Annotated in this window: 34 protein-coding genes, 11 tRNA genes and 2 rRNA genes (2 of these 47 cut by a window edge); 9 read left to right on the forward strand and 38 right to left on the reverse strand. The window is 50.8% G+C overall.

Annotated elements, in window-relative coordinates:
• The 4 genes from P0X86_RS29205 to P0X86_RS29220 form a co-directional block, all read right to left on the reverse strand.
• Positions 1–333, reverse strand: partial view of an SDR family NAD(P)-dependent oxidoreductase gene (locus tag P0X86_RS29205; RefSeq protein ID WP_009589549.1) — the 5' portion only. It extends 411 nt beyond the left edge of the window; 333 of the gene's 744 nt are visible here — the first part of the coding sequence; the start codon lies at positions 331–333; its stop codon lies off the left edge, out of view.
• Between the two features lie 181 nt (positions 334–514).
• Positions 515–1,126: a flavin reductase family protein gene (locus P0X86_RS29210; protein WP_277747113.1), complete on the reverse strand. Its 612-nt coding sequence runs from the start codon at positions 1,124–1,126 to the stop codon at positions 515–517.
• Positions 1,123–2,076 (reverse strand): ring-cleaving dioxygenase, encoded by a 954-nt coding sequence (locus tag P0X86_RS29215; protein ID WP_277747114.1) that lies wholly within the window; start codon positions 2,074–2,076, stop codon positions 1,123–1,125. Before P0X86_RS29215 ends, P0X86_RS29210 begins: the two co-directional genes overlap by 4 nt.
• A 246-nt stretch (positions 2,077–2,322) precedes the next feature.
• Positions 2,323–3,402: an AI-2E family transporter gene (locus tag P0X86_RS29220; protein ID WP_009589554.1), complete on the reverse strand. Its 1,080-nt coding sequence runs from the start codon at positions 3,400–3,402 to the stop codon at positions 2,323–2,325.
• A 223-nt stretch (positions 3,403–3,625) separates the two neighbouring features.
• On the opposite strand from P0X86_RS29220, the gene cls reads away from it, so the two are divergent.
• Positions 3,626–5,074: a cardiolipin synthase gene (cls, locus tag P0X86_RS29225; protein WP_015737583.1), complete on the forward strand. Its 1,449-nt coding sequence runs from the start codon at positions 3,626–3,628 to the stop codon at positions 5,072–5,074.
• Positions 5,075–5,197: 123 nt separating this feature from the next.
• On the forward strand, positions 5,198–5,602 hold the full coding sequence (locus P0X86_RS29230; protein ID WP_015737584.1) for a VOC family protein: 405 nt from the start codon (positions 5,198–5,200) through the stop codon (positions 5,600–5,602).
• 47 nt (positions 5,603–5,649) lie between these two features.
• Here the strand turns inward: P0X86_RS29230 and P0X86_RS29235 are convergent, their stop codons facing one another.
• The 4 genes from P0X86_RS29235 to P0X86_RS29250 all read right to left on the reverse strand — a co-directional run bounded on the left by P0X86_RS29235 (position 5,650) and on the right by P0X86_RS29250 (position 11,655).
• Positions 5,650–6,078, reverse strand: coding sequence for a MarR family winged helix-turn-helix transcriptional regulator (locus P0X86_RS29235; RefSeq protein ID WP_213580984.1), 429 nt, complete (start codon positions 6,076–6,078; stop codon positions 5,650–5,652).
• Positions 6,079–6,265: 187 nt separating this feature from the next.
• Positions 6,266–6,676, reverse strand: a complete 411-nt coding sequence (locus tag P0X86_RS29240) for a VOC family protein (RefSeq protein ID WP_015737586.1) — start codon at positions 6,674–6,676, stop codon at positions 6,266–6,268.
• A gap of 149 nt (positions 6,677–6,825) precedes the next feature.
• Positions 6,826–10,776 (reverse strand): glycosyl hydrolase family 18 protein, encoded by a 3,951-nt coding sequence (locus P0X86_RS29245; protein WP_277747115.1) that lies wholly within the window; start codon positions 10,774–10,776, stop codon positions 6,826–6,828.
• 510 nt (positions 10,777–11,286) lie between these two features.
• Positions 11,287–11,655 carry a YybH family protein gene (locus P0X86_RS29250; protein WP_277747116.1) on the reverse strand — a complete coding sequence of 123 codons (369 nt, stop codon included), beginning with the start codon at positions 11,653–11,655 and terminating at the stop codon, positions 11,287–11,289.
• Between the two features lie 121 nt (positions 11,656–11,776).
• Between P0X86_RS29250 and P0X86_RS29255 the strand changes: the two genes are divergently transcribed.
• Together P0X86_RS29255 and P0X86_RS29260 are read left to right on the forward strand one after the other, a co-directional pair.
• Positions 11,777–12,553: a helix-turn-helix domain-containing protein gene (locus tag P0X86_RS29255; protein ID WP_096776865.1), complete on the forward strand. Its 777-nt coding sequence runs from the start codon at positions 11,777–11,779 to the stop codon at positions 12,551–12,553.
• A gap of 73 nt (positions 12,554–12,626) precedes the next feature.
• Positions 12,627–13,439, forward strand: coding sequence for a VOC family protein (locus tag P0X86_RS29260; RefSeq protein WP_277747117.1), 813 nt, complete (start codon positions 12,627–12,629; stop codon positions 13,437–13,439).
• A gap of 165 nt (positions 13,440–13,604) precedes the next feature.
• Here P0X86_RS29260 and P0X86_RS29265 read toward each other — a convergent pair whose 3' ends face one another.
• Positions 13,605–13,964, reverse strand: a complete 360-nt coding sequence (locus P0X86_RS29265; protein ID WP_015737590.1) for a MerR family transcriptional regulator — start codon at positions 13,962–13,964, stop codon at positions 13,605–13,607.
• A gap of 118 nt (positions 13,965–14,082) precedes the next feature.
• Between P0X86_RS29265 and P0X86_RS29270 the strand changes: the two genes are divergently transcribed.
• Entirely contained in the window at positions 14,083–14,721 is a 639-nt protein-coding gene (locus P0X86_RS29270; protein ID WP_119846277.1) for a nitroreductase family protein, read from the forward strand.
• Positions 14,722–14,919: 198 nt separating this feature from the next.
• On the opposite strand, the gene P0X86_RS29275 is transcribed toward P0X86_RS29270, so the two are convergent.
• Positions 14,920–15,060, reverse strand: coding sequence for a hypothetical protein (locus tag P0X86_RS29275; RefSeq protein ID WP_277747118.1), 141 nt, complete (start codon positions 15,058–15,060; stop codon positions 14,920–14,922).
• 124 nt (positions 15,061–15,184) lie between these two features.
• Entirely contained in the window at positions 15,185–15,808 is a 624-nt protein-coding gene (locus P0X86_RS29280) for a nitroreductase family protein (RefSeq protein WP_277747119.1), read from the reverse strand.
• Between the two features lie 245 nt (positions 15,809–16,053).
• Here P0X86_RS29280 and P0X86_RS29285 point away from each other — a divergent pair, with 245 nt between their 5' ends.
• Positions 16,054–16,284, forward strand: a complete 231-nt coding sequence (locus tag P0X86_RS29285) for a winged helix-turn-helix transcriptional regulator (RefSeq protein WP_481858185.1) — start codon at positions 16,054–16,056, stop codon at positions 16,282–16,284.
• Positions 16,285–16,352: 68 nt separating this feature from the next.
• Here P0X86_RS29285 and P0X86_RS29290 read toward each other — a convergent pair whose 3' ends face one another.
• From P0X86_RS29290 to P0X86_RS29320, 7 genes are all read right to left on the reverse strand, one after another.
• A complete protein-coding gene (locus P0X86_RS29290; RefSeq protein WP_277747120.1) occupies positions 16,353–19,331 on the reverse strand; it encodes a GAP1-N2 domain-containing protein in 2,979 nt (992 codons plus the stop codon).
• The gene (locus tag P0X86_RS29295) at positions 19,331–20,590 is read right to left on the reverse strand and encodes a hypothetical protein (RefSeq protein WP_009589557.1); all 1,260 of its coding nucleotides are present in this window, start codon (positions 20,588–20,590) and stop codon (positions 19,331–19,333) included. The genes P0X86_RS29290 and P0X86_RS29295 overlap by 1 nt, the downstream gene beginning before the upstream one ends.
• Before the next feature lie 83 nt (positions 20,591–20,673).
• The gene (locus tag P0X86_RS29300; protein ID WP_277747121.1) at positions 20,674–21,315 is read right to left on the reverse strand and encodes a beta-mannanase; all 642 of its coding nucleotides are present in this window, start codon (positions 21,313–21,315) and stop codon (positions 20,674–20,676) included.
• A gap of 17 nt (positions 21,316–21,332) precedes the next feature.
• Positions 21,333–22,598, reverse strand: a complete 1,266-nt coding sequence (locus tag P0X86_RS29305) for a vWA domain-containing protein (protein ID WP_277747122.1) — start codon at positions 22,596–22,598, stop codon at positions 21,333–21,335.
• A gap of 37 nt (positions 22,599–22,635) precedes the next feature.
• Positions 22,636–25,020, reverse strand: a complete 2,385-nt coding sequence (locus P0X86_RS29310; protein WP_277747123.1) for a transcription initiation factor TFIID — start codon at positions 25,018–25,020, stop codon at positions 22,636–22,638.
• Positions 25,021–25,023: 3 nt separating this feature from the next.
• A complete protein-coding gene (locus tag P0X86_RS29315) occupies positions 25,024–28,413 on the reverse strand; it encodes a tubulin-like doman-containing protein (RefSeq protein ID WP_277747124.1) in 3,390 nt (1,129 codons plus the stop codon).
• A gap of 83 nt (positions 28,414–28,496) precedes the next feature.
• Positions 28,497–30,284: a vWA domain-containing protein gene (locus tag P0X86_RS29320; RefSeq protein WP_277747125.1), complete on the reverse strand. Its 1,788-nt coding sequence runs from the start codon at positions 30,282–30,284 to the stop codon at positions 28,497–28,499.
• Between the two features lie 313 nt (positions 30,285–30,597).
• Between P0X86_RS29320 and P0X86_RS29325 the strand changes: the two genes are divergently transcribed.
• Genes P0X86_RS29325 through P0X86_RS29335 form a run of 3 tightly spaced genes read left to right on the forward strand, consistent with a single transcriptional unit; the run spans position 30,598 to position 33,610 of the window.
• Positions 30,598–30,750: a hypothetical protein gene (locus P0X86_RS29325; RefSeq protein WP_277747126.1), complete on the forward strand. Its 153-nt coding sequence runs from the start codon at positions 30,598–30,600 to the stop codon at positions 30,748–30,750.
• Complete coding sequence (locus P0X86_RS29330; RefSeq protein WP_277747127.1) at positions 30,743–31,678, forward strand: hypothetical protein; 936 nt, start codon at positions 30,743–30,745, stop codon at positions 31,676–31,678. The genes P0X86_RS29325 and P0X86_RS29330 overlap by 8 nt, the downstream gene beginning before the upstream one ends.
• Positions 31,679–31,693: 15 nt before the next feature.
• Positions 31,694–33,610 carry a hypothetical protein gene (locus P0X86_RS29335; protein ID WP_277747128.1) on the forward strand — a complete coding sequence of 639 codons (1,917 nt, stop codon included), beginning with the start codon at positions 31,694–31,696 and terminating at the stop codon, positions 33,608–33,610.
• Positions 33,611–33,779: 169 nt separating this feature from the next.
• On the opposite strand, the gene glmS is transcribed toward P0X86_RS29335, so the two are convergent.
• From glmS to P0X86_RS29435, 20 genes are all read right to left on the reverse strand, one after another.
• The gene (glmS, locus tag P0X86_RS29340) at positions 33,780–35,612 is read right to left on the reverse strand and encodes a glutamine--fructose-6-phosphate transaminase (isomerizing) (protein ID WP_277747129.1); all 1,833 of its coding nucleotides are present in this window, start codon (positions 35,610–35,612) and stop codon (positions 33,780–33,782) included.
• 735 nt (positions 35,613–36,347) lie between these two features.
• Positions 36,348–37,688, reverse strand: a complete 1,341-nt coding sequence (gene glmM / locus P0X86_RS29345; protein WP_015737606.1) for a phosphoglucosamine mutase — start codon at positions 37,686–37,688, stop codon at positions 36,348–36,350.
• A gap of 32 nt (positions 37,689–37,720) precedes the next feature.
• Positions 37,721–39,199: a CdaR family protein gene (locus P0X86_RS29350; protein ID WP_277747130.1), complete on the reverse strand. Its 1,479-nt coding sequence runs from the start codon at positions 39,197–39,199 to the stop codon at positions 37,721–37,723.
• Entirely contained in the window at positions 39,192–40,025 is an 834-nt protein-coding gene (gene cdaA / locus P0X86_RS29355; protein WP_015737608.1) for a diadenylate cyclase CdaA, read from the reverse strand. The genes P0X86_RS29350 and cdaA overlap by 8 nt, the downstream gene beginning before the upstream one ends.
• 313 nt (positions 40,026–40,338) lie before the next feature.
• Positions 40,339–40,953, reverse strand: a complete 615-nt coding sequence (locus tag P0X86_RS29360; protein ID WP_277747131.1) for a zf-HC2 domain-containing protein — start codon at positions 40,951–40,953, stop codon at positions 40,339–40,341.
• A 222-nt stretch (positions 40,954–41,175) separates the two neighbouring features.
• Positions 41,176–41,745, reverse strand: a complete 570-nt coding sequence (sigW, locus tag P0X86_RS29365) for an RNA polymerase sigma factor SigW (RefSeq protein WP_009589526.1) — start codon at positions 41,743–41,745, stop codon at positions 41,176–41,178.
• 242 nt (positions 41,746–41,987) lie between these two features.
• Complete coding sequence (gene ppc / locus P0X86_RS29370; RefSeq protein ID WP_277747132.1) at positions 41,988–44,774, reverse strand: phosphoenolpyruvate carboxylase; 2,787 nt, start codon at positions 44,772–44,774, stop codon at positions 41,988–41,990.
• Positions 44,775–45,049: 275 nt separating this feature from the next.
• Positions 45,050–45,123: transfer RNA gene (locus tag P0X86_RS29375), tRNA-Gly, on the reverse strand.
• A 77-nt stretch (positions 45,124–45,200) separates the two neighbouring features.
• Positions 45,201–45,274, reverse strand: a tRNA-Pro gene (locus tag P0X86_RS29380).
• A gap of 21 nt (positions 45,275–45,295) precedes the next feature.
• Positions 45,296–45,372, reverse strand: a tRNA-Arg gene (locus tag P0X86_RS29385).
• Positions 45,373–45,375: 3 nt separating this feature from the next.
• Positions 45,376–45,450, reverse strand: a tRNA-Gly gene (locus tag P0X86_RS29390).
• Between the two features lie 5 nt (positions 45,451–45,455).
• Positions 45,456–45,539 (reverse strand) — tRNA-Leu (locus P0X86_RS29395).
• 14 nt (positions 45,540–45,553) lie between these two features.
• A tRNA-Lys gene (locus tag P0X86_RS29400) sits at positions 45,554–45,629 on the reverse strand.
• A gap of 66 nt (positions 45,630–45,695) precedes the next feature.
• A tRNA-Gln gene (locus P0X86_RS29405) sits at positions 45,696–45,770 on the reverse strand.
• A gap of 53 nt (positions 45,771–45,823) precedes the next feature.
• Positions 45,824–45,899, reverse strand: a tRNA-Val gene (locus P0X86_RS29410).
• A 133-nt stretch (positions 45,900–46,032) separates the two neighbouring features.
• Positions 46,033–46,107, reverse strand: a tRNA-Glu gene (locus P0X86_RS29415).
• A gap of 37 nt (positions 46,108–46,144) precedes the next feature.
• Positions 46,145–46,220, reverse strand: a tRNA-Thr gene (locus P0X86_RS29420).
• 3 nt (positions 46,221–46,223) lie between these two features.
• Positions 46,224–46,299 (reverse strand) — tRNA-Asn (locus P0X86_RS29425).
• Positions 46,300–46,308: 9 nt separating this feature from the next.
• Positions 46,309–46,425: ribosomal RNA gene (rrf, locus tag P0X86_RS29430) — 5S ribosomal RNA — on the reverse strand.
• A 148-nt stretch (positions 46,426–46,573) separates the two neighbouring features.
• Positions 46,574–48,168 (reverse strand): 23S ribosomal RNA (locus P0X86_RS29435); it runs 1,334 nt beyond the window's last position.

Genomic DNA, 48,168 nt, shown 5'->3' on the forward strand with positions numbered 1-48,168 from the left:
AATATCAATCGTTCTCTGCCAGTTATCCATCGTTAACTGATCGGCAGGAGCATCATGGGCAATGCCTGCGTTGGCAAACAATACATCGACACGGCCAAAATGCTGCACCGTCTGATTCACCATATTCGCGACTTCCTGCTCTTGGGTTACATCCGTTTTGACGAACAGCGCTTCAAAGCCGGCTCCTCTCAATTCGTCGGAAACCGCTTGTCCCTGGTCGGAATAATCCGCGATAACGACCTTGGCTCCCTCTTTCGCAAAAAGTCTGACTGCCGCTTCGCCAATCCCGCTGGCGCCCCCCGTCACGATGACAACCTTGGAATCAAATTTCATGCGTTGTTCACTCCTATGTTGTAAATTCATCAACCGGCTATCCATTCATGTAGAATGGGCAAATACCGACCATGATATTCCAATACCCCGTTTCCTAATGAATGACCAGCAACTATCGAAGAAAAAGAATGTTCGCTAAAAATAGTCGCAAAGCAATAACCCTATTCAAGCTCAAGCCCTGTCAGACCGGACGCTCAATCGTAAACATCTCTCCCAGGGTCGAATAGATATTTCCTGCCATGCGGCTCACGGGTTTCAACTTCGATGCGTCAATCCGGCCATGCTCGTAGAGCTCCTCGGACACGTGAAATCGGACGACGCGGGCAATCAATAGATCAGCGGCAGGCAGCTGATCCGCGCCATCCAACGTGACGACCTGCTCCAGCACGCATTCCATGCGGATCTTGGATTCCAGAACGCCGGGAACCTTAACAACGTCACTAACGACCGGGGTTAAACGGGTTCGGTCAAGCTCACTTTCGTCCGGAGGCAGATTCGCCGCCGTTTCGTTCACGGCTGCAACGGTATCTTCGTCCACGATGTGGATGACAAGTTCGCCGCTCTGCATGGCATTTCTCGCCGTGTCCTTGGGTACACCGTTCTTTCGCTGAACGGAAACCGACAGCAAAGGGGGATTGCTCGACACAATGGAAAAGTAACTGAACGGCGCCGCATTCAGCACGCCATCCGCCGATAATGTCGTAACGAAAGCGACCGGACGCGGAACGACGCTTCCAATCAGCAGCTTGTATATGTCCCGTTCGCTTTGGGTATTCGGGTCAATGGATATCACTTGAGTTGCCCCTCTCCAGTATTTTTGACTTGTATAGGCTCCAACCCCTGCTCGATTCGGGCACGCTCCGGTTCGAACCAGGCAGGAAGCTTTAATTGTTCCCCGAGCGAGTGCAGGTCTTCGTCCACCGTAAATCCGGGCGGATCGGTTGCGATCTCAAACAGGATCCCCCCACGTTCCCTGAAATATAACGCTTTGAAATAGTTACGGTTCCTGATATCCGTAGGGCGAAATCCCTGCTCCTTCACCCATTCATGCCATTTGCCGTGCTCCTCATCATCTTGAGCCCGCCATGCGATATGATGGGTCGTTCCGGCACCTCCGGCTCCCAAAGGAATATCCCGCATCGGCAGATCAATCACGTTGCCGAAGTGGCCCGCAGCTTGAAACCGGGCATAATTGACGTCCTCTCCAATGTAGGTCAGTCCCATGACGTTCTCCAGCGCCTTCTTCGTTTCCTCCCATTTGCTGCTGAACAGAACCGCGCCGCTGAATCCCTTAATGGCTGTATCCGGAGTTATATCGTCCACGGACCAGCCGTTATTCGGTCCGCCATCCCGCTCGACCAACTCTAGCGAAAGTCCGTCCCGATCGGAGAATTGAAGATATTGTTCGTTAAACCGGAAAGCCTTCATGACGGGAACGCCAAAGCTCCGCAGCCGCTGTTCCCAATAAGGCAGGGCCCCTACAGGAACGGCAAAGGTCGTATATCCTGCCTGTCCTCCTCCACGCAGCCCTCTTCGCGAAGCGGAGGAAGGGAAGAAAGTGATGATCGTTCCGGGTTGTCCTCCTTCATCCCCGAAATACAGATGATATACCTCGGGCGCATCGTAATTCACGGTTTTCTTTACCATTCTGAGTCCTAGCACGCCTGTATAATAATCAACGTTCTTCTGCGGATCCTGCGCATAAGCGGTAATATGATGAATGCCTGCCGTATGTAATGTCATATCCCATCTCTCCCTCACCGTTTCGTGTCGAAACCCGTTATTTCCGTTCATGATCCGTTTTGCATGATGGATGAGCCATAAATCATAAATAATCTTTATATTTAATATCTTTAATTTAAGATTAAATAATTTTCTTATCGTTGTCAAGCTCCTGTTCACCCCAAATATATAAAAAGCCGCCAAGAACGATTCCTCGCTCTTGGGCAGCTTTAATATGCGGCTAAAGGCCGCCTCCCTATCCCACGCTTAGGCTTTTTGCCATTTCTCCTTAAAGAACAGCTGGTACACTCTGGTTACGATAATTTTAATGATCATATAGATCGGTACGATCAGCAGAATTCCGATAATCCCGCCAAGATCCTGTCCTACCAGCACCAGGATAATGATGGTAATGGGATGGATCGCCAGCTGTTTGCCGAAGATATACGGACCAATCAGGTTGTCCTGAATCTGCTGGGCCGCCAGAATGACGACAAGGGACCAGATCGCGGTTCCCGGGGACTGAATAAAGCCGATAATCACGATCGGGATCGAGGATAGAATGGCGCCGATAAACGGTATGAAATTCGCGATGACCGCCACGACCGTCAACAGCAGCGCATAAGGCAGGCCGATAATCAGGAATCCGATATACATCAGAACCCCCAGCGCCAAATTGACGAGAACCCGGCCTACGATAAAGCCTTTGAGTGCATTGTTGATTTCATCCAGCACCGAGGCTCCCTCGCCCTTGAATCGGTCAGGCAAAAAGCTGACCACCATCTTCCCGAATTTCCCGCCTTCCTTCAGCATGTAATACAGGAGAATCGGGAACGTAAACAATACGATGGCAAAATTCGACACGAACGAGAACAGATTCATAATATAATTCGTCAGGAACGTGAAGCCTTGATTCAAATAATCGGTGAGCTGTGTAAGCGGGTTGGCGTTCTCCGGAAAAATATCCTGGAAAAAGCCGTTATTCTCCAATTCCTGAAGCTGCTCGCCAAGCTTGGCAAACAAGGCTGGAGCGTTCTGTACGAGAGCCACGATCTGATCGCGCAGCGATGGCCATACGCCCAGGATAAAGCCGGTAAGGATACCCGCGAACACGACATACAGGAGCAGGATGGCCAGCGAGCGATTTAGCTTGCGTTTTTCCAGGAGATCAACCAGCGGTCTGAGCAGGTAATAGAAGAATCCCGACAGCATCAACGGCACGAGGATGATGGAGAAGAACGAAAGTACGGGTCTGAATATAAAATCCACCAGCGATCCCAAATAAATGATGGTCAGCACCAGGATCACGGCAAGACACAATTTGAAAAACTTGTTCATTTTCAGCAAAAAGCATGCCCCTTCTCCTATTTTTTCACCATCGTATCATGACAACGAGTACGGATTCAAATGGCTCCTTCTATATTCGTTGCGAGCGACCTTACCCTAGCCGCCAACGTTTTAGGACCTTTCGGTTTCACTCCATGCCGCCGATATATACTTCTTCTAACGCCTCACGTATAATATGAAGGATTGCTAGGGCAAGGCTATAGTGTAGGAGGATATCATAAACATGCATGTTACATCCATCATTCTCGGTCTGATCATCGTTCTGAATATCGTGTTCTCCATGTTCGTGGTTTTCAGGGAACGGCGGGATGCCGGCTCCACCTGGGCATGGCTGCTGGTGCTGTCCTTTATCCCGATTCTGGGCTTTGTGCTGTACTTGTTGTTCGCCCAGAATTTAAGAAGAATCCGTCTCTTTCATTGGGACGATCTGCAAAAAACCGGCATCGAGAAAGTATTGCTGTCCCAAATGGAAGGGATGAACAACGGCGAATACCCGTTCACCAATCAAGCGGCGGCGGACAACAGCGATTTGATCCATATGCATATCAATGAGAACCAGGCGATCCTTACGGACGACAACCATGTTGAAATTTTTACGGATGGACGCAGGAAGTTTGAACGGTTGTTTCAGGATATCGAGGAAGCCAAAGACTATATACATATTCAGTACTACATTATCCGCCGCGACGAGCTCGGCAAGAAGCTGATCTCCCTGTTGACCCAAAAGGCTAATGAAGGCGTGAAGGTCCGTGTTCTATACGATGAGCTGGGCTCGCGTCAACTAACCAAAGGCTTCTTCAAGGCATTCCGCGAAGCCGGCGGAGAAGCCGAGGCCTTCTTCCCGTCCAAGCTGCGCTTCATTAACCTGCGGCTGAATTACCGGAATCACCGAAAGCTGGCGATCATCGACGGCAATATCGGGTATGTCGGCGGTTTCAACGTCGGGGACGAGTACCTGGGCCTCAACTCCAGGTTCGGGTATTGGCGGGATACCCATCTGCGCATCCAAGGCGAGGCCGTTTATGCGATGCAGGTTCGCTTCATTCTGGACTGGAATCAGGCTTCGCATCATAACGATATCACTTACGAATCGAATCTGTTTCCCAAGATCAATTCGCCCGGCAATGTCGGGATTCAGATTGTCACCAGCGGTCCGGATTCCCGATATGAACACATCAAGAACGGTTATATCAAAATGATTTCGTCCGCCAAGAAATCGATTCATATTCAGACGCCTTATTTTATCCCGGATGCCAGCCTCCTGGATGCACTGCGCATTGCGGCGCTTTCCGGCGTAGAGGTGCATCTGATGATTCCGGATAAACCGGATCATCCCTTCGTGTATTGGGCTACCTTATCTTATATCGGGGAAATGCTGGGTACCGGGGCTAATGTGTATCTCTACAATAATGGCTTTATTCATGCCAAGACGATCATCATCGATGAGAAGATTTCGTCAGTGGGCACGGCGAATATCGACGTTCGAAGCTTCAAGCTGAATTTCGAAGTGAACGCATTCCTGTACGATGAGCATATATCGAAACAGTTGACCCACATCTTCCACCAGGATCTGCGGGTATCCAGCCAGCTTACGATGAAGCAGTATCTGGAGCGTTCGCGGTGGATCAAGTTCAAGGAGTCCATCTCCCGCCTGCTGTCGCCTATTCTATAGGACAACCCCGAGATACTGCCGTATCATTTAGCAATCCAGAAGAAATGTGAGGGCCAGAGACCGTTTATACTAAAACCAAGGAAAACGAATCCATCATATTAAAACCTGGGAAGGATGTTGAACGTGGCTAAACTGACACCGTATATTTTCTCTGAGGATGCAAAAGCGCAGGCTGAGTTTTATACCCAAGCACTGGGAGGAGAAATCTTATCCGTGCAAACCCATGGCGAGGTTCCCGGAACCAAGGAAGAATTGAAGGACAAGGTCATGCATCTGAGTCTGGTAGCCGGAGGAATCCCGATCTTTATGTCGGACTCGATCTTCCAAACCCTGGAGCGTGGGAACGGGATTCATCTGAGCCTGTCGTTTGAGAGCGATGCCGAAGCCCATGAAGCTTTTGACCGCTTGGCCGAGGGCGGCAAGGTGATTGATGCGCTGAAGACTCAATTCTGGGGAGCGCTGTTCGGGGTGCTGGAAGACAAGTTCGGCGTGTTATGGCAGGTCACGACGGAAGTCCAAGCCAATTAATCTTAGAAAAGGCCCTTCAAGTTTGGCTTGAAGGGCCTTTTTTGCGTTCAGTCCTTATTCTCTAATCGATCGCTAACCTCGTATAGGCGCAGGGATAGTTCATCCCCTTCGGCATTGCCTAAAACATCTCCGTATCGACTACGCAGATTGTTCCAGCACTCGTGTATTACTTTCTCAAGAGCCTTTCCTTTATCGGTCGTATAGATCAGCGACATCCTTCCTTCCACCCGATTGTATACCAGTCCTTTAGCGGCCAGCTTCTCAATCAGTCGGGTTACGGTGGATGGCTGGAGGTGTAGAATTTCGCCTAATTCCTTCTGCGAGATCCCTTCCTTCTCATATACAGCCATAAGCAGATATGCATACGTTGGCGACAATCCGCTTGCGGCAAACTCGTCTTCGGCCATCTTGGTCATGACCCGGCTAAGGCGATTGGCTGTGAAGTAAAGGCATTCTTTGATATACGTATTGAGCATAACGGTTACCTCTTTCGGGCTGAAGTTCATCATGTTGAAACGCCTCATATTGTTTGCACATACAAATATAGTGGATTTCGAAATAAAAGTAAAGCGGCAGTTTCCCCCCGTCTCTTGGAGTCATCTGCCGCTTCATTCTATTAGGATATGTCGTTCAGGTTGCGATCCTGCTTAGGATAACGCTGCTTTATTCGACATGGCTCTGATCCATGTACATGACTTCCCATAGATGTCCGTCCGGATCCTGGAAGCTCCATCCGTACATAAACCCGTGATCCACCGGGTCGTTGGAAGGCGATCCCCCAGCAGCCAGCGCAGCGTTCACGATGTCATCCACCTGCTCCCGGCTTTCTGCCGACAGCGCCAGAATCACTTCCGTTGTGTTGGCCGCATTCGACAGATCTTTCTTGGTGAACGTCTTGAAATAATCCTCGGTGAGCAGCATGGCAAAGATGTTATCGCCTATGACCAGGCAGGCCGCATTCTTATCCGTAAACTGCTCATTAAACTCAAAACCGATTTTCGAGAAAAAGTCTTTCGTTTTCTCCAGATCCTTAACCGGAAGATTCACAAAAATATTATCGATTTTCAATGCCATCTACGATCACCTCATCCATTTGATAGATCCATCTTAGCATGGGCAGCGGCATGGCATTTCTTTTCGCTTGCTATGTTCAAGCCATTATTCGTCCAATTCCGTGAAAAACACATCCGTCAAAATGGCCTCCGCTCCCTTATACCGTCATATTAGTTCGATAACTCCGCTGCACGCAGTAATCTCATAACCGTTACGACCGTTTGAGCTTTGGTTACGTGAGATTGCGGATCCAGCTTGGTAGCAGACACCCCCAGCATTATCTTCCGTTCTACGACAATGGCGACGGAAGACTTCGCATAGGACGAAACCCTGGAGTGATCCTTGAATTTGTTTAACAGGCCATGGTCAGCTTCATTCTTCTTACCGGCATACTCCAGCACATGGCTTAGAATAACCGCCAATTCCTCGCGCGTAATCAAGCTGTTGGGATCAAAGATATCGCCTGTGCGTCCCTTCACCAGTCCTGCAGCTTTGGCAGCCGCGATTTCTCTGGCATATCGGGATTTCGGATCCACATCCTTGAAGCTGGAATCCTTGTCGTCAGGCAATAGACCCAGCGCTTTCACCAGGATGGAGATGATCTCGGCACGGGTAATGTTTTTATTTGCACCGAACGAACCGTTATTTTCTCCGGATACGATCATTTTGGCGGCAGCTTGCGCCACGTCTTCCCGTGCCCATGAAGGAATCGCGTCACTAAATCGGATATCCTGCTGTACCAGCGCATAAACGCCGCTGCCGGTTTTCTTGATTTCAACGGTCACCGTCCCGTCCGTATTCACTTTAAACAATGTCGGAACGGATCGAAGCTCGTTAGTACCCGGTATATAGACCACTCCGGTCGCACGTTTTATATTTATCTTTTTCGCATCCAAGGTAACAAACTCGCTGACATGGGATTTCCCGAAGCGTGTCAGCTCGGTTGCCGTTTTATCCGCGTGTACTTGCTCAAGCTTGAACTGCAGCGGACTCGCCAGTGTTTCTTTCCCTTGAAGCAAGGCGGCCAGGCTTGCTGCGTCCTTATTGTCTGGAGCCACAATCGAGACTCTCACCGGCCCGGAAACCGAGATCAGCGAAGCCGGAATCCGGTATTCCGTACCGTTTAGGAAAACGGACAGACTGGCTTTCGCCCCTTTTTTCGCAATGGCCGCAATCACTTCTTGCGGAATTTCCAGCACCGCCTGCTTCGCGCCGGCACCCGCATGGAGCTGGAAGTTGGAGGATTCCGATTGGTTAATGCTGTTAACCGCCGCAGCCGCAGGCACGGTAACTAGAGCCTTATCTCCTTCAAGCACAACGTTGGCTTCGAGTTGATCCTTGCCTTTAGGCGGCTGTGGCGTCGATGGCGTTGTAGAACCGGATCCGCCGGAGCCTCCTCTGCCTTCAGAGCCACCGGAGCCGTTGCCCGAAGTCGTGATGCTCAGCTGATTTGAAGCGCTGGAGACGCGGTTGATCTCATCTCCCGTTCGATCCACGGCAAGCACATGGATCTTGTAATTCGTTAGGGGGCTGAGGCCCTTCACGGTATAACCGTTCGTTGCCACCGAGCCGGACAACGCATGATTCACGTACACTTCATATCCCGTTGCTCCCGTCACGGCATCCCATTTCAGCTGGATGGAGCCGGAATCGGCGCTTACCTTGGCCAGATTCCCTGGAGCCGGGAGTGCCGATGCATGGACTTTGCCGTTGATCGGCAGATCGTGAACGAGTTGGGTCGTCAGCGTCTTATTGCGGTCGCCGCTGATATCCCAGCTCATGACGCCTGCGATATCCAGCGATTTCACGATGGAAGCCGTATATTTCATGGTGTCCTTATCGTTGTAAGTGATGAACACTTTATTTTGCTCATTGTACAGGTATGGAACTTTGGCGGATTCGTTCCAGTATCTCTTATAACCGTTCTTGTCGATGTAGTTGTTCTCGAGATCGCTGAAATCGAAAACGCCCGCTTCCCATGTCTTTAACGCGGATCCGCCTTTGCAAGTCTGATATTGGCCGATAGGCGGGCAATCATCCCAGCCTTTACCGTAATATGGCACCCCGGCGATCAGCTTGTGCGTTGGCACCCCGCCGTTCAGATGGCCCAGCAAACCGCCGAGCACATGATTTCTCGGAGCGGAGGAGGCGGCTCTTGGATGCTTTTGGTCAAAGAACAGCGGTGCATTATGGTGACCCAGCGTCTCCCAGCTGCCGCTGTAATCGTAAGTCATGATATTGATGAAATCGAGATACGTCACGGAATTCGCAAGATCGGCATTTTTAACGAAATTATCGCCCTGCCCGGAAGCAATCGTCAGCAGATAGTACTTCCCGTCTTCTGATCCGGCAGCATCCAGCGCCTCGCGAACGGTCTTCATTAACAATGTGAAGTTTTCCGTATCCTCCGGTCCCCGGGAGTTGTCGTCTTCCCCGCCTTCAACAGGATACTCCCAATCGATATCCAAACCATCGAATTTGTATTCTCGGAGGAAATCCACCGCGGAATTCGCAAAGGCCCGGCGTGTTTCTTCGGTCTTGGCCATGTTGGAGAAATGATTGGACCAGGACCAGCCGCCAACCGATATCATAAGCTTCAAATGCGGATTAGCGGCTTTCACGGATTCGAAAGCTTGGAAATTTTCGAAATCCTTTTCGGGATCGCCAAGTATCATCTCGCCATCATACACGTATCGATTTTGCAGCGGAACCTTTGGGTCTTCACATGCTCTTACCGTGCTTCCGAACTTCTTCCAACACAAATCAGCAAACGCGTAATTGATATGCGTGATTTGAGAAACGTCAAGATCGGACGGATAGAAATTCCGTTCGGCCGGTAGTGCTGACCAAGAGGTATAGTAGGTAATATTATTATAATTGCTGCCTGGTACAACCGTAATCGCTTGACTGATCGGCGATGTCCATAAAGGGTTAACAGCGATGATCTGGAACGAATACGTCTTACCTTCCTGCAATCCGGCAGCCACAAACCGGTTCTCGCTGCTTGTCGCCACCTTATTTCCGTCCTGATAAATATGATAGCCCGTTGCTCCCGGAACCGGAGCCCATCCCAAGGAGACGGTAGACCTTGTAGCTGTAACAGCCTGCAGTCCCTGTGGTGCAGCGAGCTCTCCCCATTTTAAATGTACAGCGTTACTCTTCACCGAAGTTTCCGGGTTCTGTCCCTGCAATGCTTTTTGAGCAGTAACTTCAAAGATATAATCGCGATTGGCTGTTGGGTCCAGGGAGTACGTGACCGACGTCACCGTTTCCAAGGTATCGACTTTATTGCCGTCCACATACAGCTCGTATCCGGTAGCTCCTGAGCTTGCTCCCCAATTTAAGGTCACCGATTTCTCGGAAACGTCCGTTACTTTCAGGTAACTCGGAGGTGAAATCGGAGCTTGTTCATATACGGTTTGATCCGCGGTGGTCGTGAATTCAAGAATATTGCTCTTCATATCCTTTGAGGGCCTGTGGTCATACCAGGTAATATATATGCGGTAGGTTGTCTCGGGCTGAAGCCCTGTAACGGCATGCGTGGTTAAATTTCCCCACGTGATATAAGCATCCGTATCTGCATTCCAGACATCGATATCGTTCTTGTCTCCCTTGAGGAAATCCCATTCAAAGGTAGCCTGGTTATGCGTTACCTCCACTAATCGCAGATTCTGGGGAGCGGACGTTTTTGGAGGCTTAACCTCGCCATCCAGCGTAGTAAACTCGATTACATTACTCTTATGCCGTTGGTCCGGACCTTGAGACGGTCTCTCATACCATGTAATGTATAATTTATAGGTTGTGTTGGGTTTCAAATCATCCAGGGTCCGGCTTCCGCCGTTCCCCCATGTATACCATGCATCATCCACGGCGTTCCAGACATCAATATCAAACGTATGCTGCGGATTATTTTTGTCGTAATCCCATAGTATCGTTGCTTCGGTGGCCGTGATGGAGTCTTGCACAATTCGCAGATTCTGCGGTGCTAGCGGATCCTGGGAGCCATAGGTCGAGCCTGTTACCGTCACCGGATCGATCCCGGAGCTCGTTGCGGTAATTCCTGAAGGAGATGCGCCTTCTGCTGCAAAGGATGCAGGCGCATGAAGCAGTGGGGTAAACATGAGAATAAGGGCCAAAAAACACAGTACCCATTTCGGGCGTCTTTTCGTGATAAAGGGTATCACCGTTTTCACCTCTGTCGATTAAATTTCGATTGCAAATGATACAGCATTTCCATCAATGTCTGTTCCTCTTGGTGTCACCCGGGTGGTATCCTTGATGACTTGCCCAGCTTCGCATATCGCTCGAAATCCACTCGTTTTTGAAAGCGGTTACCAATCCAGATAAACTTAACTATGTAAGATTCATCCCCTCCCCCTTTTCGCTCCATACCTACACCACTTGCTTGCTGGATCGCTCTACTACGGCCCCCTTTCAATGAAATCCATGTTGTTCAATCCATATTCATATAGTTGTATCATGGAACCTGCGCCATCGATTGAGAAGGGATACATTTCCATAGAGATGGGATAAATTCTTGTAATTTTATATTCTGTTAATAAATTCAATCCATAAAAAAGAGCCCTCGAAAGGCTCTTCTTCTGTTTCCTATGTAACAGGTGACGGCCGATTCACCTAATTGAACTTAGATGCTCATGCTTTAATTTCCATACTCCGTCGGCATCTCGAACGAATACGTTCGTTGCTCTCCCGCTCCCGGTCGTGTATTCCCCCTGAAAATACCCCTCGTAGCGATAAGTATAAATGCAGACAGCCGAATGTATATCAGTCGCAATCCACACCACGTCCTCCGCCCGGTAGACCTCATTCCGGATGACGTCCCAAGCGTGCTCGAAATAGGCCCTGATTTCCTCCAGGCAACAGCAGCTCCGGTCCGAGAACCAATACACCGCTCCCTCATCGAGCAGCCGGGCTACCTGATCAAAATCATGCGTATTCGTCGCCGCTATGTAGGCCTCAAAGGCTTTTTGATATGACATTGTTTCGCACCTCCCTATCTTATATCCTACGTATTCTTCAGGATCCACGCCACGATTCTAGCAATCTTTATGGTATGATATGGAGGCAATTTTATTCACAAAAAATAACAGGTGAACGCCCATGATGAGCATCGCTCAATTCGCAGAACGCACCGGCATGGTCCCCAGTGCGCTTCGTTTCTATGAATCCAAGGGGATTCTGGTTCCGGCTGAACGGCTGGAGAACGGTTACCGGTATTATGGATTTCACCAAATTCACGAAGCCAAGCTTGTAAACAGCCTCCGTCAATCAGGCATCAGCCTTGGGGATATCCGGTGTTTCCTTGAAGCCGAGGAAAGTACGCGTTCCGAGCTGCTTGCGCGCTGGCGGCGGGAAGCTGAGGCACGTCTACTCTCCGTCCAAATTGCGAGTCAATATTTAAACGGGATGGAACCGGGTCGCGGCAGTCTGCATCTCATCAATTGGGAACAACCCCTAACCGTGATATGGCAGCCGTTTTTGGTAGACAAACCAGTAAACTCTTATTCGCGGGAAATGAAACAAGCGGCAGCCAGACTCCATGACCTCAACATTCGCACGCAAGGCTCCAGCTTGATCAAGGTGATGGACTCCCTCCCGCACGCGGTGCTAATTGAAGTCGGATATCAAATTTGTACGGAATCCTCTCGGAAGCCAACGCCTCCGAAGACACCCTCCGAAGCCTATTTGGAGTCCATCCCCCCTACCTTGTTCGTATCGGTGGACAGCTCATGGGAGGACACCTTCGCATGCATGCGAACGATCCGCTTCCTTCAGAAGTTCGGTTTCGAACCTGCGGGCAAGCGGCTGGAGCGGCATTATCCCGATTCTCCTATATTCGAAATCATGATTCCTGTCATGCAAACTCGCTTCTCTTGACCTTCAAGTTACTTGAAGGTTTATACTGGGATTGTTCCATTTTCCAAAACTTTCTTATAGGAGGATCAAGCGAATGGTTGGATTACGGCTGGATGATTTCGATGGAGGTTTTATCATTGCCCCATGGGATCGGTTCAAGGAACTCATCGAATGGTATAGCACGCATTTGGATCTGAAAGTGACATACGAAGAGGATTACCCGGTCGAAAAAATGGCCACCCTTACTTTCCCGGCACTGGGATGCATACATATCAAGTCGGTGGAGCATGACCACCCGCATTTTGCAGTCGATTGGGGACAAAACGGAAATGTTCGCTTCTGCTTCACCGCAACGAATCTTGAAGCTGCACACGCCTATTTTCGCGAACAGGATATTCAAGTGACCGATGTGACCCAAGGCCCCTTTGACCGTACCTTCGATTTCTTCGATCCGGCTGGCAACCGCTTAACGGCAATCGAACCGGAGCCAGGTACGGAGGCGTTGGTTGCTAAAGCACCGGACGCACGCTTTCCGTTCCAAGCGATCCCCCGCTTTGGCGTTGACCGGCTGGATGAAGCCATTGCGTGGTACGAGGCTAATCTGGGCGGCAGAGTCGAACGGGTCAGTGAGGATGGAACCTCCGCGACCGTAATTATCACCGCCGAGGGCGCACCGCTCTATCTGGAATCCGTTCGGACAGACCGAACGAAGGACGCACTTACTGTAGCTGCAAGGCCTTATTGGGTAATACGGAAAAAGGCGGACTTTTTTGAGACTCATAAACGTTTGCGGGAACAAGGATGGAAGGTTACCGATTTTGCCGGAAATCCGAAGTTTCTTGTCATGTTCCACACCTACGATCCATATGGCAACCAGATCAATGTATGGTGTTACGAAGACTGTTAGTTCATGATTGGGCACATCCATGAGTGATTCCGCGTGTATGGGTTTTATAGTTGAATGATCAACAAAATCTGACCGATCGTCATGATCGGATCCCTTAGTAAAGGGCTGCGAGCATCCCTAAAGATGACCGCAGCCCTTATTCGTATCGTTTACATACTTTTATTTTTAACACTTGGTTTGAAAATTCGCCTTTCCTTCCAAGACGGCATTCAAGAATGTCTTCGACTTTTTCAATCGCTTCTGGATCTCTTCAATTTCTTTGATTTTTTGTTCTACCATTTTCGTCTTTGCCTCGTACGACAAGTTAAGTTGTTGATTGACTAACAAACTTAATTCTTCTATAGAAAAGTCTACGGATAAAAGTACCTTCACGTCATCTAGAAACTCCACAATCTCTTCGGAATAAATTCGATAATTATTTGCATCTCGTTTAACAAATGTGTCCGGAATCAGGTTCTTACGTTCATAGAATCTCAACGTCGATATGGGCAGACCCGTTAATTTTGAAACCTCGTTTATTTTCATAATAGGACCTCTTTTATTTCTTGCTATAAACCTAGGTTCATACTTCATAATACGAAATATGATAACGAACGACATCCACAATGTCAAAAAAATCGATGTTATCAAAAGGAGAGGTTCTATGTTTAACCATATTCAAAATAACGATTTCGCCAATATCGTTATGGGCCGACGTTCTGTCCGCAATTATGATGAGAACTTTAAAATATCGAAAGAAGAAATGAGCGACATGATTTCGGAAGCCAGTTTGGCCCCATCCTCTGCTAACATGCAGCCTTGGCGTGTAATTGTGGTCGACACTCCGGAAGGAAAAGAAAAGCTAAGACCTCTTGTGAGGTTCAATACGTTACAGAATGATACTTCATCAGCCATGTTATTGATTTTTGGCGATACTCAAAGCTATTTATATGCTGAAGAAATTTACAATACAGCTGTGGAACAAGGAAAAATGCCTGCAGAAGTACGAGATCGTCAACTCGAAACCATTCTATCCCTGTTTCCGACTCTATCCAGAGAAATGAAAGTTGAAATTGCAAAAATCGATAGCAGCCTCTTTGCCATGCAGTTCATGTTAGTAGCTCGTGCGCATGGGTATGACACGAATCCAATGGCAGGCTTTGAAGCTGATCAGTTAGCAAAAGCATTCGATGTAGATGAAGAACGCTATGCTCCAGTCATGGTCATTTCATTAGGAAAAGCCAAAGAAGATGGGCATGAGTCCGTTCGATTAGAGCCTGACAAGATTACATTTTGGAGATAACCATGTTCCGTAGTCGTTTCACCATTCTTTCTTCAAAATAACATCAGACTCAAACGCAAGTTTATGCAAACCGAAAAACTCAATCTAAAAGAAAACGGCAGCCGGTCATTGTGATCGGCTGCTTATGATGGTTGAACTAGCAGCCGAGTGACATCGCCTGGTCCTCATTCGTAATATCCTTGCACAGCAGGCAGTCGCTTATACTCCTCCCGCTCCTCCACCATGTTGGCTGATCACATCCATAGCCTCATTTATGATCGGAACTGCCTGTTCCTTCTCGAAACAACCTGACACGATCCATACCGCTAAAAGTGCTGCAGCAACCAGGCCTTTTCTCATCCTTCTATTCCCTCCTAATAGAAATGCGTCGGAGACGGCGTAACTATTAGACGGAAGTTTATCCCATTTTGTTCCACCCGCTGCATGAACAAACAACAAGCAAGCCAATATTTCATGCCATGAATTATATTTTGTTTGTATACATGATTTTGCCCACATCGTGTCTAACGGTTTTATGACCTTGTTTAATTCCTTTCCCAATGGCTATAAGCATCACATCTTCATACCTGTCAGAAATCTGTAAGGTTGACTTTAATTGTTCGGAATCATACCCGGACATGGTAATCGTATGGAGACCCGCCTCGTTCGCCAGTAAGACTAACGACATAGACGCCAGGCTTGCGTCTCTTACTAATTCGAGCTTTAAATCTTCTTTGGATTTATTTAGATAATATTGAATAGCCGCGCTGGCTAAATAATCTCTTAATGATGCATCAAAATAACCCTTTTGAAATCCTTCTTCATGGATATGTATAATATTCTCTTTTTCAAATGCTTGATAATCGCCCAGTACAACGATTAGAGCCGACGCTTCTATTACCTGTTGCTGATGAAAGGCAATGGGGAGTAACACGTTTTTTAAATTCGGTTCGTCGATAACCAGGTACCGTGTGGCTTGAATATTGTTTCCGTTGGGCGATTTACTGGCTCCTTCAATCAAAGCCGCCAACGTTTCCGATTCCATTTTATAATGGGGGTCATAATGCCTGACAGAACGTCTTTGCTCTAATATCTCTCTCACACTCATTGTGCTCACTCCAAATGTTTTATTTGCTTCACATTCCGATTATAATGGACCGTACAGTGGCAGAAAATAACGCACAATAAAGTGGGTTAGCCACCTTTATGTGCCTATTCAGGAGGATTACATAATGAACAGCCTCAACACGGGAATCAATATTTTTATGAACACGGTAGGAGGAAAGTGGAAATGCTTAATTCTCTTCTTTCTGAGTCAAAAGCCAAGGAGAACTAAGGAGTTCTAACCTGCTCATGCCGACCATTACGCAGAAAGTCTTAACTGAGCAATTAAAGCAGCTGGAAAAAGATGAGCTTGTCCGAAGAGAAGTATTTAAAGAAGTACCGCCTAAGGTAGAATACAGTTTAACTGGGCTGGGCCAATCCTTCGTGCCTGTACTACATACCATGTGTGAATGGGGCAACACCTATGCAACCGTACAAAACCTCGAAAGAGAAGAACAAATCTGTCGCCAGCATGAATAAGTGGTCGTGCACACATAGTGACGCGAAAAAAAACGAGCAGACAATCATTCGTCTGCTCGTTCTATATTTCAAACTCCTTCATCCGTCTCATTCTCGGGAGTCTGCTCTTGCTCTTCCGAAAGCGCGCTTTCGTCGGACAGCTCATACGAGACGCCATCCACAACGACCTTCCCGATCAGGGACACGTCAAGCGGTTGATCCAGCTTCACGGTGACCTGACTTGAGTAAGTCGGGTTTTCCTGAGCGTCACCAACGCTCTCCGATGACTGCTCATCTGGACCTTCAACAGGATCAGATGGGCTTTCCCCTTCTGAGGTCCCGCTATTCGGATCTGCTTGGTTCCCGGATGAATCCGGCTCGGATCCTGACGGATCGGCAGCATCGGCTTCCCCTGTGGTTTCATCCGCGCACACCCGCGATAATTCAGGACTGGCCGCTTCAATCAGCGTGCTTCCATCCTTGCCTACAATCTGAAGTTTGTCCACGCTGAAATCCCGGCAAGCCGCCGGCTGTTTAAAATGGAAACTCAGCTCGGTGCTTCCCGCCTGCTCGCCTTCCTCCACCACCGTTGCCGTCAATAACGGCTGCTCATCTACGGTCTCGGAAGAAGCCGGCGGTACCGTAACCGGCGGCGTAACGGCCGGATTCGGACCGGCATCGCCGTCCGCGGGACCTTTGCCGTTTTGGATCATCATGAAGACACTGCCAGCAATCACGATCAACGCTAGCAGGGCTGAGATGATGGTTACGAACCGCGAATGCCGGCGAAACCATCGCACCAACGGTGAAGCCAATTCGGCCTTGACCTGGGCATACACCGGTTTGAGGATAGGGGCAGGCGAACTGAAATAAGTTTTTGCGTAATCCTTATTCTTAAAGGCTTCGCGGTCGTGGATTTTGAAATAATCGATGATGGCGGCGGCATAAGCGGGAACAAGTCCCCGCGGTCTTACGAATACCGGCTGCTCGGCAGACCACTGAATATATTGGTATACCACGTCCGGGCTCTTGCCGTATCTGTGCAAGTAATCCAGTAAGCTCCGGTAATCTACGGCACTGGAGCTGATATCCGTACAGAAAGCCAAGGTTATGCTCTCAAAATTGGACGGCTCCACATGATGCTGCAGCCACTTCCGCATGATATGCTGGGTCCGCTCCCGTTCCTCTGCCGTGAGTTCCGCCAGCACCTCCGCTCTAACCTCTTGATGGCCGGACCACTGGTGAAGGGCCAGCATGACCGCGGCTTTGGACCGAATCCGGGAATCGAACCGCTCTACCCAGCCTTTGAACTCCTTCGGCATTTGCAGGAACCCGATATCCATCAGCTGCTTCTGGCTTAATTGCTCAGGCTCCAGCTCACGCAAGAGAAAGAGATTGGCTGCATAGATCATCCGGTCCGCAAAAGCACGTCCGCCTTGATAACGGCCGATTCCCTTTTGCGGATCGCGTTCCAGCGCATCCAATTGATCCAGTACGGCATTGACCGTTCTCACCGGATCCGAATCCTGCTGGAGCTTATCGATAAGCTGGGCTTCCGCAAGCCGGACATAATTCTCCTGCTCCAGCAGGAGTGGGTGATTCCGGACCCACAAGCCGATCAAATCCACGAGGTCTGCAGGCGTTGCCGCTTGCTTCATGCGCGTTTTCATGTAGGGATCGAACATCAGCGCCGGCAGCCCCGGACTGGTCAGCACCCTGGCATAAAAGGCTCGGCTTAGAGACGGGCTGCCCTCCAGGAGCTCGTAAATCGCCTTGGTTGTATCCTGACGCTGTTTCGATAAGGCATTATTTAAGGAGCGGATAAAATATTCCACGATCCAATCGTTATGCTGCCGGGGATTGATGCCGTGATAATCCTTCAGGAATCCCGCGATCGCGGCATCCGGAACATGCCCGCCTTTGACGAGCTCGAACTCCTTGGCAAACAGGGCAAGAAACAGCTGATCCAGCCGTTGCTTCGAATCCAGGGCGCCTGCCGGCTGCAGATAGAGCAGCGAAGCACGCAGCACGGCATGTTTATGCTCATGGTACAGGCCTTCACGGCCTTCTTCGATCTGGAACAGCATGCATAAATCATCATAGCTGTCCAGCGAGATCTGATGTATCGACTCCATGTCCGCAAGCAGTTGCTCGGCGAAGGCAAAAAAACGTTCAGATCGATCCGGGTCTAACAGCGTATCCCAAGCAAAATCAAGATAAGGCTGCTCGGACCATTTCAGATCGGCATTGATGACCCTGCCGGCAGCGAGCTCAAACAAATAATCCTTCTCGATGCTCCGGTCATTCAGGCGCAGGCTGCCCTTCTCCACGAACATGAGATGAAGCCCCTTCTTGCTCTGCGGCTCCTTGGCATAAGTTACGAATCCAAGCACCCGGCGCAGCGCATAGGGCAAATTGCCAAACAGCACAAAGAGCAGCTGCCCCGCCTTCGCGGACAACTGTTCCACCGGGACATCCAGAACGATATACACCTTTTTCTTCCCGGCAGCCGCAGATATGCAGGCATAGATCAGCTGCTTGAATACTTTCTCGTTGATTCCAAGCTCCTGCAACAAGGCTGGGGTCCTCTCGGACGAGACAGCGGTAGGGGAATCGGCCTGGACCGGAATCGCAGGAAGCTGCGGCAGATCCACGCCCTCTTCGATATCGTAATGATCGGCAAAAGCGGCCTGAAGCCATGTCCGGTAAGCGTTATGCTCATCATGATGGAAGCCTTCCGGAATGACGTAATGATGCGTAAAAAAGGCGCTGCGCAGCCCCGTGAAGTCCGCAGGCTGAAACACGCTCCGGCCCAGCACCGTTTCCCCTGATTCGGTATGGAACAGATGAAGGGCAGCCGGATAAGACGCAGCGTCCCGTTCACTGCGCGCCGTCAGTTCGGCAGGTGCTTCGTACTGGCAGAAGGGATGCAGCACCTTTTTGATAAAGGAAGCCTCCAATCCGGACGAACGGGCCACCGTATCAAAACCTTCGGCCGAGCGGAATATGCCTCGCCGCTCCCGCGTGTACATCTGCTGCTGTATGTTTCGGGATGGGAAATCCGGCACTAGTCTTCCCTCCCCTGGATGTACTTCAGCTTGTACAGAAGCCAGATGAACGGTTCATCCACCCGAATCGGGCTGACCACGCTCTGCAGCTTCTGATCGACAGGATTGCTGCCCAGCGCCGACACGGCAAAATAGGCCGTATTCGAAAAGTACACATCCATCGTCCCTTTGAACGGCCGATCGACCTTTTCGATAAAACGGCGGATTTCGCCGTCAATATTTTCAAACTCGGTCAAATTCAAAAACTTGCGGTGCACCACATTGTTAAAAATATTGCTGTTCAGCTTCACATATTCGCCATCCTCATCCTTAAGCGCGTGAAGCATGTCGCTCTTGGTCAAGACGACGGCGGTTGGAATATCCGTCTTGCCTTTGTCCTCATACGCGATGAAATCGCCGAACATGGTCAGCACGACATCCCGCGGCTCATCATACTGGGATACCCACTCCCCGGGCTGATCGCCGAATTTCAAACGGATTTTTTCCCGAATGGAGCGGATTTGGAGCGGATCCACCATAAACAGAATGCCCGCGGAATTCTTGATATGCTGTCCGTGCAGCCCCAAATAATCCTCATCCACCATGCCCTCGCCAGCCACGTCAAAAAATACGAGCGTCAAAGGCGGCTTCGACTCATCCTTGAACACGAATTGGAAAATAAAAGGCTCCTGCATTTTCTCCTTCTGCGTAGACGCCAGCAAATCCCCGCGTTCAAACAACGGCTCCTCATAGCCGGTGCGGAACTTGCGGCTGATCTCGGCATTCAGCGGCATGCAGGCCGCATCGAAATGATCTGCCGTCGTATGCTGAAGCGTATGAATCAGCGAAGTCATATAAACCGATTTGCCCACTTGCGAAGCACCGATAATCGAGATAATGTTGCTTGGCACCTTCCCGGCGGTAACCGGCAGCTCATTGTGGCATTTCGGGCACAGCCGTCTGCGCGTGACGATGCCGTAACGGTCATTCAATCCAACCAGCACGTGCTCCGAATAAATGTGCTGCTCCTCCGGGATGTCGCTCGGACGGATGATCGCTTCGATATCATACACCGAATCCAGCCCGAAGCGTTCACGGTACCGATTCAGCTCCTCATCTTCCCCAAGCGCATAATCCTCGTCATCCTCGCGGTCGTGGGCAGCCCGGAAGACAACCTCCTTCGGAGCAAACTTACTGAAACAGTAAGGGCAGACAATATCATAGAACAGCGGCCTTGGCTCCGGCTCCGGTTTTTTCTTGAATATATCAAAAATGCCCATCTTTCGTACCTCCCTCTGAACCCTATGAAAAAATACACACGAATGCGCTCACATGGTTAACCGTGTGTTCTTTTTGTCTCTATCTATCTGTACACCAGCTCATATCGTTGTCCGTATTTCTTGCCGTCCGTAAAAAACAGGCGAACGTAATCGTTCTTGCCCACCTCGATCGCAGGCAATTCGTTGCAGCCGGCAGCAAAATCCGTCACGAACGGGTACAAGATGCCGTCTTCCTTGTTGACCGGATAAGCGCCCTGCTTCTTCACGTAACATAAAGCTTCCTTCGGTACCGGCACCTCTGCCGTCACCTGGATTTCGATCGTCTTATAGGGCTGCAGCCAGCGGCTTTTTTCGCGAATGGAGTAGACCAGTTTCGCTTTGCCGGTACTGAACCGAATGCGGTTCGATTCATCCTCCTGCCTGATTAACGCCATCTCTCCGTCTTCGGAAGACAAGGCGTAGACCGTGTACGTGATCTGACCGATCCCGTCCAGCCGGTCGCGGTACCCGTTGTTCGCCTTATACTCGTCACGGGTGTATAGACGCATCCCGCCTGGCTGCGAATCGCCTGCAGGCTGGCCAAATCCGTCGTCCAACGCACGGTGGATGTATACCGCTTGAAGACCCGGCGGCCAGCTCCAGCGGAGCGTGCAGTAGCCCTCGTCTAGTTGATAGCTTAATCCCTGAATGACCCATTCTCCGGGCTCCGCATGTTTAAACCGCATCTCGAACGCCCCCTGCTTTAAAATCCTCGGCTTGTTGAATCATTTTCCCGCTGCCCTCTTCCCGTTCGGCCCGGCCGCTGCACGTTGCGGATGATCTTGCTGCTCTCCTTAACCGGAATCACCAGCGTGAACAAGGCGATGATCCCCGCAAGCAATAGGCAGGCGATCAGACGAACGGAGGCATCCCCGATTTCCTCGCCGGAGAGGCCGTATTCCAGAACCACGCCTGCCAGTACGCCCGATACCGCGCCGCCGATGCTGAAGCTCAGCGCAAGATGGCGATTGTCAAACACCGTGCCGAGGGCTAGGCCCATGGCAGCACCGATGAGCAGCATCGCAGCGATTCTTCCGATCTGATGATACACGCTGTCTTCCATAGCGCCCGTACGTTTCGTCAACAGCGAACGGTCTCCGACGTCGTCATAGATTTTCTGGAAAACGAAAGACAAATCTGCCGCATTCTGAACGTCATAGTATTGTCCGCCCGTTTCCGCCGCAATCGTCTGAAGCAGCTGGGCACCGTCCGGGTTGACAAGGCTGAGGCCAATCGTATTTACCGCGATTCGCTGCTGTTGGTACTCCTCAAGCACACGATCATGGTCGGTTTCGCTAAATCCGTCCGACAGCATGATGACCATGGCGCTTCGGCCGGCATCCCGGCTTTCCTGAATATGCGACATGGTATCCTCCAGCGCAAGGCTGATGTCCGTACCGCCATCATTCGTTGCCAAACCGTCGATTTCCGCAATGATCTCATCCTTGGTTTCTTGGTTATCTACGCGCGTGAACGGCTGCAGTAACGTTGTTGCATGATCAAACACCAGCACGGATACGCGGTTATCCCGATCCATGCGGTTGATCAGATTTTTGGCTGCCGTGTACCGGTCCTGATTCGGATCTGTCTCATTCATGCTGCCTGAATTGTCAATGACCAGCACGATATCCTTCACGGGCTTGGCGCTGCCCGGGTTCAACTGATACGCCCATTCAAACAGCATGCCAAGCAGGAACAGGGCCACCAACGTGGATGGAATCAGCAGCTTCCATGATGTGCCCGTGTACCGCTGTCTCCATGAGCTTCCGCTCAAACGGGGGGAGATCAGTTCTGCGATTAAACAGGCCAAGCCGATGCATAACGCCAGAATCCCGAAATAAATCCCCGTAACCACGATGACAGGAAGCCCTGTCCCCCACTGGCGAAGCAAAAACTCCCCAATGGCAAATCCGAGTCCCCCACCGACCAGGCTAAGCAGCAGCAGGAGAGGGTTTAATTTTCGTTGCACAATACACGCCTACTCTCTGTATCAGAATCTAAGAACGCTAACGCAGCTCGGGGAGCTGCGCCGTTTCTATGCCATGAAATTCATAACCATTTGCCGTATAGGTCTCGTAGTAGGTTCTGCCATTCCGGTAATACATCAGATCCTCCAGATGGAACCCTCCCATCAGGTTCAGCTTCTCGACCCCGCTGGAGCGCTTCTCGTGCACGATGCCCAGCTTGTACACCCGTAAAGCTTCATCGGCATGGATCGCATAGCGGACGAATTCGCTGTCGGCATCGCCGAAGAAATATTTTTCCTCATATCGATGCTCCTGCGTATAATCAAGCAGCCTGACCAACGTAACGGAGTTCTCCTCCAGCATCCGGTATAACACCTTAAACAGGTCTTCCTTGGCCAGCACCTGCTTGTTATTGTAGTCGATGGTGACGTTCGCCCGCCGCAGCAGTTCTTCCTCGAAGGTCTGCACGAACGGCTCTGCCGTCAATAGATCCCTCAGACAAACCCGGATCATGTTCGACAGGATCGGTTCGATCCCTTCATGCGTAACGATGGAGAGATTGCCGACATACCGTTCCTCGAAGAATACGCCTTCGCCGCGCTTGCTCTCCAGCTCCAGCATCAGCTCCTCCGTCACGAGGCCGTAATACTCCATCAGGTTCTGGCCGATATAATCGTCTGCGGCACGGATGCTGGAACGGGCCGCCTCCAGCAGCTCCGCCTCCAGCTGATCCAGCATGCCTGCCTGCTGTTTGTATTGACGGTGAATACCTTCAAGCTCCGTCTCATACAGCCTGTAGAGCTCAAGCTCCGTTTCCAGCTGCAGCAGCTCATATTTGCGCCGATAGACCTCGCCCACGAAATATCGAATGAAATGGCGCACATTCTGTTTATCCCGAAAAGGAAGCTTCTTAAACGGCTGGCTTTCGACGCTTTCCTCATAATAGCGGTTTAGTCCGTCCAGCTCGGTCTTAAGCAAGCTGCCGAGATCCCGGATCCGGGATCGAACCGCTTCAAGCAAAATGCCCGCTCCGGCCTTATCGCTCGTCCACGCTGCAATTTGATAACAACCGATTTGCGGATGAGTCGCCAAAGTTCGGCGCAGAGCATCATGCAGTTCTTCTGCGGTGCTCATATCGCTCAGTTTCTTTCGGGCCGCCAGTTCGTAATTGTCGTAAAAAAACTGCCGGCAGCCATCTCCGAAGAGCGCCTCTTCCGCCTCGCGAATATTCATTCGCTTCAGCCCGGCATAACTGACGGGATGCGACATCATGCCTTTCAGTCCGTCCAGATGCTCGGGATCCGGCAGCATCCTATCCGCTCTTGCCGTTACGGCCTCCGGGTCGAGACCGAAATAGGCCAGGCATTCATGAACCTCCGGCTCCGGCCTGTTCTTCATGCGAAGCAGCAGTCCGCGGCACAGATGGTAAAGGACCGTCAGCGCAATCGGTTCGTTAGGCCTCTTCACCCGGGCAAAGCCGGCGGAGACAAAGCCTTGGCGGCCGGATTCGGTCATGATATTGCTTTTGAATGACGTATTGTTGTAAATCCCTCGGATGCCGTCATAGGTTTCATCCTTCTGCTTCCGGTTCTTCAGCAGGCCCAGATGGCAGATGATATCGTAGATATCCTGCATGCCGGCGTAACCCGAGATGCCGCGTTCATTCTTGTCGGACAGCACATAAACGAGATCAAACAACGGGGATGCCGGGTGGACGACCGGAATCGTCAGCCCGTCCTCGGTTACCTGCAGCGGCGCGGAGAAGGTGTACTCCCTGCTCTGCATCAGCTCCAATTCCCGCAGGAACGCAACGCCTACGGAGCTTGCATAGCCGTAGGATTCAATCTGCTCCCTTTCATTAATGAGCGCGTACAAATCCATCTGCACCGACTTGAACGACTGCTGGAAGATGGATTCGGCCAGCAATGAAATTTCCGGGATAAATACATTAAACGGGTCATCGACCCGTGTAATGACAGACAGATGAACCCGGTCAAACGAAGCATAGCTGCGTCCAAAGTCTGAAATATGGTGGCTTAACTTCCGAATCGCTTGATTTAACCCGGACAGATGATGCGGGTTCCGATAGAAGCCCTGGTAGAGCTCTTTGCGCATCGATTTGGATGCGGCGTCCGACACCGGCAGCTGCAGGTGGTACCGGTGAAGCCGACCTGAGAATCCGGGGCCTTGGGGCTCTCGTCCTTCACTCCGGTCCGTTCCTACATGGAAATAAACGACGCTGGCGCTGTTATCCCATTTGCGGTCATGAATTTCCATGATCGGTTCGATGGCGGACGCTGTCTTGTCTCCTATGAACAAGTATACCTCCGGATAGTGGATGCTGCTCTGATCATCCTCCATCAAGGTAAGCTGCTCTTCCGACTTGGCATAGCCGGCAGCATACTGGCGAAGAATCTCCCTCATCGTCTATTTCAACCTTCTTCGGATGTCGTTTAATTTCGAAGATACCTGTCTGTAGAACTGGTATCGCTCTTCACCGTCCGCAAGCTCCACCTTCTCGTATTCGAGCCGGTCGCGCGTTTCCAGGAACCGTTCGGCCAATTCGTCCAGCTTCGTGAGCAGCGGCGTAATATCCTCGGAAGCGGTCAGCTCCTGATCGCGGCGGGAGGATTTGCGAAGCAGCGTGCTGCGGCTTTTCTCGTCCAGCTGACGGAAGTGCTTGTAGACTTCATACTCCACGTCGTTCACGCTTCTTAGCAGGTTGGCAAACGGCTCCCAGGAATCTTCCTCCGGATCGCGATCATAAACGAAAAGCGCACCCTTCTTTGTGATCGTCCCGGTGTACAACGCCTCGATGAATTGATCAAGCCATTTCTCTTCATTCTGATTGTCGCTGATCAAGAGCTCGAATTCCTTGATTTTGGCCGCGATGGCAGCATATTTCTTCAGCTCTTCCCGCACGATGCGGATCATTTCCGGCGAACGGATCAAATTCTCCTTGGCCATTTCCTCGTTGATGCTGTTGAAAATATCCTTGGAGCCTACCCGCTCCAGCCCCTCGTTCATCAATCGCTTCAGCTCGGTCCATGCCCGCTTGACCTCGCCAAGGTTAGGCTTGGGACGATCAAGCTGCGGATCATAAGCGCGAAGCAGCTCATTCAGGTCAAACGGCTTCGTAAACACGACCGCATAGCGGCTGCTCGTGTTCTGGTCAACGTCCTTCTGGATGACGACCTTATACTCAAGCGCTTGGCTGAATTCGGACCGAACCCGGGCATTGTACTCCTGAACCCGCGGGTTGACGTAGGTATCCCCCCAGGATTTTTCGGGAATCGGCGACGGCAGGTACGTCCAATTGTTGCGGTCCGTCTGCACCAAGTGGCGTCCAACGCCTTCCTTGTCCATAATCGTGCGTTCGTAGCTTTCCTCATAAACCTTCAGCGGCGTGTAGACGAACAGCGGCACGCCGTTCTTCGTATTCAGCCAGAAGATGCGGTTCTTCACTTCGCTTTCCTTCACGGTGAAATGGGATTTCCCGACCGAATTGTTCTGATAATTGCGAATCCCCTTCAGAATGCTCGGCGCCTGCACCGGTACGGACACGAAGCCCCAGGAAGGGAAATACAGATTGCCTGCGCTGTTGCTCAGATGGAAGACCGGCACGGCTTCGTCATCCAGCTTGCTGGCGATATTGCGCTCGACGAATTTTTCGATGGAATCCTCCTGACCGAATTTCATGACCAGGAAATCCTCCATCGAACGGGTGATCAGATCGCCGAATTTATCGGTAAGAAACTCCGAAATGGAACGGACGACATCGATCTCCTGCTCCCGGGTCCAACGATTGGCATGGCTCAGCAGCTCCTGGGCGAAATCGCGGATGAGATCGTCCACATCCTTCTGATCCATGATTTTGTTGATGACGTCGGAAATGTCGGGCACGCTCACCAGGTTCCAGTAATATGTCTTGTTCCCTTTATGATCCTGCTGTTCTTCCCCGTTCACGAGAATGTCGCCGTTCTTGGCGAAAATCGAATTCAGCGCATTCAGAATCTCCGTATATACGCTGTAAATCCGGTTATTTTCCTGGTTCAGCAGATCGTACAAATCCTCATAGAATTCAATCATCTGCTCGGTGCGTTCCACATCCGCTTCCAGCCAGTATTCGTTGATTTTGGCTTCAATATAGATGTTTTTCTTCTTATCCTTCGAGACAAAAGCGCTCTTCGCATCGCCCAGACGATCGATCGCCTGTTCTCTGGCCGACTCGATGTCGCGCGGAATACGGGTCAGATTCTCCCGCAGCGCTTCGATGTAGGACAGCAGCATCTTCAGCAGGCTAAAGCCCTTCTCCGTATAGATCAACCGAGATACGTAAAAAGGTCCTTGCTGCGGATGCAGGAACATTCGGCGGATTTGATCGCTGAACTGAGCCACGATCTCGCCCGGAAGCTGCTTCTTCGCTTTGATGTACTCCTCGCGGGCTCTGGCCAGAAAATTCTGTTCCAGCTCCGTGTCCATATTAATGACCTGGTTCTTCACCACGTTCGCGTAGCTGAGCCGCTCGCTGTTCTGATACCCGGGCAGCGGCTCCGGTACGCGGGATTCGAAGTTCTTGGTCATCGAGTCCAGATCGATGCCCAGCTTGCTCGCAAATTTCTCGACGTCCTCCTGGCTCGGCGCTTTCTCGAACATCGTTTGCATTTTGCCGAAAACGCGGTATGCCAGATACGTTGTCATCTCTTCAATCGGCAGCACGGCCGATGATGCGCCGATGATGTTGTAGTCGTAATTGGCAGGATACGCCTTGTTCATCTGCGCGATATTGGTGCGGATGTTGCTGATATAGTCATGGATCGCAAATTCTTCGCCGGACTGTTTTTCCTCGCTGGCCATGAAGTTCGTGATGTTCTCCGCGGTAACGTTCATGCAGTAATCGTAGGCATTCTCCAGCAGCTTGCCTTCCGTATTCGTAGCGGATATCAGATGGCATAGATTAAACGGAGGCAGCGGAGAGTTCACGTTCAGAATGTTGCCGTACTGCTGCTTGAACCGTTCGCCTCTGGCATCCACGTTCATCCAGTAGTCCAGCTCTTTGAGCGCGGCGTAACCGTTCTTCTTGATGTATTCGCGCGTATGCTCGCTCAAGCTTTTGTTCGCCAGATTGATATCCGGCGTAAACAGATAGCCGAGCGTGTTCACGCGGTCGATGCCGGCAGAGCCGTGGTCGCGTTCGATAATGCCGCGGACGATATAGGCGATGTCCAAGAAGCAGCCGCTGCCCGTACCGCCGGACAGCCCCGTCAGCAGGAAGACCATCAGTTTTTTGTTCGTGCCGACCGACAGCGTTTTGATCTTCTTGTCGATCGCCTGCACCACTTGGGTAATCTTCGTGAACAAGAGCAAGCGGCCCGCCTGGCGTACGCCTGCGGCCCCGTTCATGCCGTCGGTAATGCTCAGCTCGGGCGACAGCCAATCCGTAATGTAAGGCTCCAGGATGCTGCGATTCTGGAGAAGTCCTCCGATCTCGGCATTGGAGAGAAGCACGAATTCATTGATCGGATCCAGTCCGATCCCCTTGTAGCGCTTATTCTTATCCTGTTCGTTGGTCTCAAAAGCCAGAAACTCCACGTTATCCGGCTTGTCCATTCTTTTCTTGGACAACGGATCCTCAGGCAGCTTGAAACGGCGGTTAATCTGATATTTCAAGCGCAGCAGCGCATCGATCCCCGTCCCTCCAAGTCCGATGATGAGGATCGGATTGTCGATGGTATCCACCCGTATTTTCTCGCTGACAATGCCGCCTCCGAGTGAAACGTCAAGCTGTTGTATATGTTCTCTAACTACCGGTTTCATAACTTCCCCTCCTGATAGGTCATGGCTTTAAGAGGTTGTTCAAAAAGTCAGCTTTTGATAAATCGACCTTTTTGAACACGCACTTATGCCAGATATTCAAATAATATCGTTTTGTCCGCCTGCTGAAGGGAAACTCTCAGCCGGTCTCCGTTCTTCAGCTCCGTCCCGTTCGTTGCATCCAGAGCCCGTCCGGACTTCTCGATGACGGCTGAAGAAAGGTTCTTAAGTATAATGCGGTCGTTCTTGCCCGGCATGAACAGGATTTTCTCCGTTTCCTTGAGCTCCGGAGCAAGCTGCAGAAGCTGATGCAGATTAAACTTCCCTTTGAAGGAAGTCAGCTTCTTGTATTGCGGGGACGTCTTCTCCCCGGTGTTCTCATCCCTGATCTCAATCACGATTTGGCCGACAAAGCCCTTGTTCGCTTTCTTGATCGCGCCGAGAATGAAATAAGCTGCCGCTCCAACAATGAGCAACGCCGCGATGCCCATGACTACGGGCCATAATGGAAAAGGTTTCGCATCCTCGCCCGCGGTCATCTCCTTCCCGCCATTACCGGAACCGGAGGCTGCCGCTTTCGCGCTAATCTTCACAGGTGGGCTTTCACGGTAGAAGCTCTGCTCCTCCGCACGCACCCTCAGCTCGTAGTCATGCTTCTGCGGAATCTTGTAATCCCCTACAAAGCTGCCTTCTTTGTTCTCTAGTTCGACCTCCGACTCGTCCCCGGTATCCAGGTCCTTGATCAACAGCTTGGCCGTCATATTGCCATACTGTTCTTGATCCTGCAGCTTCTGTCCATTGCTGACGAGGTACGCGTTAATGTCAATCGTATCCCCGGCTTTTACCTTGGAAGACGGCGGAGGATCCATAGCCAGCTCCAGGTCGTAGTTGAACACGAGGTTGATGTCGATTTTGTCCTTCGATACGCCCTTCACCTGCAGCTTCCAGTCGCCTTGCTGCGGCTTCAGCAGCTTGAGCAGCGAATAGGAATTGGACGTGGAGCGCAGCACGCTAGCCGAAGGAATGCTCTGCTCAGCACCGGCGGGATCAACCAGCTTCACGTCCACGGGGCTGGAGGACATAATGGAAATGTTCGCTTCCAATACGTTGGCATTCGGTACGCGGACCGTAACCTCCTGATAGCTTCCGTTGCCGGTAATCGACTGTACCGGAACGATCTTGAGCTGCTGGTGGCTGGCAAAAATCTCGCTTAATATTTGCGGAAGGTCATCCGCCGAACTGGTCGTAAAGGATTTGCCGCCCGTTTGTTTAGCCAGCTCAGCCAACGTTTCTTTGTTCAGCTTCCCGTCGGCATTGAGTCCGATCGTATAAATCGGAATACCGCTTCCTTTGGCTTCCTTGACGGCTTGGTCCAACTGCTCTGACGCTTCCTGGCCCGTCTTGCCCGTGTTCGGGTCCAGATCATTGTTGCCATCGGCCAAAACAACGATCATCGGCGCATGAGCCGGGTCCATCCCCTGCTTCAGCACCTTCACGGCTTCATCGAGACCGACGGACATATCGGTGTACGGTCCGCGGTCCAGCTGATCTATAAATTCCTTAAGTGCAGTTTTGTCCGCCTCCGACTGAATTTCAAGCAAGGCTTTCTCCCGCTGAATCCGGTCGGTATAGGAAACGATGCCGACCTTGTCGCCGGTTGTCGCCAGCATGTCGATGAACATCTTCATCGCTTCGCCGCTAATCCGCTCCGGATCGCTATTTTTCATCGAATTGCTGGCGTCCATCACCAGTACGGCATCGATTTTGGAGCCTTGGGAGGCAGCCGCTGCCTTAGGCAAGGCTCCTCCGCTCCAGGTCATGATCAGCAGCACCGCTGCCATCAGAGAGAGCAGCCATTTATTTTTACGTTGCATAGATTTACTCCTTCATCCATTTAGTCGAGCATCGGCGGATGTCTCGGTTCGTTCGTCAGAGACTAGTCTAACTGTAGGCAAAAAGTCTTAAAATTACATGAAAGGAAGCTTAAAATAATGATCGGAATATCCATATTCCTACGGTGTTTATATAGAAAATACCATACCAGTCACTAAAATATCCCAGCACTATGTCCATATGATATAATTATACCTGCCAAAGTTCAACATCATCAGTCGTGCCAACCGGACTTAGGACACAAGGCTCACCCGCCATTTCTGAACCAATTTCGATACCGAAAGGAACCGACATATGATTACATACGGATGTCTCGGGATTTTGTTTCTTTTTGTCATCATCAAGATCACGGCCTATTCCAAGCGTAAGAAAAACGCCCCGACGCCGGAGCAGCTGCAGCAGACTCTGCTTGAAGCGGCCAACTCCAAGAGGGATCAGCATGGATAAGAAAAAGCCGGTGCAGCTTCGCCCCTATACTAGAACGAGATATGCTTACCAAAAGTTAAGGGTTTGCAAACATTGCCACAATTTCACGATTCTTTGGGAAGACAGCTGCGCTTACTGTAAACGCCAGTCCCTGGTCCCCGTTATGGAATTCGCAGGGGGCATGGCCAAACGTTCCATGCAGAGCGATCGGCTTCTTTTCTACATTATAGGACTCTCCGCCGTGCTTCTCGGTCAGACCTTCTTGCAAATCGCGATAGCCTTTGCCTGCATGCTGATCCTGCTTGTATGGTTATGGCTGATCCAGCGGCGAATGCTGCATTCCGAGACCCTGCACGCTCTGGACAAGCTGATAAGAAGTCATCGAGAACGGATTCTGGAAGGCCTCGATCTGAACAAAGCGACGGCCTCCGCCGCCATCAAGGAAGATGCTCTATTGGGCTACGAGATCGTCAGGGAAATTGCTTCCTTGGTCCGGAATGACCGGATCCGCCTGCAGCAAATCGTCCTTCTGCAAAGCTTCAGCCTCCGCAAGGATATGGATCTTGAACTCGAGCCCCTGCTTCTGGACGAGTTTGATCCGGACCTGGCCGCCTATATCGGGGAAATCGCCAAAATTAAACGCGAGCTGATCAACAGCAAAGCCATTCGATACCTGCTCGATCATGAAGCTGACATTTTACGGATGGAGCATGGCAGGCAGATTATGATCGACGCTGCCGGGGCAGCGGTACGGAAGAAAAAATATATCGATACGTTTCCTGATTTCATTAGCCGCTATGCGGATGGATTGCCAAGGTATCGCTTCCTTCGCTTGTATCAGATCGTGCGCCGCAATCCCGGCTTGTCGTGGAACGGCCTTCGGGATCGGGTATCCGCCATTTATAATGAACACTACCGCTCGGACCCTGATTTTCAAAAATGGGATTAGAGGGGCTATACCGTTATGACGATGAAAAACACGCTGACCCTGCGAAATTTGTATCTTTTTTTATGTATCGTCCTTCTGCTGCTGATCGGGTATAAGGGAATTCACATCTATCAAAAAATCGAGGCGATGGCGCAAGCCGAGTCGTTGTATGCCCAGAAAAAGCTCGTTCAGGCAGAAGAGTGGTATCAGAAGGCCCGGAATAACCGTTCCCTTCTATATAAAGAAGATCTGCTTGCTTCAAGGCTGCAAGAGCTTGGGCCCATTACGTCCATGAAGGAAAGTCTTTCCTCACTTGATCACCGATTGAGCCAGGTCGGGGAAGCCGGAGATTTCTCCGGCTTCATGAACGTATATGCCGAATTGCTTGAGGCGGAGAAGAAGTTCTCGGAACAACAGGGATCCCACGCCTCGTATTACGACGAAATTGCGTCGTTCTATGGCATACCCGATGATGTGAAACGGACATTCCTGCAATTCATCGATTTGTTTACGCGCAGGGCCGACGAGCTGCTTGAAGAGCAGCAGTACGAGGATAACAGCTTTAAATGGAATCTGCTTCGCATTCCGGATTCTTTCTACGGCAGCGAGAAACAAAAGGATGAGAAGCTGCTCCGCCTGTTCCAGCGGTACGACGAGATGGTTTTGACCCGCCTGGCAGGGGCCGGGCAGTATGCCGACCTGTTGAATTGGTCGCAATCCATGGGTTCCGAGTATGCCAGCCGGTCGATATCGGCTGCCTGGTTGAACCGAAAGGCCGATGAACTTGTGTATGCCATGCTGCAAAGGGATGTGCAGCGGGAGCAACCGGCCGTTTTTGCAGCTCACGCCTCAGGCTACAGAAAGTACCTGGAACGGAACGAGCGGAAGAACGCGGAGATCATGGCGTATATTCAGAATGAGATCAACCGCTGGGTCGCAGCGGCCGATAGGATGGTACAAAGCCAGAACTACGAGGAAGCGATCGCACTCTATGCGGCCTTGTCGGGGTACCAGGATATGAGCGGTAAACGGCAAGCTGCCGAATTGGCCTGGACGATCCACGATCCGATTCGTTTGTTCCACATGGCCGGTCTGAAAGGCAGCTTCAGCTACGTCAGCGGAGGCGGCAATCGTTTCGGAGGATTGGCCTATGCCATAGGGGTCGACGAGGGGAACATCATCTACTTAGCGGTCTTGAATGCCGATGGATCGGTGCAATTATTCCAAAACCACGATTACCCGTCCGATGTCGCGATCCATGAGGTTTCAGTCGAGGAATCGCTTAGCGCCGAGAAGAAGCCGGTCATCCTTGTGGAGGGCTCTGCGGGGACTGACTTGGTATTCTATTCAGCCTACGAAGCCAGAGATTCTAATCTGACGCCGCTGTTCCAATTTACGGCCGAAGGCTACCAGGTGCTGCCGGACAAATCTTTGCTGGTCACGAATCTGGAAGGAGTCAGTCCGGACGAGATCGCCATTTTTGAGCGTCAAGGAGACCAATACGGATTCACTGGGTATCAGGTTCAATATACCGACATCGATATCGCTAATATCGAGGGTTATCCGAATGAGAAAGTACGCTTCTCTGTCCATATCCCGCAAGGCGGCTATGGCGAAGTCATTGCCGAACGTAATGGATACTATATCGTCTTAAGGGGAGACTTGGATTTCCCTGCGGGGAGCCCGACGCTAATCGGAACGTTCAATGGCGAGTATCAGCAGCTGGAGATCCCGGTAAGCAGTCAACCACCTGCGTCTCCGGACCCTGCCGAGCCGGAGACCGGACAAGTTGACGGAGATCGTCTGGATGAAACTGAGAATCCAAGCGATCCCGTCACTTCCGAGGAGATCAATCCGGATGATGTTCAACAAGACCATAGCGAAAGCAGTGAAAGCGCCGCATCCGGTCAGATCACGAAGGTGCCTGTCATTCATGTGGAATCGATCGAGTAAGTTATTGAATCTTTAATGACTTTAATATCTTGAATCCTTCTGAACATGACAAAAGGCTTCGCCCCTAATCACCAGGGGCGAAGCCTTTTCATTAATAAAATCAAGCGAGATGAATCCTAAATTCCATTAACAGAACAACTAGAGCAGATCTTAATTGCCCGCTCCTGCCTTACTCCACCGTCACGCTCTTCGCAAGGTTGCGCGGCTTATCCACGTCGTTGCCACGGGCAAGCGATGCGTAGTAGGCAAGTAGCTGCAGCGGTACGACAGACAAGGCTGCCGTCAAGATCGGCAAGGTCTTCGGAATGGCGAAGGCTTGATCCACGGATTTCAGCAGGCCGGCCACATGCTCTTCATGCGTAATGGCCATCACTTCCGCGCCGCGGGCCTTCACTTCCTTGATATTGCTCACCGTTTTTTCAAGTACGGTTTCTTGGGTTGCCAAGGCAATAACCGGAATTCCCTCTTCAATCAGGGCAAGCGTACCGTGCTTCAGTTCGCCGGCAGCATAAGCCTCGGAGTGAATGTAAGAGATCTCCTTCAGCTTGAGGGAGCCCTCCTGAGCCACGGCGTAGTCTTGGCCGCGGCCGATGAAGAACAGGTTCTCATGCTCAGCAACCTGCTCGGCATATCCCTTAATCGATTCCGCGTTGGTCAGCATGGACTCTACCTGTTCAGGCAGTGCTTCCATTGCTGCAATCACTTCAGCAACGGCGTCTTCTGTCATCGTACCGCGCACTTGAGCCAGGTACAGACCAAACAGATAGAACGCAATCAACTGTGAGGTGTAAGCCTTCGTGGAGGCTACGGCAATCTCCGGACCAGCCAGGGTGCCAAGCACATCGTTGGCTTCTCGGGCAATCGAGCTGCCCACAACGTTCGTGATGGCCAGGACATGAGCGCCATGGCTTTGCGCTTCACGAAGCGCAGCCAAGGTATCTGCCGTCTCGCCGGATTGGCTCACTACGATGACAAGGGTCTCCGGCGTAACGATCGGCGAGCGGTAACGGTACTCGGACGCCACGTCATTTTCGACCGGAATGCGTACCATCTCTTCGATCACGCTGCGTCCCACCAGCCCGGCATGGTAAGCCGTACCGCAGGCGACGATCTGAACATTGCGAATGTTCTTGATCTGTTCCTGTGTCAGCTTCAGCTCAGGCAGAACGACTTTACGTCCGCTCTCATCCACACGGCCCAGCATCGTATCCCGGTATGCTTTTGGCTGCTCGTGGATCTCCTTCAGCATGAAGTGATCGAATCCGCCTTTTTCCGCTGTAACGGCATCCCAGTCGACACGAATCATTTCCCGAGAAATAAAGTTCCCCTCAATGGTCATTAATTCGACAGCATCTGCCGTCAGCAGGGCCATCTCTCCATCGTTGAGAATATAAACGTTACGCGTATATTTCAAAATAGCCGGAATATCAGAACCGATGAAGTTCTCCCCTTCGCCAAGACCGATAATAAGCGGGCTTGCTTGACGCACAGCCACCAATCGATCCGGCTCATACTCGGTCAATACGCCAAGGGCAAATGCGCCTCTCATGTAAGAGATCGCCTTCTGCACAGCCTTAACGATATCTCCGTCATATTCTCGCGCAATGAGATGGGAAATAACTTCCGTATCGGTCTCCGAAGCAAACTGGTGTCCTTGGCTGATCAGCTCTTCCTTCAGCTCCAGATAGTTCTCAACGATTCCGTTATGAACAACGGAAAACTTCTGGCTTTCGTCCGTATGCGGATGCGAATTCACGTCCGATGGACGGCCATGGGTTGCCCAGCGGGTATGACCGATACCTGCGGTCCCTACCAGTGGTGCAGACTCCAGTCGCTCCTCCAGATTGGCAAGACGTCCTTGTGCCTTCGCAACGCGCAGGCCTTCATTCGTAAAGACGGCAATCCCTGCTGAATCGTATCCACGATACTCAAGCTTTCTCAATCCCTCGATCAACACCGCTTGCGTTTTCTGATTTCCAATATATCCGACAATACCACACATATTATGATTCCTCCGTTCGATTTCCCAATAATAGTTAGGCGGAAATAGAACACGGCAGCATCTGTGCGGCATCAGGAAAGAAGAATGATCTATTCAATTATCAACGTTCAAGAAACTCAGCAATTCGTTAGGCTGTTTAGTTGAACAGACATGAATGCACTCTTCTTCCACCGCGCTGCCCTGTTCTAGATCGCACATTCATGTTTTGTATATAAGTGATGAATAAGCATCTGCGAATACGTTGTAAGAACGGTCGCCCATCCCTTTTCCGTTATCCGCTTACGGTTGATGCATAACCGAGAGGTCCCCGCCGAATAATCCGAACACCTCTACCTCGTCAACTTGCGTTCTGCCGTTTGGTTATCCTTAGCATGGCTATAACCAATCCCCGCGCAGGTACAAGCTCTGGCGCTTATGAAGCTTGAAGTAACCTCACGATCCTCGCTTTCTATTCTTGAATGACATCCTTTATTATATTCATGCCCTATCGCTTTGGCAACTCGGCTGGTTCCTGACAATGCCAAGCCCTACCTTGGATTAATCCCATGAATGACACCGAATGGCCTATTTTCGCAAGCGATGCCGAACAAGCACCTCTTTGCAGGCAGGACAGGGGGTGTTGCGCTTTCATTCGACCGGCATTCTGGAAAACAGCGGGCCAGTGAACCGAAACTTCATAGTTCACTGGCCCTGACAGAAATTAGTCTGCTTTCCTTAAAAAATACACCCTTAGTCTTACGCCAATTCCCGCTTCACCACGTCTGCAATCTGTGTTACATAACGGTCAAGCTCATCTTTGTCCGGGCCTTCCGCCATGACGCGAATGAGGGATTCCGTTCCCGATGGGCGCACCAGGACACGACCGTTATCCCCCAGAATGCCTTCGACTTCCGCAATCGCAGACTCGATAACGGTATTGCCTTGGTACTTGCTCTTATCGCCAACGCGGACATTAACGAGTACTTGCGGATACTTGCGCATGCTGCTCTTCAGCTCATGCAGCGGCTTGCCGGAGGCTACCAGCGTATCCACCAATTGAATCCCGGTCAGAATGCCGTCTCCTGTGGTGTTGTGGTCCAGGAAAATGACATGTCCCGATTGCTCGCCGCCCAGGTTGTATCCGCCGCGGCGCATTTCTTCCATGACGTAGCGGTCGCCGACTGCCGTTTTTGCCGTCTTCAGCTTCAGGCTGTCGCATGCTTTATAGAAACCGATGTTGCTCATCACGGTCGAAACGATCGTACCTTCCTTCAGCTTGCCGGCACGGTTCATGGCATCCCCGCAAATGCACAGGATGAAATCGCCGTCTACTTCCTCGCCTTTAGCATCGATGGCAATCAGGCGATCCGCATCTCCGTCAAAAGCCAGTCCGAGGTCAGCGCCATGCTGGAGCACGGCCTCGACGAGTTTCTCCGGGTGTGTCGATCCGCAGTGATCATTGATATTCAGGCCATTCGGCTCAGCGCCGATGGTGATCACATCCGCACCCAATTCACGGAACAGCTTCGGAGCGAGCTCATACGCAGCCCCGTTTGCACAGTCCAGCACGATTTTCAGGCCGTCGAACCGGTTGCTGATCGTCGTTTTCAAATATTCCAGGTATTTATACTTAGATTCGTTATCTACCAGCAATTCACCTAAATCAGCCCCGATCGGTCGCGGCAGATTGTCGGTTTCCGCATCCATCAGCTCTTCAATCTTGAGCTCGGTTTCATCGGACAGCTTGAAACCGTCGCCACCGAAGAACTTGATGCCGTTATCCTGCACCGGGTTATGCGAAGCTGAGATCATAACGCCCGCATCAGCCTTCAAAAGTCTTGTAATATAAGCCACCGCCGGCGTACTTACGACGCCAAGGCGAATGACGTGTGCGCCAATGGACAGCAGGCCTGCAACCAGGGCCGACTCCAGCATAGCGCCGGATACCCGGGTATCCATCCCGATGATAACGGTTGGCTTCTCTTTATCGCCCGTAAGCACATAGCCGCCGCAGCGGCCGATGCTGTAAGCCATTTCCGCCGTCAATTCTTGATTCGCAACCCCTCTTACTCCATCTGTACCAAAATATTTCCCCATGTTTTATATACTCCTTTATCTACTCTTCGATATTATCCATCATTCGATGTTTCTGTACCCGTTGTTCCATCGCTTGATCCGTCTCCCGGCGGATGTGATGGGTTTTCTCCTGACCCGGAGTTATCCGTGCCCTCATTCGCGGGAGGCGTTTCCGGATCCTCCCCTTGATCATTGCCCGTCCCTGTTCCAGTTCCAGTGCCCGTCCCCGGTACATCAGGCTTGTCTTTGTCGGTTCCCTCGTTGTTCGAAGTACCCGGGTTCGTTGTCACGGGTTTCGAATTATCCTTGAGCTCTATCTTTATCACAGGGCGATCCTGATCCGTGCGGTTGATGAAATTAGGCAGCGTAATCTGCAGCGGAATTTCATGAACGCCGGCTTTCAAGCCGGTCGCGTTCGCTTCAGCTCCAATATCCGTCGGCTCCAGACTATTAAGCAAGTCAGGCGCACCGGTGAGCGTCAACGAGATCGTCTTCGTCTTTGGATCCGTAATGACGGCATCCAGGCCGGAGGCGACACCTTTTAACGTGATCGGAATGCCGGTAATCTCCCGTTCTCCATGCGATACAGCCGTAACTTCAACCGTTACAGAGCTCGGCTCGATTTTCTCAAAACCTTCAGGCGGCGTCAAGTCGGCCGTAAGCACTGTTGTTCCCGAATTTCTAACTTCTCCCAGATTGATGGCGGCTTCGATATAGGTCTCAGCTCCTGCCAGTGCCTCATTACTGCCGAACAGCTTCACTTCTTTGACCTTCTGTTCTACCTTGGATAAGACAAACCCTTCCGGCAGCCTTCCGGTATATTGAAGCTCCAGCGGCAGGGTGACAAATGCAGGCTCAATCGGTACTTCAGCCGCTACCGTAGCAGGCTCAATGACCGCATCCTCCATTTCGGCGCCTTCTTTATCATATGCTGTTAGCTTGACTCGTTTCTCCGTAATCTTCTCTTTCGCTCCATCAAGCTCCACGTTACCTTTGACCTGCCCTAAATTTGCCATCGACGATTCCGGCAGGGTAACCGTGACTTGCCTTGGGTCAATCAGCACGGGCGTTCCGGCCCGGTAATCTTTAGCAGGCTCGCCCTTCGTTCCAATACTTACCGTCACGGATTTCGACACTCTCGGCTCTACGGTCACCGTAACAACGGATGGTTCCATCGATACCATCTCCACGCCGCTTGGGATGGAGTAGGTCAGGGGAAGTGTGTGCGTTCCCGGTTCTTTGACGTTGCTCAGATCGAGTTTTACTTTATATTCGTCGGTCAAAAGCGAAATATTGGATTTCTTCCCCCGCACCTCGAGATTCACGCGATCTTGATCAATGCCGGTTAGCACATATTCGCCGTCATCAAATCCATAGGTTTGAATCTTAACGCCTTCAATGATCTTGGTATCATAAAAGGTCGTGGGCGGTGCGGGCGTGCCGCTGTCCATATGAACCATTGCCCATAACAGAATGCTGACAGCGAGTGCAATGAGTTTGCTTGCCGTGTTGTTCTTGATCCATTTATCCATTGCTGCCGTCCCCCTTCCGTTTCCAGAAGAACGTGCGTTTCTCCTTGATGGACGCGGCAGGTCTGAGCTCCTCATACAATTTCGATATCAGAGACTCTTCCTTAATATCCCGAACCACTTGTCCATTTAAGGCCAGCGATACTTGCCCAGTCTCCTCGGATACGACAACCGAAATCGCATCCCCCACTTCACTGATTCCGATAGCGGCACGGTGCCGCGTCCCCAGTTCCTTACTGATGAAAGGATTCTCCGATAGCGGTAAATAACAGCCAGCGGCCGCGATTTGGCCGTTCTGAATAATGACAGCTCCGTCATGGAGAGGCGTATTCGGTATAAAAATGTTGATGAACAATTCAGAGCTGATCACCGATCCCATCGGAATTCCCGATTCTACGTATTCATTCAGGCCTGTCGTCCGCTCAAACACGATCAGCGCCCCGATTTTGCGCCGCGACAAATAATTAACCGCCTTAATGGTTTCGCTGATTAACTTATTCGTTTCCTCGTCAATATCCGCGGTCCGCCCGAAGAGCTTGCCTCGGCCGAGCTGCTCCAGACCGCGTCTGAGCTCAGGCTGGAAGATAATAAAGATCGCCAGCACCCCAAAGGTAAAGATCTGGTTCATCAGCCACTTGAGCGTATACAGATCAAACCAGGTGCTCAGCGCCCAGATGACCACCAATACCAAAATTCCTTTGAGCAGCTGGACCGCCCGCGTGCCGCGGACGAGCAGAATCATCTGGTATATTATATAAGTAACGATAAGGATATCGATGATATCTTTAATGGATTCACCCCAGGTCATATCTGTGAAATACTCCACCATACAGCAACCCCCGTCATTTCCTTTAAGTGCGGGCCCAAAAAATCCGGTTCCTTCGAAGATGAACGCCCTGGTTTGAAACCGAGCCTGCTTTCCATCATCCTTCTAATCACGCGGAGATTCTTGAACATCCTCTTTAATAACGCATGAGACTATATATGTAGTATGTACTCTACACTCTCTAGGTTATAACGTTAATCTTTCCGATGCAAGCGGACTCCCTCCGCTTTCCATGCAAATCCGCATAAAATCAACAAAAGAAGCGCCGTCTTTTCACTGAAAAGAGGCGCCTTTGCTTCGTAATTGCGGTTTTCACCTAGCGGTAAGCGGCATCTGTAAACAGAGTGGAGATCTTATACCATATCCAATCCATGGCTCTATCTATATCCTTCACTTGACCCGCTATATGCGCGGTGGAAGCCTGAAATAATTCTCCGTCGATAACGGTCACATTGCCATTAACCTGACCGTAAACCTTAGTCTTTCCGTTCTCGACCGTAATATCTCCCGTGATGATCTGATTCGGTGGAATAATGACCGTATCCCCTTCAATCACCAGCTTTTCGAATTCATCGCTCTTTACAACCAGCTGAGTGTCCTGACTCCAGAAACTGATCGTGCTAAAGAGCATGACGACCAAAAACAAAGCTGCAGCCGTGAGCGCAGGATGATTCTTAACCCATTTGACCCAAGCTTTTTGTTTCTTGGGCTGCGGCAGCATGCCCATTATACGTTCCGTTAAATCATCGGATGGCTTGGTCGCATGATGAGTTAAGGAAAAAAGAAGCATATCGGTATGCTCCAGCTTCTCGAAGTAATTCCGACAGTCAGCACAATCCAGCAAATGCTTCTGCAATTCTAGCTGCTGCGGGTCGGACAAGTCATTATCCAGATAATCATGCATCAAAGAGACGGCTAATTTGCAATCCATTTGTGAGCCAATCCTTTCATTCAATCTCTTTGCTGGGTCTATCCCCCTAGGGGCATAAGACTTGCTTATTGTTCATACGTGCCGGAATCGGGGATGTTTCAACTTTTTTAAAAGAAAATCAGAAAAAAATTACGGGCACTGACTCTCTGATTTCCGCAAGAAAAAAAAGCGCCCTTAAACGCGGTCTCTCTTCCTCAAAGAACGGCGATAGGCGTTTTTTCCTCACAATTTGTACTCTAATTTTTTCCGCAAAAATTCGCGTCCACGATGTACACGCGTTTTGATCGTTGTTACAGGCAGGTCCAAAATCTCGCTGATCTCTTGCAGGGATAAATCCTGGATGTACCTTAAAATCATAATGGTCTTGTACTTGGCAGGAAGTCCGTCAATGGCCTGATGGATAATGCGCTGCGTTTCCGATAGCAGCATCTCGCTCTCAGGCGTACGGTTATCGCTTGGGATCAGGGAGTAGCCGTCCATACCTTCGCTTTCGTTCAGGTCGGCGTCCAACGAGAAAGAAGGCTTGCGCTTGCGCAGCCGATCAATGCTAAGATTCGTGCCAATTCGGTATATCCAAGTTGAGAACTTCTGGTTCTCGTCATATCGGTCAAGGTTCTTGTAAACACGCAAAAAAGTCTCTTGTACGACATCCTCGGCCTCATGGCGGTTGCTCAGCATCCGGTAAGCCAAATGAAAAATCTTGTCTTTATAAAGCTCTACGATTTCGGCAAATGCCCTTTGGTCCCCTTTTCGGGCCAGCTTTGCCAGTCTTACATCCAAATTGTCCACCATAATTCCCCCAGAATGGTCTGATGGGTAACGTCTAAAAACGCATCATTCAAATCGTAATTCAACTGTTTCTAAAAATCAACAATAATTCAAAAAGAATCCCATTCGTGTATCAAAGACAATTCACCTGCAACCGATACATTAATCATTAGGACGCAAGCTGCGCATAGATGAAAAAAACGAGGTCCCTCTAGGGAACCTCGCCTTATACTATCCCTTTCAAACAGCTTTAGCTTCTGCAGGGATCAGCCTGTATTGCGAAGCCCGGCGGCAATGCCGTTGATGGTCAGCAGTACTTCCCGAAGCAGATCCGGATCATCCTGCTCCTGCTCCCTTAGTTCACGCAGCTCGTTAAGCAGTTGAACCTGCAGATAGCTGAGCGGATCCACGTAAGGGTTGCGAAGTCTTATCGATTCCTGCAGAACCGGCTGGTTATCCAGAATATCCTGTTGTCCTGTAATCTTGAGAACCAGCTCTTTCGTCAATTTGAATTCTTCCTGAATCAGACCGAAGATGCGCTCGCGTGCTTGATCATCCTTCGTCATCAAGGAATACTCCTTGGCGATGATCAGATCTGCCTTGGCAAGTGCCATCTGAAGGGTATCGATCAGGGACGTAAAGAACGGATAGCTCGTGTACATCTGTTGAAGCACCTTCATGTTCTCTTCCTTGCCTTGGTAGAAGCTCTGTAAGCCCGTACCAGCCGCGTACCATGCCGGAAGCAGGTAACGGCTCTGCGTCCATGCAAACACCCAAGGAATGGCTCTCAGGTCCTCGAAACGGTCGCTGTTCTTGCGCTTGGAAGGCCGGGAACCAATATTCAGCTCGCCCACCTCAGGAAGCGGCGTGGATTCCTTGAAGAAAGTAAGGAAATCCGGATCGCGGAATATCAGATCTTGATATTTTTTCTGAGAAACGGCCGAAATGCTGGAGGAAATCACTTCCCACTCTTTTTCGGTCGATTCTTTTTCAGGATAACGGGCATTCAGGGAAGCCGTAATTAATGCTGAGGTCGCCTGATCCAAGCTACGGTAGGCAATGCCCTTCAAGGAGTAACGGGACGAAATAACCTCGCCCTGCTCCGTAATTTTGATGCCGCCTGCAATGGTCGATGCCGGCTGAGCCAAAATGCTGCGGTTCAGAGGCATACCGCCGCGTCCGAGCGATCCGCCGCGTCCATGGAAGTATTTTACCTTGATGCCGAATTCATTGGCTACGGCCGTAATCTCTTTGAGTGCTACCTGGAGCTCCCAGTTCGCCGTAATGGCTCCGCCGTCCTTGTTGCTGTCAGAGTAGCCCAGCATGATCTCCTGCAGTTCGTTCATGGCGCTCACCGCTTCACGGTAGATCGGCAGGCTGAAGAGCTTGCGCATGATATCCGGGGCGGCATGAAGATCGTCAATCGTCTCGAATAATGGCGCAGCCTGCAGCGTAGCGATTACGGAACCGTCGTTATCCTTCCGGAACAGCCCGACTTCTTTGGCAAATACCATCACTTCCAGAATGTCGCTTGCGCCCTCGGCCATACTGATCAAATAACTGGAGATGCATTTCACGCCGAATTCCTGCTGCGCACGGAAAACGGTACGGTATACTTCGAGGCATTCCTCGGTGCTGTCGCTATACTCCTGATAAGGCGTAGTCAACGGACGCGGATCGTTAAGCAAGTTATTGAGCAGTTCGATCTTCTCGTCTTCGCTCAATTGGGCGTAGTCCTGCGTCACGTTCATTTTCCGCAGAATTTCGGCCATGGCATTCTCATGCTCTTGGCTATGCTGTCTGATATCCAGCGTTGCGGTATGGAAACCAAACAACTCCGCCTGGCGAATCAGCTTTTGAATATAGGTGTCTGCAACATAGTCAGCAAAATGGAAACGCAGGCTTCGATCAATGATTTTCAAATCCTCGATGAATTCCTCAGGGGTCTGATAACGCTCGCCGCCCGTCATGTTCTCATCCAGAATGTGACTCATTTTAGCCAGCATATATACCAGTTTTACACGATAAGGCTCTTTCTCATTGTGCCAAATTTCCATCTTCTTCAGTGTTACATGCTCGCGGTCTTTTTCAATGGACTGAAGCAATTCATCCGAAACGTTAACGATTGACGAGCTGAAGCTCAGGTATTTCATGAATTCACGCAAAATCCGTTGGTATTCACGAATCGCCAGCTTCCGCTGCATTTCAAGCGTTCTCCACGTTACGTCCGCCGTCACTGAAGGATTTCCGTCCCGATCGCCACCGATCCACGAACCGAAACGCAAATAGGTTGGAACGTGCCAATGGTGACCCGGATAATATTTAGTTAGGCAGCGCTCCAGTTCTTGATAAACCTCTGGCAGAATGTGAAACAGGGTTTCGTGAAAATAATACATACCGTTTCTGACTTCATCCAAAACAGTAGGTTTACGGTCACGAAGCTCATCGGTTTGCCATAGCGTAATCACTTCATTCAGTAGTTTCTCCCGAAGCTGCTCCCGTTCGCGGAATGTCAGTGTCGGATTGTCCAGCTGCATCACATCGTCCGCTATCCGTTTATGGATATCCAGAATAGCCCGACGCATCGCTTCTGTTGGATGAGCGGTCATCACCAGCTCAAGGGATAGACTTTCGAGAATTTCTTGAACTTCTTCAAACGTAATATTGCGCTCTTTCAAATCCTGGACTGCACTTTCGATGGAACCTGGTTGAACACTTTCCCCGGCGGAACGCTCGTAATCGCGTTTACGCCGTATGCGATGATTCTGTTCGGCGATGTTAACCAATTGAAAGTAAATGGCAAACGCGCGAATCACCTGATGACGAATGTCGGGTTCCAGCGTGCTGATGATCCTTTTGAAATCTGCAAACAATTCTGGCAAGAATACGGATCGCAACGATTTACTCGTTTCGCGAATTTTCTCAACTATATCTAAAAGCTCATTGCCTCCTTGATGGACAATAACTTCTCCAAGAATATTGCCAAGGAACCGTACATCTCGCCGCAGCAGATTGTTGGAATTGCTTTTTGCGGTTACTGTAAGTTCAGTCATGCTACTCCTCCCATCTCAACCCGTTTCAGCAGTTTATCTATAGGACGTAACGCCTTCCTAACATCATACAATAAAAGCGAATGAAAATCTGCATTTTTCAGGCGAAAAAATTAGCCAAATCGACAAAACTCATGGTCATGTTATACCCATAGCCCACGGACATTAGTCCTATAAACCGTTGACACGAAAGCATTCTTTATTGCATTAACACTTCGCAGGATAGTCGTATGAATATGTAAAAAAAACATCACACACGGTGATGTCCTGCTTATGTATGGAGCGGGTGATGGGAATCGAACCCACGCTACCAGCTTGGAAGGCTGGAGTTCTACCATTGAACTACACCCGCATATCAACCCACAAAAGTGACGTTATGCTTCAAAGCATATTCCGGTTACTTTTGCCGGGCCTCAATTGTTAAGCAAATCGGGATGACACGATTTGAACATGCGACCCCCTGGTCCCAAACCAGGTGCTCTACCAAGCTGAGCTACATCCCGATATTAATCTTTTTTGAAAAATGGCACGCCCTGAGAGATTCGAACTCCCGACCTTTTGATTCGTAGTCAAACGCTCTATCCAGCTGAGCTAAGGGCGCAAATGGAGCGGACGACGGGAATCGAACCCGCGACCCTCGCCTTGGCAAGGCGATGCTCTACCGCTGAGCCACGTCCGCATTAATGGTGCGCGTGGAGGGACTTGAACCCCCACGTCAAAGACGCTAGATCCTAAGTCTAGTGCGTCTGCCAATTCCGCCACACGCGCACAAGATGAAACAATGGTGAGCCATGAAGGACTCGAACCTTCGACACCCTGATTAAAAGTCAGGTGCTCTACCAACTGAGCTAATGGCTCGCATTTCAGGCCACCGAAAATACTCGGAATCACCTTCAAAGCGTAACTTTACTATTTGGAGTAAAGTGGCTGGGGATATAGGATTCGAACCTATGCATGACGGAGTCAAAGTCCGTTGCCTTACCGCTTGGCTAATCCCCAAAATCGTTGAGTTACTTCTATCTTGCCGATTCTCGTTAGAATCATGCATGAAATGGTGGAGGCTGAGGGGATCGAACCCCCGACCCTCTGCTTGTAAGGCAGATGCTCTCCCAGCTGAGCTAAGCCTCCGTATATAAAGGAAATAAATAGTGGTGACCCGTAGGGGATACTCTCACTTCGTTCGAGACTGCGAAGTCTATGCTTACGAAGTCATCCTCCGACGAACCGACGGGATTCTCATCCCCTTGATGCAATAACATAGTGGTGACCCGTAGGGGATTCGAACCCCTGTTACCTCCGTGAAAGGGAGGTGTCTTAACCCCTTGACCAACGGGCCACATTTTCATGATGCATGTCCAAACCAAAAACGAATCTGGAGCTTCCAACCGGGATCGAACCGGTGACCTCATCCTTACCATGGATGCACTCTACCTACTGAGCTATGGAAGCAAGTGGCTCCCCGAACAGGACTCGAACCTGTGACAACTCGATTAACAGTCGAGTGCTCTACCAACTGAGCTATCAGGGAATATGTACCGCTTGGCGACGTCCTACTCTCCCGGGACCCTTCGGTCCAAGTACCATCGGCGCTGGAAGGCTTAACGGTCGTGTTCGGTATGGGAACGCGTGGAACCCTTCCGCCATCGCCACCAAACGGTTCAGATGCTTGATCACCTGAAAACTAGATACGAAACGATTTGCAGCACATTAGAATCCGTAGCATTCACCCGATGTGGTATCGGGGTCCCCAGAAAATATTCGGCATCCGCTTCAAAGCTTTGCTTCACTTTTTGGGGTGTTTTTTGGATAAGCCCTCGACCGATTAGTATTGGTCAGCTCCATGCATTGCTGCACTTCCACCTCCAACCTATCTACCTCGTCGTCTTCAAGGGGTCTTACATACTGGGAAATCTCATCTTGAGGGGGGCTTCACGCTTAGATGCTTTCAGCGCTTATCCCGTCCGTACGTAGCTACCCAGCCATGCTCCTGGCGGAACAACTGGTGCACCAGCGGTACGTCCATCCCGGTCCTCTCGTACTAAGGACAGCTCCTCTCAAATTTCCTACGCCCACGACAGATAGGGACCGAACTGTCTCACGACGTTCTGAACCCAGCTCGCGTACCGCTTTAATGGGCGAACAGCCCAACCCTTGGGACCTACTTCAGCCCCAGGATGCGATGAGCCGACATCGAGGTGCCAAACCTCCCCGTCGATGTGGACTCTTGGGGGAGATAAGCCTGTTATCCCCAGGGTAGCTTTTATCCGTTGAGCGATGGCCCTTCCATGCGGTACCACCGGATCACTAAGCCCGACTTTCGTCCCTGCTCGACTTGTAGGTCTCGCAGTCAAGCTCCCTTATGCCTTTGCACTCTTCGAATGATTTCCAACCATTCTGAGGGAACCTTGGGGCGCCTCCGTTACTCTTTAGGAGGCGACCGCCCCAGTCAAACTGCCCGCCTGACACTGTCCCCGTACCGGATCACGGTACTAGGTTAGAACCTAGATACGATCAGGGTGGTATCCCAACGTCGCCTCCACACAAGCTGGCGCTCATGCTTCTAAGGCTCCCACCTATCCTGTACAGATCGTACCCAAATCCAATATCAAGCTGCAGTAAAGCTCCATGGGGTCTTTCCGTCTTGTCGCGGGTAACCTGCATCTTCACAGGTATTAAAATTTCACCGGATCTCTCGTTGAGACAGCGCCCAAGTCGTTACGCCATTCGTGCGGGTCAGAATTTACCTGACAAGGAATTTCGCTACCTTAGGACCGTTATAGTTACGGCCGCCGTTTACTGGGGCTTCGGTTCACAGCTTCGGGTTTAACCCCTAACCGCTCCCCTTAACCTTCCAGCACCGGGCAGGCGTCAGCCCGTATACTTCGCCTTACGGCTTCGCACAGACCTGTGTTTTTGCTAAACAGTCGCTTGGGCCTTTTCACTGCGGCCCCCTCGGGCTATTCACCCTACCGAGGCACCCCTTCTCCCGAAGTTACGGGGTCATTTTGCCGAGTTCCTTAACGAGAGTTCTTCCGCGCGCCTTAGAATTCTCTTCTCGCCTACCTGTGTCGGTTTGCGGTACGGGCACCTTCACCTGACTAGAGGCTTTTCTTGGCAGTGTGAGATCATGACCTTCGCTACTATAATTTTCACTCCCCATCACAGCCCAGCCTTATCGATGTGCGGATTTGCCTACACATCAGCCTCACTGCTTGGACGGACATCCATCAGTCCGCGTCACTACCCTCCTGCGTCACCCCATCGTTCATAACGGTTTACGGTGGTACAGGAATTTCAACCTGTTGTCCTTCGATTACGCCTTTCGGCCTCACCTTAGGTCCCGACTTACCCTGAGCGGACGAGCCTTCCTCAGGAAACCTTGGGCTTTCGGCGGATC

It is taken from the genome of Paenibacillus sp. BR1-192 (genome assembly GCF_029542445.1).
Taxonomy (GTDB): Bacteria; Bacillota; Bacilli; order Paenibacillales; family Paenibacillaceae; genus Paenibacillus_AQ; species Paenibacillus_AQ lautus_A.

Coding starts and splice junctions, on each gene's coding strand:
- P0X86_RS29300 (WP_277747121.1), bottom strand. CDS start 21,315: ATGCGGTTTAAACATGCGGAGCCCGGAGAATGGGTCATTCAGGGATTA.
- P0X86_RS29285 (WP_481858185.1), top strand. CDS start 16,054: ATGCCGACCATTACGCAGAAAGTCTTAACTGAGCAATTAAAGCAGCTG.
- P0X86_RS29240 (WP_015737586.1), bottom strand. CDS start 6,676: ATGGCATTGAAAATCGATAATATTTTTGTGAATCTTCCGGTTAAGGAT.
- P0X86_RS29360 (WP_277747131.1), bottom strand. CDS start 40,953: ATGGATTGCAAATTAGCCGTCTCTTTGATGCATGATTATCTGGATAAT.
- P0X86_RS29350 (WP_277747130.1), bottom strand. CDS start 39,199: ATGGATAAATGGATCAAGAACAACACGGCAAGCAAACTCATTGCACTC.
- P0X86_RS29335 (WP_277747128.1), top strand. CDS start 31,694: ATGACGATGAAAAACACGCTGACCCTGCGAAATTTGTATCTTTTTTTA.
- P0X86_RS29250 (WP_277747116.1), bottom strand. CDS start 11,655: ATGTCATATCAAAAAGCCTTTGAGGCCTACATAGCGGCGACGAATACG.
- P0X86_RS29295 (WP_009589557.1), bottom strand. CDS start 20,590: ATGGGCATTTTTGATATATTCAAGAAAAAACCGGAGCCGGAGCCAAGG.
- P0X86_RS29330 (WP_277747127.1), top strand. CDS start 30,743: ATGGATAAGAAAAAGCCGGTGCAGCTTCGCCCCTATACTAGAACGAGA.
- sigW (WP_009589526.1), bottom strand. CDS start 41,745: ATGGTGGACAATTTGGATGTAAGACTGGCAAAGCTGGCCCGAAAAGGG.
- P0X86_RS29315 (WP_277747124.1), bottom strand. CDS start 28,413: ATGAAACCGGTAGTTAGAGAACATATACAACAGCTTGACGTTTCACTC.
- P0X86_RS29280 (WP_277747119.1), bottom strand. CDS start 15,808: ATGAGTGTGAGAGAGATATTAGAGCAAAGACGTTCTGTCAGGCATTAT.
- cls (WP_015737583.1), top strand. CDS start 3,626: ATGCATGTTACATCCATCATTCTCGGTCTGATCATCGTTCTGAATATC.
- P0X86_RS29215 (WP_277747114.1), bottom strand. CDS start 2,076: ATGACATTACATACGGCAGGCATTCATCATATTACCGCTTATGCGCAG.
- P0X86_RS29325 (WP_277747126.1), top strand. CDS start 30,598: ATGATTACATACGGATGTCTCGGGATTTTGTTTCTTTTTGTCATCATC.
- P0X86_RS29320 (WP_277747125.1), bottom strand. CDS start 30,284: ATGCAACGTAAAAATAAATGGCTGCTCTCTCTGATGGCAGCGGTGCTG.
- P0X86_RS29310 (WP_277747123.1), bottom strand. CDS start 25,020: ATGAGGGAGATTCTTCGCCAGTATGCTGCCGGCTATGCCAAGTCGGAA.
- P0X86_RS29255 (WP_096776865.1), top strand. CDS start 11,777: ATGATGAGCATCGCTCAATTCGCAGAACGCACCGGCATGGTCCCCAGT.
- P0X86_RS29260 (WP_277747117.1), top strand. CDS start 12,627: ATGGTTGGATTACGGCTGGATGATTTCGATGGAGGTTTTATCATTGCC.
- ppc (WP_277747132.1), bottom strand. CDS start 44,774: ATGACTGAACTTACAGTAACCGCAAAAAGCAATTCCAACAATCTGCTG.
- P0X86_RS29235 (WP_213580984.1), bottom strand. CDS start 6,078: ATGCTCAATACGTATATCAAAGAATGCCTTTACTTCACAGCCAATCGC.
- P0X86_RS29270 (WP_119846277.1), top strand. CDS start 14,083: ATGTTTAACCATATTCAAAATAACGATTTCGCCAATATCGTTATGGGC.
- glmS (WP_277747129.1), bottom strand. CDS start 35,612: ATGTGTGGTATTGTCGGATATATTGGAAATCAGAAAACGCAAGCGGTG.
- P0X86_RS29245 (WP_277747115.1), bottom strand. CDS start 10,776: ATGTTTACCCCACTGCTTCATGCGCCTGCATCCTTTGCAGCAGAAGGC.
- P0X86_RS29275 (WP_277747118.1), bottom strand. CDS start 15,060: ATGAGAAAAGGCCTGGTTGCTGCAGCACTTTTAGCGGTATGGATCGTG.
- P0X86_RS29265 (WP_015737590.1), bottom strand. CDS start 13,964: ATGAAAATAAACGAGGTTTCAAAATTAACGGGTCTGCCCATATCGACG.
- cdaA (WP_015737608.1), bottom strand. CDS start 40,025: ATGGTGGAGTATTTCACAGATATGACCTGGGGTGAATCCATTAAAGAT.
- glmM (WP_015737606.1), bottom strand. CDS start 37,688: ATGGGGAAATATTTTGGTACAGATGGAGTAAGAGGGGTTGCGAATCAA.